Consider the following 57464-nt stretch of genomic DNA (forward strand, 5'->3'; position numbering starts at 1 on the left):
GCCCTGGGTGTAGGCGACGAGCGCGCCGTACAACCGGGATCCCTCGGTGGCGAGCTCGATGGTGCCCACCCAGTCGGCAGCGCGTGCCATGACGTGCGCGGAGATGTCCTGCCGGTCGCGGGTCGCGGACGACACGATCCGGAACGCCTCGTCGGCGATCCGGAAGGTCTCGGCGACACCGCGCCAGAAGTACTCCGCGTCCATGGCAGAGCGCAGCGACTCGTAATCCGTCGTGTCCTGCATCGCCGTGGCGTGTGCCAGTCGCTGCAGAGCATGCTCCGCAGCCCCGACGGGGAAGTACGTCACGTCGTCGATGGTGTCCTTGCCGCCGCTTGTCGTTCTCACCGCAGAGATGGTGCCCGATCTCGAGCGAATACGAAACAGCGCGTAGGTAACGGTATAGGCACGCGGCGTGTCGCCTACCCGGCCGCCGCCGGACGGTTCGGGATCAGGCACACGCACGACACGAGCAGGGCGGCGCAGACCAGAACGGCGACGAACACCGGCGCCACGGACGCCGCCAACTGCGCCGCGTCGGGAGCCCCCGCGGTGGTCTCGTCGGTCGCCGCACCACCGAGGGCCGCATTGGCGAGCGCACCGAACACCGCCACTCCGACCGCGCTGCCGATCGCGCGGGCGAAGGCGTTCGCGCCCGTGACGACGCCCCGCTCGGACCACTCGACGCTCGACTGCGCCGCGATCAGCGACGGGCTGGCGATCAACCCCATCCCGAGACCCACGAGCACGCAGCAGACCGCGACCTGCCAGGGAGCCGAATCCTTCCCGACCTGCGTCAGCAGTGCCGCACCGCAGAGCAGCGGCACCGCACCCACCAGGCCGGTGTTGCGGAAACCGATCCGCAGGTAGAACCGGCCCGACTGCGACGCGGCGATCGGCCAGCCGATCGTCATCGTCGCCAGCGTGAAGCCCGCGACGAGCGCCGTGGTCCCCAGTGCTCCCTGCACGAACGACGGAACGTACGAGGTCAGGCCCAGCACGACCGCGCCCACCAGACACGACACGGCGCTGGTGGTGACGAGCACCCGCCGGGTGAACAGGCGGATCGGCAGGATCGGCTCGGCCGCGCGGGACTCGATCCACACGAACACCGCGATCAGCGTCGCGCCCGCGGCGAAGATGCCGATGCTCGTCGCCGACGTCCACGCCCACGACTGGCCGCCCTCGAGCAGCCCGAGGATCAACAGGGCGGCGCCCGCCGCGAGGGTCGCCGCGCCGGCCCAGTCCACCCGCGGTCGTGGTCCGGCCGGTTTCTCCTCGCGGAAGTTGCGGACGAGCACCCACGCCGCGAGGGCGCACAACGGCAGGTTGACCCAGAAGATCCACCGCCACGACAGGAAGTCGGCGAAGATGCCTCCCACGGCCGGGCCGACCACCGCCGACATGCCCCACACGCTGGCCAGATAGCCCTGCGCCTTGGCCCGCTCGGCGACCGTGTAGATGTCCCCGGCGATCGTCTGCGCCATCGGCAGCACGGCACCGGCGCCGAGTCCCTGCACCGCGCGGAACGCGATCAGCGCCGGCATGCTCCACGCCAGCGCGCACAGCACCGAGCCCGCCGCGAACACCCCGATCCCGAACAACAGGAGCGGAGTGCGGCCGAAGACGTCGGAGAGTTTGCCGTAGACCGGGACGAGCACCGCCTGCGTGAGCAGGTAGGCGGAGAACAACCACGGGAACTGGGTGAAGCCGCCCAGGTCCGCGACGATCGTCGGGACCGCGGTGGCCAGGATCGTGCTCTCGAGCGCCACGAGGGAGGTGGCGAGCATCAGAGCGATGAGGATCGGGCCCCGCTCGGACCTGAACCCGACGTCCACCCGCGACGATGCGGCCATGCCACTCCTGTTCTCGCTCGCGTCGCTGCTCCGTCGTGCTGTGACCGAGTGGGATATCCGCCACGGGTTGCGGTACGCCCACTCGATGAGCACTAGGGTGTCAGCGTGCGTCCTTCACTCGAGTCCTACCAACACCTCGCCGGCGGCAAGGTGCGTGATCTGTACGTGATCGACGACGAGCACCTGCTCCTCGTCGCCAGTGACCGGATCTCGGCCTACGATCACGTGCTCGAGACCCCGATCCCCGACAAGGGGCGGGTCCTCACTGCGATGAGCGTGTTCTTCTTCAAGCTGCTCGACGCCACCAACAACCATCTCGCGGGAGAACCCGACGACGAGCGTATCCCCGAGGAGGTCCTCGGCCGCGCACTCGTGGTCAAGCGCCTCGAGATGGTGCCCGTCGAGTGCGTCGCCCGCGGTTTCCTCACCGGCTCCGGCCTGATCGACTACCAGGCCACGGGCTCCGTGTGCGGTGTCGCTCTGCCCGAGGGTCTCGTCGAGGCCAGCAAGCTGCCCGAGCCGATCTTCACCCCGGCCAGCAAGGCCGCGCTCGGCGACCACGACGAGAACATCTCGTTCGACGATGTCGTCGAGAAGGTCGGCCTGAACCTGGCGATGAAGCTGCGCCAGGACACGCTCGACATCTACGACCGCGCCGCCATGTACGCCTCCGAACGCGGCATCCTGCTCGCCGACACCAAGTTCGAGTTCGGTCTCGACAAGGCCGGCAATCTGGTGCTCGCCGACGAGGTCCTCACTCCGGATTCGTCCCGCTACTGGGACGCGAACGAGTACGAGGAGGGCAAGGTGCAGCCCAGCTTCGACAAGCAGATTGTCCGGAACTGGCTCACCGGACCCGAATCGGGCTGGGACCGCGCCTCCGACACCCCGCCCCCGCCGCTGCCGCAGCACGTCGTCGACAAGACGCGTGCCCGCTACATCGAGGCGTACGAACGTATTTCGGGAATGTCCTTCGACGATTGGATCGGCTGACCGCATATGACCTCCTCGAAGATCACTCCGCCGGTCGCGAAGAAGGTGCCGCTCGAGCGCACCCACCACGGGCACACCTTCGTCGACGACTACGAATGGCTGCGCGACAAGAACGACCCCGAGGTCGTCGCGTACCTGGAGGCGGAGAACTCGTACACCGAGGCGCAGACGGAGCATCTCGCTCCGCTGCGTGAGGCGATCTTCGAGGAGATCAGGTCGCGCACCCAGGAGACCGACATGTCGGTCCCCACCCGGATGGGCGACTGGTGGTACTACGCCCGCACCGTCGAGGGCAAGCAGTACGCGATCCAGTGCCGGTGCCCGATCACCGACGCCGACGACTGGACGCCGCCGAACATCACACCGGGTGTCGAACTTCCCGGCGAGCAGGTGCTCCTCGACGGCAACGTCGAGGCCGAAGGGCACGAGTTCTTCTCGTTCGGAGCGTTCTCGATCAGCCACGACGGCACGCTGCTCGCGTACTCGACCGACGTCGTGGGCGACGAGCGCTACACCCTGCGCATCAAGGACCTCACCACCGGTGAGATGCGGTCGGACGAGATCCCCGGCACCGCACCGGGAGCGACGTGGGCGCTCGACCACAGCCACGTCTTCTACCAGACGGTCGACGAGTCGTGGCGGCCCGACACCGTCTGGCGGCACAAGCTCGGCACCTCCGTCGACGAGGACGTGAAGGTCTTCCACGAACCCGACGAGCGGTACTGGGTGTCGATCGGGTCGACCCGCAGCGAGAAGTACCTCATGATCTGGGTCGGCTCGAAGATCACCACCGAGGGGTGGGTGCTCGAATCCGAGAACCCCACAGGCGAATTCCGCGTGATCCTGCCGCGTCGCGAAGGTGTCGAGTACGGCGGCGAGCACGCCGTGATCGCCGGTGAGGACCGCTTCCTCATCCTGCACAACGACGTCGACCCCGAGACGGGGGAGAAGGCCGAGAACTTCGTCCTCGCCGAGGCTCCCGTCGACGACCCGTCCGCGCTGCGCACCCTGATCGAGCACCGGCACGACGTGCGCCTCGAGGACGTCGACGCGTTCGAGGGACACCTCGTGCTCGGCTACCGCCGCGAGGCCCTCACGCGACTCGCGGTGTGGCCGTTGACCGACGAGGGCTACGGCAAGCTCACCGAACTCGAGTTCGACGAGGAACTCTTCGCCGTCGGACCGGGCGCGAACCCCGAGTGGACCCAGCCCACACTGCGTCTGGGCTACACGTCGTTCATCACCCCGAGCCGGGTCTACGACTACACGGTGAGCACCGGCGAGCTGAAGCTGCTCAAGTCGCAGCCCGTGCTCGGCGAGTTCGACCCGACGCTCTACGAGCAGCGCCGCGAGTGGGCGACGGCCGAGGACGGCACGAAGATCCCGCTGTCGATCGTTGCGCGCAAGGGCACCCCCGAGAACGCCCCCACCCTGCTGTACGGCTACGGCTCGTACGAGGCCAGCATCGACCCGGCCTTCTCCGTCGCACGCCTGTCGCTGCTCGACCGGGGCATGGTCTTCGCGGTCGCGCACGTGCGCGGCGGCGGCGAGATGGGCCGGCACTGGTACGAGAACGGCAAGTCGCTGACGAAGAAGAACACCTTCACCGACTTCGTGGCGTGCGCGCGGCACCTGATCGACACCGGCGTCACGAGCCCGGAGAAGCTCGTCGCCGACGGCGGCAGTGCCGGTGGCCTGCTCATGGGTGCGGTCGCGAACATCGCACCCGAGCTGTTCGCGGGCATCCTCGCGAACGTCCCGTTCGTCGACCCGCTCACCTCGATCCTCGATCCGTCCCTGCCGCTCACAGTGATCGAATGGGACGAGTGGGGCAACCCGCTCGAGAACCCCGAGGTGTACGAGTACATGCGCTCGTACAGCCCCTACGAGAACGTCGAGGCCAAGGACTACCCGGCGATCCTCGCGATCACCAGCATCAACGACACCCGCGTGCTCTACGTCGAACCCGCCAAGTGGGTCGCCAAGCTGCGCGCGACGAAGACCGGCGATGCCCCCTTGCTGCTCAAGACGGAGATGAGCGCGGGGCACGGCGGTGTGTCGGGGCGCTACGAGAAGTGGCGCGAGGTCGCGTTCGAATTCGCGTGGGTGCTCGAGACGTCCGGTGCCTACCGCGCGGAGGCTTCCGCGCAGTAGCCTGCACGTTCCGTTGTCGGCAGCGGCGCCGGCATCGGCTCGTCCGCAAGCACTACCTGCCGTGAGCGGTTCGTATCAGCTCGCCTTTTCGTCGTCCGCCGCAGCAATTGCCGTGGCGGATAGTCGAACTCGTAGCGGATGGAAACAGGATCAGTTGTAGGAGTCGAGCATCTCCTGCGGCAGCGGGTCGAGCATGACGATCTGCGAGCCGTCCCAGGTGTACCGCACGGTCGCGGGGCCGCCCTCGGGGCAGCAGAACGGCTCGTCACCGGCGATCCAGCGGTACTCCGCCGTGACGGTGCCGTCGGAGGCGTCGACCACCGAGGTGTACGCGTACGGCTCCGACGTCGCAGTGCCCAGATAGCTGCCGTCGGCGAAGAACAGCACGTGCTCGGGGGAGGACGCACTGTTCCCACCCACCGCGACCAGCCACATCAGCGACGGGCAGTCGCCGACGACGGCGTCGGTGGAGTCCTCGATCTGCCACGCGAACCCGTCGTCGCTCAGACCCGCGAGCGCGTCCGCGACGGGAGCCGACGCCGGGTCGAGACACAGCCCGTTGCCTTCGAACGCCGACGCCTCCAGCGTGGGCTCGACCGGCGCGGGAATCTCTGTCGACTCGGCGGGCACCGGTGCAGGTCGTGCCGTGTTCGCGCCCGTGGCCGGCGCAGTCTCGCTTGTGGAGGTCGTCGTGGGGACGGCCGTCGTGTCGTCGTTCCCGCATCCCGCGAGCAACGTCGTTGCGACGACGGGGATCAGGAGCGCGGTCGGATGGAATCTCACGTGTGTGCCTCCTCGGTGGAGTCGGGCAGGTGATCACCCGGTACGTCGCGACCCGCCGACGCCCCCGTTAACGGAGTTATCGCATCGTTGTCGCCTCGTCATCGGATACACGACCGCTCACCTGCGCAGTTCGTACCGGACCTGGGGTCGGCCGGCGCGGCCGTACTCGGTGAGACGGGTCGCGGCTCCGTCGTCGGCGAGTCGTTCGAGATAACGCCATGCCGTGACGCGTGAGACCCCCACGGCCGATCCGACTTCCGCGGCGGTGCGCGGGCCGTCGGCGTCGTGGAGCGATCTGCCGTGCGCGCTCGACGAGGGAGAGACCGGTGGTGGTGACGGGGGGTTCGGCGTAGGTGGTCATCGGAGTGCTCCTTGGTACGAGAGTGGGCGAAGAGGTATCGGGGTCAGCGTGGCCTTCGCGGGGGGTACCGCGACCGCTGTGGCCACGGCGCCACCATCATCGCCACCGGCGGTCACTTCCGAGATTCAGCTCAGTGACTCCCCCACCCGCGTCTTCGGCTCCCTGAATGAGTGCAGATCCTTCATCAACCCGGCTATAATGTTCTGCGCTCCGTATTACGGCGGCACGTACGGGGCCTGGTACATCGGGGAAACTCCTCCGGAAATTTGGGCTCGGTAACTCTTCGGGGGCAGATTGGATAAGGGATCGGCGGGTATGGATAAATTTCGGCAGGTGTCGGAGAAGTCTCGCTTCATTCGGCACTTTCGAATCGACAACCATCCCGATTCCGATTCTTATCCATTCTGTCTACCGGTCGTAAGGAACTTACACGAGATGGGGGGCTTGCCTTTACGCAGCGGGTTGACCTTCCTGGTGGGTGAAAATGGCACCGGGAAGTCAACTCTGCTGGAAGCTCTGGCAGTGGCTGCGGGAATGAACGCCGAGGGTGGGAGTCAAAACTATCGATTTGCAACACGATCGAGCGAATCTTCTCTATCGCAATATCTCAGTCTTGTTTGGGGTACCGAAAAGCCACGCAGTCGTTTTTTTCTGCGAGCTGAGACCTACTACAATGTAGCCACCGAGACGGAGCGGCTGGGCGTCGATCAGATAGCCGCCCTCGGAGGAGTGTCTCCCCATGCGCGTTCGCATGGGGAATCATTTGTGGATCTAATGAAACACAGATTCCACGCGGATGGTCTCTATTTCATGGACGAACCTGAGGCTGCACTGTCTCCTCAGGCTTGTCTAGCGGTGATCGCGAGGCTGACCGAACTCGTTGAGTATCAACATTGCCAATTTGTAGTTGCGACTCATTCCCCGATTCTTTTAGCGGTTCCCGGAGCTCAGATTTGGGAAATTCGCGACGACGGAAGCATTGTGGATACTTCCTACGAAGATGCGTCGCCGGTTCGTCTGACCAAGGACTTTCTCTCCGATCCTGATCGGTACCTACGTCACCTAATCTAGGATATAACTATCGTTTAGGGTAGGCCTATCGTTCAAGGGGTGCTGGCTCCCTGAAAGCCAGCGTAAAGGTTGTGAGGCTGACTCATTCGGCTGCGCGGGATATGAGACACGATTCCATGGTGCTGGGATTGCCATCGGCTGTCATTTTTCCTTCAGATATCAATGCGATCAATCGTTCCATCAAAACATAATCAGCGACCGGTCCTGACGGTGTCCTACTCATCGCTTCAGCAATTACTCGACTCATCGGTGTCGGTAGCGTCGGAGTATGCTGAAGCAATATCTCATCGAAGTAATTTTCCGGCACTGATGCCAAGGTGGGGCCAATCAGTACCCGAAACGGCGCGTTTTCATTCTGCAGCTTTCTCCACTGTGTGACCAGCTCGCTGGAGCGCTGGTCGTCGACGGGTGTGTGAGTTCCGACGAGCGACTCCAATTCTGAGGGATTCGTGGAGGAGACGCTCCTATAGTCGTTAATTTCGGTAACGTCGATGAAAGACCACGGCCGACCTTGGGCGGCGCTCGCGAAATACAGCATGGCGCACAATTCTTCAGCGGATCTTCTACCAAACCACAAAATCGTCGGGGTATTTATGTCGATGAATCGTGGGTCCCACCGCCCGTAAGCTGGTGTCCAAACCGTAGGCCGACTCGCGGTGACATAACTGACCAGCCAGCCCGACGCGTGACGGCGCAGCGACTGCGTGTCGGCGAAGAGCCGCTGCTGGAATTCCTCGTCGAAGGTATAGCTGGGGATACCGCAGCCGATCGAGACGACACCGGCCGTTCCCACCACGACACAGTCCACACCGGCAACAACGTCCCCGGACCTGGTGCCGCTCGACACCCCGGCCGAAACCACCGCGGTTGATCCGTGCGCGGTACCGACCATCACACCCCCGGTCACCACCACGACGACTCCGCCGCCCACCACCACGACGACCACTACCCCGGTGGTCCCGGCAGAGTGCGTGAGCACCCCGGCGGTACCCGAACCGGTCACCCCGACCCCGGCATCGGAGACGGTCCCGGAACCGGCCGCACCGCCGGTGACAGCCGCACCACAGGCCGAACCCGCCGCGCCGGTCGAGAACACCCTCGAACCGCTACCGGCGAAGATGATCCCGGCCGCACCGGCCACCGATCAGCCGATCACCCCGGATGACCCGGAATTGTCGTCCAAGACCGCCGAACCCGACCTCGACTGGGCACCGACGGAGAACCCGAACGCCACCCTCGTACCGGGGCAGATGCGCTCCGATCGAGAAGAGATCCCGGCACCGTTCACCAAGGAAGACGCCGATAAGGCCGAAATGGGCGAAGCGCGCCTGCGGTCCTCGCGGAGCCTCATGGCATCGGGTTGCCAGTACTACTGGCCCTCACCGTTCCAGGTGTGCGACGACATCCGCGACAAGTACAACTCACTCGGCGGGCCGGCGAGCTTCCTGTCGTACCCGACCAGTGGAAACATCGTCAATCCCGACGGTACCGGTCAACGCGTCACCTTCCTCAACGGCCCGATCTATTGGCACCCGAGCACCGGCGCCCATCCGGTGGTCAACAGCTTCCTTAACCGCTGGGGCATCCACAGCTACGAGGCTGGCTGGCTCGGCTACCCCATTACCGACGAGATCGTCCACGCCGACGCGGTCGGACGTCGTCAGGAATTCCAGCACGGCGCGATCTACGTCGCGTTCGTCAACGCCATCGGCTCCACCATCCCGAATGGTCCAATCCGCGACAAATGGAACACTGTCGGTGCTGAAACTCCCGGTAGCCTGCTTGGATACCCGATCCAGGACCAGATTCCGCTCCCGGACGGTCAAGGCCAGATGGACCGCTTCGAACGCGGAGTCATCTACTGGCACCCGATATTTGGTGCACGGCCGGTAACAGGACCAACGCTCAACTACTGGGCATCAACTGGGTACGAGCAGGGACCGATAGGATATCCCATTGACGATGAATACACCGACGCATCAGGACTACCAGTTCAAGACTTTCAAAACACTTACCTTGAGATTGAAACGATCACCGGCGGAGACCCCGAAGGGCCTGATCCTCGTTATACGTGGTACTACCCAGGTGATACATGGGTAAGTAGCAATTCTGTGGGTCACCGAACTGGAGGGAGGCCATCTGAGGCAGTCGGTGGTATACATAGATTCAATTGGTCTTTCCAGCTGAGCGACGGAATGCAGTACAAAGGCCGATTTGGACTAAACACTCGGATGGGTTGCCAAACGGAGAGTTACCGCGAAGGGAACAAACAAGCATGGTACAATGACACATCGCACGGAAATATAGAAATTTGGTATCACCTCCACGGCAGTGTTCCCAATAATGTCGACGGCGACGAATATTGGGTTTCAGGCTGGTGCGCCTTCTCTAACAATTTCTCCCGTCCGCGCGGAGACGGAACCATTCGTATGGGAACGACACTCGTAGACTTCGAGTTTCCATACATTTTCTTGACGCGTTCCGAGAATTAGCCGAGTATTCTCCCGGTGCGAGTCTGAGGTCGAAGCGTTGGTACATGCAGGAGGCTGCATGTACCAACGCTTCTCCATCTCGCATCCGCTGTGCGGCGCAGAGTGATTCCCGATCCTTCTGCTGACAACGTCGAAGCAATTTCTAAATAATCGCCTTCAAGGTTGGCATTTTTTTGATAAAGGCATCTATAATAAATATGTGAATAGTGAGTATGTTGGGATATGGAATCTGTCACCAATCTCAGCTGAGGTGGTGACCAGTGAGGGTCTCGATGACATGGCACCAGTAAATCTGGTTTCTGGTTGCAGAGCCGTGGGCCGAGACCTCCTTTGTCGCAGGGAGGGGCGAAAATTAGACCTTGAAAACTACTCCTGGAGGGTGGCGCTGCTGGGATCTGGGTACTGTCACCTGTCTCTACACCCCGGAAAGCGAGAAAAGCCCCGAGATAAGAAGGTATCCAGGGAATTTGGTGGAGTTGGGTTCGGTGGATTGCACATAGATCAGGAAATGTATGAGCTGCTGTACCTGATTGCGGAAGGTGTTCAAGATAATCTGGCAGGGTATAGCGCTGTCCAATGGCCGATAAACGAACAGGGCATACTTTTTCCAAAAGTTATTGAAAAGCAGGCAATGTGGGTCCGTTCAAGTACGGGCGAGATATTTTGCCCTATAGGGAGTCTATGTGAATGAGTTTTTAACTCAGGTGATTGGAGGTGGGTGACCTGAAGGGTCTAATGGTTGCATTTGTGGTAGCTGGACTATTAATCGGCACTGTTGCGGGTCTCGTGGTGTGGAATATTCCGGTTGAAGTCCAATTGGAACTGGTTTCGGAATCTGGTTCTATAAAGAACTTTCCCATTTTGGGCCATGATGATTTAGCGGGTGCATTAGGGATTAATCCGTTTTTCTTGGTTGCGGCTTTTAGTTTGGGTGGGGTTGTGCTGGCTGCAACGGCTGGGCTAGTGCTCATTCTGCTCGGATACAGGCTCGATCGCCGAGTTCCTGGTGGCGGTTAGTGAAATTTCCTCAAATAAGTAAATAATACGACTCCTTAATCGTATGGTTTGGGTTCCGAATCGGATGCGTGGGGTTGCCTGCCTCCGCTGCCCAGTCACGCGTGCCAGTCAATCAGCTACTGAAGTCGTGCTGTTTGACGATCGTCGAACAGAACACTGCAGTCAGCGCCGGGTTACTTCGCCCGATGTCAGGACGCGGTCGAGCGTCGCCCGGCCCAAGGGACCCCATGTCGGTTTGCCGCCAGGAAGGCCCTGTTCCCCGTTCTGGCCCATCAGGATGAGGAAGAGGCTTTTCAGGGCAGCCAGCCCGCGGGCGCGCCGGATCGTCGCGTCGTCCACCTGCGCGTATCCCTCGAAGAACCGTGAGGACCTGCCCGCGGGGAGGAGTAGCCATGCGGCTGCGAGGTCCCAGGCTGGGTCGCCGGCGAACATGTCCCCGAAGTCGATCACGCCCGAGAGCGTCCCGTCCGTGACGACGACATTCGCGGGATGGAGGTCACCGTGCAGCCATACCGGCGGCCCACCCCACTCGGGAGCTGCAACCGCGTCGCTCCAGACTTCCCGGATTCTCCCGGCGTCGACGGCAAGCTTTTCGGGGGCAATGGATTCCATGTACTTCTCGAAACCGTCCGTGCACTCCCTGGGGTGAGCGCCGCGGTCCGAACTGGTCGGTGCCTCGGCGGGCGCCTCCACGTGGAGGGCCGTGAGGAAGCCGGCCAGAATGTCGGCCGCGTGGTCGCCGCGAGTGATCGAGGTGCCGTCCAGTGGTTGCCCGGGGATCCACGTCATGATGGTCCAAGGCTTCGGGAAGCGGGCGGACGGTTCGCCCACCCGCACAGGGGTCGGAACCTGGAGAGGCAGGCGCGGGGCTAGGACGGGAAGCCACCGGCACTCCTTGCGCTGGAGATCCGGCGCGCGTTTGGTGCGAGGTATGCGCACGGCCAACTCGTCGCCGATGCGCCACATATGGTTGTCCCAGCCGCCCGGCACCTCGCGGATAGCCAGCCCAGCAAGGTCGGGGTGCTGGTCCTGGAGAAGTTCGCGGACCACATCTGCGGTCATCTCGATTTCGGGGCTGGTCATACCAAGCCACGGTACGCGCGCCGTTCGCCAGTCTTTTGGTTCCCGTCGTCCATAGATACCCAGGCGGTACTGGTGAGACGTGTGCTGTTTGACGACCGTCAAACAGCACACCGCTCGCGGGGGTTCGGTTAGTGCGCGTGCCGTGACAGACTCGCGGGAATGGACCTGTTCCCAGCGATCGAACCGTACGACTCGGGATTCCTGCCAGTAGCTGACGGCAACTCGGTGTACTGGGAGAGCGTCGGCAGTCCGGCGGGTCTTCCGATCGTCTACCTCCATGGCGGCCCGGGAGCCGGTTGCACCGTGGGCATGCGCAGATACTTCGACCCGAGTCTGTTTCGTGCCGTGCTGTTCGATCAGCGTGGTTGCGGGCGCAGTAGACCCCGCGTCGACGATCCAGCTATCGACCTCTCCACGAACACCACCGGCAATCTCATCGCCGACATCGAGAGTCTTCGTGACCACCTCGGCATCGACAGATGGGTCGTCGCCGGAGTGTCCTGGGACGTATCTCTCGGATTGGCCTACGCGCAAACGCATCCCGAGCGGGTGATCGGGATGGCCTTGGGTGCGATCACCTCAGGTAGCCGCAGGGAAGTCGAGTGGATCACCCGCGACATGCGTCGCATCTTTCCGCGCGAGTGGGAGCGGTTCGTCGAACCGGTGCCAGAAGGTGAGCGAGACGGAAATCTGGCAGCTGCCTACGCACGCCTGCTCGCCCATCCCGATGCCGCTGTCCGCGAAAACGCGGCGTTGCGCTGGTGCGAATGGGAAGACACCCACATCTCGCTGGCTCCCGGATGGACGCCCTCCCGTAGGTACCAAGATCCCGTTTTTCGGATGGTGTTCGCGCGCCTGGTCACCCACTACTGGGGCAACGACTGTTTCCTGGCCGAGAACCAACTGTTCGACGGCATGCACCGGCTCGCCGGAATCCCCGCAATTCTCGTCCACGGCCGGTACGACGTGTCCGGCCCGCTCGACACAGCGTGGGAAATCTCCACGTCATCCCGCAACGGCAACCAGTACCGGCTCGGCATCAAGATGTTCGAGCTGGGCAACCACTTCGTCCACAGCCGCCCGACCGGGCTCAAGGAGGTCGCCGCACCCCTGCTCGGCGACCTGTTCCTGCACGTCGGGGCCACCGTGGGACTGTCCGTCCTCGAATCGTGGGACGTCATCCTCATCGACCAGATCACGAGTTCGCGCAGCCGGATCGTCACGCCCGTCGTCGGAGGCCGGGCCCCGGCTCTGAGCACCGCTTCGGGCAAGGCCCTCGTCGCCTTCCTCGACACCGAGAACCGTGAGAGGGCGGTCGCCCACCACGTCCGGCAGGAGCCGTCCTCGAGCCGTACCGTCCGGCACGCGGGCCGGTTGCGTTCGCAGCTCGCCGAGGTGCGCGAGAACGGTCATTCGTGGGCGTGCGACGAATTCAGCATGGGGATGAGCGCGGTCGCCTCGCCGGTGCTCGTCAACGGCCGGCCGATCGCCGCGGTGAGCGTCTCGGCGGCGACGGGCCGGTTCGACAGGGCGAAGGCCGCAGCAGCGGTCCTGCGCACCTCCCGACTGATCGCCACGCAGTTCATCCGGGCCCGCGAGCTCGCGCAGGACTACAGCACCTCGGAGCTGCAGTGGGACATCGAGGACGAGTTCGACCGGGTCTCCTGATCGCACCCTCCCGTCGGAGGGATGCGGCATAGTTCGGGGAAGAAGCCACGCAACGCTCTTCAACCGCACAACTTCGGGAGTCGCTGTGAAGAACCGAGCTCGATTCGTCGATGTCGAAGGCCGTCCCGCGATCCGCTTCGAGCGGGAGTACCCGTATCCGCAGGAACGCCTGTGGAGCGCGGTGACCGACCCGGCCGAACTCTCCCGATGGTTCCCCGCCACCGTCGACCTCGAACTCCGTGAAGGTGGCACGGTCACCTTCACCGACGATCCCGACGCCGAGCCCACGAAGGGCACGATCCTGGCGTGCGAGCCACGCGGCAGCCTGTCCTTCACATGGGAGGGCGACGAACTGGGGTTCACGCTGAACTCGACGCCGCAGGGCTGCCTGTTCGTCTTCGTCAACGTCCTCGGCGACCGGGAGACCGCCGCGATGGTCGCCGCGGGCTGGACGGTCTGCCTCGACGAGTTCGACGCCCTGCTGGCAGGCGAACCGCCGTCGCAGGAGACCGACTCGGAGGCCTGGCGGCCGGTCTACGAGTCCTACATCGCAGAGGGGTTCCCGGCAGGCGCTCCCGTGCCGGGGCAAGGAGGGGAGACCTCATGAGTGAGTCCGAGAAGGGCACCGGGCCCAAGCTGTTGTCGGGTGGCAATCCGCAGATCCCGAAGGGGATGGGCAGGGAACCGGTCGAGGCGTACATCGCCGCGATGCCCGAGTGGAAACACGACATCGGCCGACGCCTCGACGAGCTGATCCTCGAGGAGGTCCCCGGCGTCCACAACGCCGTGAAGTGGAATCAGCCGCTCTACGGCACCGCCGACGACAGCTGGTTCCTCACGTTCCGCTGCTTCACGAACTACGTGCAGCTGAGTTTCTTCAGGGGAAGTTCACTCGACCCGCTGCCCGAGAAGGGGTCGAAGCATCCCGAGATGCGCTATCACGACATCCGCCGGCTCGAGGACCTCGACGAGGACAAGGTCCGGAAGTGGGTGAGGCAGGCCGCCGAGCTGCCGGGGGAGAAGATGTAGCACGCCGATGTTCGGGGGAGTGATCGGGCACACGATAGTTTGGAAGCATGACCACGCCTCTCCAGGACATCCCGATCAACACCCTCTCGGGTGAACCCACGAATCTCGGCGCGTACGAGGGCCACGCGGTTCTCGTCGTGAACGTCGCGTCCAAGTGCGGGCTGACCCCGCAGTACACGGCACTCGAGAAGCTCGCGCAGGAATACCGCGACCGCGGACTGTTCGTCGTAGGCGTGCCGTGCAACCAGTTCATGGGGCAGGAACCCGGCACGCCGGAGGAGATCCAGGAGTTCTGCTCCACGACCTACGGGGTGACCTTCCCGTTGCTCGAGAAGATCGAGGTCAACGGCGAGAACCGCCATCCGCTCTATGCCGAGCTCACGAAGCACGCGGACGCCTCCGGGGAAGCCGGCGACATCCAGTGGAACTTCGAGAAGTTCCTCATCGCCCCCGACGGCACGGTCGCCGGGCGCTTCCGTCCCCGCACGGAACCCGATGCGCCGGAGATCCTCGACGCCCTCGAAGAGATCCTTCCGGCCTGATCGACGTGCTCGGGACCGAAGCGCGTGAGGCGCTCTACGACATCATCCGCATGCGCCGCGACGTGCGCGCAGAGTTCGCCGGTGAGCAGATCGCCGAGGACGTGCTCTGGCGTGTCCTGGCCGCGGCGCACCATGCACCCAGCGTCGGCAACACCCAGCCCTGGGACTTCGTCGTCGTCCAGGACGAACAGCGTCTGAAGGAGTTCGCCGGGCACGTCGCCGGTTGCCGGCAGGCGTTCGCCGACTCGCTTCCCGAGGACCGGAAGAGCACCTTCGACCCCATCAAGATCGAAGGCATCACCGAGTCCCGCACCGGCATCGTCGTGACCTACGACCCCGAACGCGGCGGCAAGCACATCCTCGGCCGGCACACCGTCGACGAGTCCGGTCTCTTCTCGGCCGTCCTGGCGATCCAGAATCTGTGGCTCGCCGCGACCGCCGAGGGCCTCGGCGTGGGCTGGGTGTCGTTCTACGAGGAGGAATTCCTCGCCGACTTCGTCGGAGTGAGCGCGCCCGCGCGTCCCATCGCGTGGCTGTGCGTCGGGCCGGTCACCCGGCTCCAGGAGGTGCCCGACCTCGAACGGTTCGGCTGGCGCAAGGGTCGCCCGCTCGAAGAGGCGGTGCACCGCGACAGGTTCGTGGGACCGGATAACCAGAAATCCTGACCCGACGGGTGACGGCCGGCTCGTGGGTGCACGAGCCGGCCGTCACCCGCTCTCACAGCTCGGTCGCGACCTTCCACGCACTGTGGACGGCGCCCTCGATGTAGTCGACCCGACCGGCGTCCCCGACGACCCGGACGTCGACGCCCGAGCCGGCCAGCTCCTCGGCGAGCGGTGCCGCCGCCGACACCCCGGACGCGACGACGACCATCCGGGCACGTACCGACTTCGTCTCGCCGCCGACGGTGAACTCCACCGTCTCCCGCGTGATGCGCTCGACAGTCGCGTTGCGGTGCACCTCGAGACCCACCTCACGCGCGTGCTTGACGGCGGTCCACCGGCGCGGCATCGCCATCGGCACCCCGAGCTGCTGCCCCTCGGCGAGCAGGGTCACCCGGCTGCCGCGTTCGGCCATGAACTCGGCCAGTTCGAGGCCGACGAGCGACCCGCCGATCACGACGACGTCCTTCGCCATCGGCAGGAAACGCAGGAACCGCCGGCTCAGATCACGGATCCTCCGGGGGCTCGTGGTGATACCCGCGAGCTTGCCCAATCGGCCCATCATCCGCAGCAGGGGCGACTGGCCGGAGACGTCGCCCGCGCCCGTCATGAGCGCACGCATGCTGTCGCCTGTGTGCACGTGCGGCAGGTCCCCGCCCGGCACGGTGGGACGCTCCCGCACGGCGCCCGTCGCGACGACCACCACGTCCGGATTCAGGGCACGGATCGATGAGGCGGAGGCCTCGGTGCCGAGCCGCACGTCGATGCCGAGGCGGGCGACCTCGGCCGTCAGCCATTTCAGCAGCCGTTCGTTGTCGGGGGTGGTGAGGGTCGAGAACCACAGGGTCCCGCCGAGCCGGTCGGTCTTGTCGAGGACGGTGACGCGGTGTCCTCGCTCGGTGGCGACGCGCGCCGTCTCGAGGCCACCGGGCCCGGCACCCACCACGACGACGTGCTTCGGCGTCGCGCTGCGGACGAACGGCACGAGCGTCTCGTTGCCGAGCGCCGGATTGACCGCGCAGATCGGCGTGGCGTCCCAGAAGTTCTCCTGCACGCACACATAGCAGTTGATGCACGGGCGGATCTGCTCGCTGCGTCCCTGCTTCAGCTTGGCGACGACAGCGGGATCGGCCAGCAGCTGACGGCCCATCGCGACGAAATCGGTGACGCCCTCGGCGATCATCTGCTCGCCGACCTCCGGCAGCATGCGGCCGACGGTGATGACCGGAACGGACACCGCACGTTTGACGACCGCCGCGTTGTGGGTGTAGTAGCCGACCTTGTCCGGCAGCGGACCATCGGTGAAGTTCGCGAACGCGTTCAGTGCGGTGCCCGTGATGTGGATGGCGTCGGCCCCGGCCTGTTCGAACAATGCGGCGGCAGCGGCGGATTCCTCGACGGTGAGACCGTCCGTCTCCCCGTATTCCTGCCCTGCGAGGCGCACGATGACGGCGAGACGATCGCCGACCGCTGCCTTGACCGCGCGGATCACCTCGCAGGTCAGCCGGGCCCGGTTCTCCAGCGACCCGCCGTACTCGTCGGTGCGCTGGTTCGTGTAGCGGCTGAGGAAGGCACCGAGGACGTAGTTGTGCGCGGCGTGGATCTCCACGGCGTCCGCTCCGGCGGCCGCGACCCGGCCGGCGGCCTCGGCGAACATCCGGACGAGCCACTCGATGTCGCTCTCCGTGGCCTCGTTGTAGCGGGCCTGCTTGCCGCCCTGGATGGTGGCCATGCGCTGCAGCTCCTCAGGAGTGCAATCGGCCATGGCGCTCATGTCGCTCGGTGGCTTCGGGATGCTCGGCACGAGCTGCGGCCGGTCCTGCAGGGTGTCGATGCGCGCGACCTTGCCGTGGTGCACCATCTGCACGCACAGTTTGCTGCCGGCCTCGTGAACCGCATCGGCCAGAGCGCGGAGACCGGGGATGAAACGGTCCTCGGACAGGCCGGGTTCCTTGGTGCTGGCGCACCCGGCCGGATAGGCGACCGCGCAGCAGCCGGTGACGATCAGGCCGGTACCCCCGGCCGCGCGGGCGACGAAATGATCGATGTCACCCTGCTCGATCTCACCGTCCTCGCAGAGGTTCATGTCCATGGCGGGCATCACCACCCGGTTGTCGAGGGTGATGGGTCCGATGGTGCCGGGCGAGAGGAGGCGGGTATAGGTCTGATTCGGGACTGCCACGCCCGGACGTTATGTCCGGTCGATTGTGTCCGTCGACACAGTCCCGATCAGCGGGATGGGAGCCGGTACGACCGGGTTTTCACCGGGACTTCCCCGGAAGGCCGGGTGTCTGTTCACCTGCATGGAGCAGGCTCTGCGTCATGAACGGACGGATGATCGTGTCGGTCTCGGGGATCCGGGACGTCACACGCGATGTCGTGGACGGATTCGCCCGGGAGATGGACGCGCGTGGCGTGCCGTTGTCGCTGCTCGTCGCACCACGCCTGAAGGACCACTACCGTCTCGTCCGCGATCCGGCGACGCAGGAGTGGCTTCTCGAGCGGCGTGAGGGTGGTGACGCGATCGTGCTGCACGGATACGACCAGGCGGCGACGAAGCGTCGTCGCGCCGAGTTCGCCGCACTGCCCGAACACGAGGCGCGCTTGCGCCTGCTCGCGGCCGACCGCGCGCTCGAGGAGACGGGACTCCGCACGCGGCTGTTCGCACCTCCGCGCTGGCTCGCGTCGCCCGGAGCGGTGGCCGCACTTCCGCAGGTCGGATTCCGGGTGATGGCGGACATCGCGGGGATCCGTGATCTCGCGGCAGGCACCGTGACGAAGTCGCGGGTGTACGGCATCGGCGACGGTGCGAAGTCGGAGCCGTGGTGGTGCCGGGCAATGGTGATCGGCGCGTCGCGGGTGGCACGGCGGGGCGAGTTGCTCCGGTTGGCGATCGCGGCTCCTCGGCTCGCCGAGCCCGGACCCCGGCAGGCGATCCTCGCCGCCGTGGAAATCGCACTGCGTCACGGTGCGGAACCGGCCGTCTACAGCCGGCCGCGGCGTCCCACGGGGATCACCGCGGCGTGATCCCGGCCGCCTCGCGGGGCCTCCCGGTCGCCGCATTCGCTCGGTAGTGTTTGCGGCCATGGACGCTGACGTGATCGTGGTGGGGGCGGGACTCGCGGGACTCGTAGCGGTGGGCGAACTCGTCGACGCCGGCCGTACGGTTCTCCTGGTCGATCAGGAGAACTCGAACAATGTGGGCGGACAGGCCTTCTGGTCGTTCGGTGGTCTGTTCTTCGTCGACAGTCCCGAACAGCGGCGGCTCGGGATCAAGGATTCCTACGAGCTCGCCCTGCAGGACTGGATGGGCACGGCCGGCTTCGACCGCGAGGTCGAGGACCGGTGGCCGCGGCGGTGGGCCCAGGCCTACGTCGAATTCGCGGCCGGGGAGAAGCACGCCTGGCTGAAGCAGCGCGGCCTGAAGATCTTCCCGATGGTCAACTGGGCCGAACGCGGCGGGTACGACGCTGCGGGGCACGGCAACTCGGTCCCGCGGTTCCACATCACCTGGGGCACCGGTCCGGGTCTCGTCGAGATCTTCGAGCGCAAGCTCCGCGAAGGCGTCGAACGCGGACTCGTGACGCTGAAGCACCGGCACCGGGTCGACGAACTCGTCGTCACGGGCGGAGCTGCCACCGGCGTGCGCGGGGCGATCCTCCAGCCCACCGACGCGCCGCGCGGCGTGGCGTCCTCCCGCACCGTCGTCGGAGACTTCGAGTTCTCCGCCGGAGCCGTGATCGTCACCTCCGGTGGTATCGGCGGGAACTACGACCTCGTGAAGAAGAACTGGCCGAAGCGCATGGGGCAGCCGCCGAAGCACATGCTCAGCGGCGTGCCCGCGCACGTCGACGGCCGGATGCTCGAGATCACCGAGAAGGCCGGCGGCAACATCGTCAACCGCGACCGCATGTGGCACTACACCGAGGGCATCACCAACTACGACCCGGTGTGGCCCGGTCACGGCATCCGCATCCTCCCCGGTCCCTCCTCGCTGTGGCTCGACGCCACGGGCAAGCGGCTACCGGTGCCGTTGTTCCCGGGCTTCGACACGCTCGGCACCCTCGAGCACATCGTGAGCACCGGCCACGACCACACCTGGTTCGTGCTCGACCAGAAGATCATCGAGAAGGAATTCGGGCTCTCCGGCTCCGAGCAGAACCCCGACCTCACCGGACGCAGCATCCGGCTGCTGCTGCAGCGCGTCAAGGCGGGCGCACCCGGACCGGTCGAGGCCTTCAAGCAGCACGGCGTCGACTTCGTCGTCCGCGACACGCTCGCCGATCTCGTCGCGGGCATGAACGAACTCACCCCCGAGGCGCCGCTCGACTACGAGCAGGTGCGTTCGGTGGTCGAGGCCCGCGACCGCGAGATGGACAACAAGTACACGAAGGATCTGCAGGTCGCGGCGGTGCGCGCGGCACGGGCCTACGCACCCGACCGCGTCGTCCGCATCGCCGCACCGCATCGGATCCTCGACCCGAAGGCCGGGCCGCTCATCGCCGTCAGGCTGCACCTGCTCACCCGCAAGACGCTCGGCGGGCTCGAGACCGACCTGTCGTCGCGCGTCCTGCGGTCGGACGGATCGGTCTTCGAGGGGCTCTTCGCCGCCGGTGAGGTCGCCGGATTCGGTGGTGGCGGCGTGCACGGCTACCGGTCGCTCGAAGGCACCTTCCTCGGCGGATGCATCTTCTCGGGGCGGGCGGCGGGTCGCGCCGCCGCCCGCTGAACCTCCTCGTCGGACCAGAGCAGCGTCAGACCTCGACGCCGTCCTCGTGCGGCAGCACGCGGAATTCGGTGCCCTCGGGCGCCATCTCGCTGTACCGGCCGTAGAAGATGCCGCGACCGTTGTCGTTGACGATGCCCTGGTGGATCGGCACGGCGACCCGCGGGTTCACCGCGCGCAGGTAGTCGATCGCCTCCCAGATCTTGAGCCACGGCGCGGTCGACGGCAGGGCCAGCACGTCGACGCGCTCGTGCGGGATGTACAGCGAGTCGCCGGGGTGCAGCAGCCGCGACGGATTCTCGTCGTCGCCGACGAGGAAGGCCGTGTTGTCGATGACGGGCATGTCGGGGTGGATCACCGCGTGCCGTCCGCCGGTGCCGCGCACGGTCAGCGACCCGACCGAGAAGGAGTCGCCGGGACGCACCGCGGTCCAGTCGCCGTCGAGCAGGTTCGCCGACTGCGGGTCGGAGAACAGCTGCGCTCCGGGATTGGCCTCGAGGAGAGCAGGTAGCCGGGTGGTGTCGGCGTGGTCGGGATGCTGATGGGTCACGAGGATCGCGTCGAGTCCGGTGATGCCCTCGAACCCGTGGGAGAAATTTCCGGGGTCGAAAAGGAGCTTCGCGCCGAGGTGTTCGACGAGGATGCAGGAATGGCCGAAATGGGTCAGTTGCATGCCGTCGAGTATGCCGCCGGAAGGAGCCCGACGACCGGCTACGGACAGGAACTCCGCTTCGGTAGCCTCCTCCCGCCCTCCGCCGCCCCGCGTGCGCGAACTCGTTGCTGCCGAGCGGCGTTGAACGGGTGTGACAGGTCTCGTACGAGGGGGACCTCGGCCGATGCCCGTCCCGGTGACCACGGCCGGTAAACTGCTGGATGTCCGGTGTCCGTCCCCGGGCGCCAGCACTACTACCGAGGAGCAGCACGTGGCGCGTGTCGTCGTCGAAGTCATGCCCAAAGCCGAGATTCTCGACCCCCAGGGTCAGGCCATCACCGGGGCGCTGTCGCGGCTGGGCTTCGCGGGCGTGACCGACGTCCGTCAGGGCAAGCGTTTCGAGCTCGAGGTCGACGGCAGCGTCGGCGACGAGGAGCTCGAGAAGATCGCCGAGTCGTTGCTCGCCAACACGGTGATCGAGGACTGGGCCATCCGGCGGATCGACGGTGACGCATGAGCGCACGCATCGGAGTCATCACCTTCCCGGGCACGCTCGACGACGTCGACGCCTCCCGCGCGGTGAAGCTCGCCGGTGGTGAGGCCGTGAGCCTGTGGCACGGGGACGCCGATCTCAAGGGAGTCGACGCGGTGATCGTGCCCGGCGGCTTCTCCTACGGCGACTACCTGCGCTGCGGTGCCATCGCTCGGTTTGCGCCGGTGATGGGCAAGGTCGTCGAGGCCGCGCAGAAGGGCATGCCCGTCCTCGGCATCTGCAACGGCTTCCAGGTGCTGTGCGAGGCGGGTCTGCTGCCCGGCGCGCTCACCCGCAACGCCGGTCTGCACTTCGTCTGCCGCGACGAGTGGCTGAAGGTCGAGTCGAACACCACCGCGTGGACCTCGCGCTACGAGGCCGGCGCCGAGATCCTCATCCCGCTCAAGTCGGGTGAGGGCCGCTACCAGGCATCGGAGAAGGTGCTCGACGAGCTCGAGGGTGAAGGTCGCGTGGTGTTCCGCTTCGCGGGCGACAACCCGAACGGTTCGCAGCGCGGCATCGCCGGCATCTCGTCGGCGAACGGCCGGGTCGTCGGTCTCATGCCGCACCCCGAGCACGCCACCGAGGCGCTCACCGGCCCCAGCGACGACGGACTCGGCATGTTCTACAGCGTGCTGGACGCGGTCGTCAACGCGTGACCGCCTGACCGGAATTTCCGCCGAAGCCCCCATCGACCCTCCCGGCCGTGGGGGCTTCGCTCGTTCCGGCGGGCTCGAGGAATTCTCCGAACCCGAAGTCCCGGAACAGGAGAGACGGAACGAGGGACCCCGCGACCGTCCCGATCGGCTGCGGAATCCCTCGTCCCTACAACCCGGAGCTCGACCCCCCGATCAAGTCCCGGGCGCGATGTCGTCGTCATCCCCCATGCGCGACATCGCGGATCAGTCTGCCGGAGCCGAATCGTCCTGTCCTGAGTAGGACTACCCAAATCGGGCCTGTCCGTCGACGGGCGTTGCGTGTCGGTCCCCGGCGGTACCGTCGCGGCATGACAGCGACCATCGCGATGATCACCTTCGACACCACCGACCCGGCTCCGATCGCGACGTGGTGGGCCGAGCGTACGGGCGGCCGCATCGAGCAGGAGAACGACGGCTGGTTCTTCATCGTCGCCCTGCCGCAGGGCATCAGGCTCGGTTTCCAGAAGGTGTCCGATCCGACGCCCGGGAAGAACCGCGTGCACCTCGATCTCACGGCCCCCGATCTCGACGCCGAGGTCGAGCGCTTCGTGCAGGCCGGCGCGAAGGAGGTCCATCGCGAGAACATGGGAGACGACTTCCGCTGGGTGACGCTCGCCGACCCCGAGGGCAACCTGTTCTGCGTCGCCGAGGGCCACTGACACTCGGTACGAGGGGAGCGGCGCGGCTCTTTCGTTCAGCACCGAGACTGTCCGTGATGCGAAGATGCAGTCATGTCTTCCACGCGTGCCGATGCTCGGGGTCTCTGTAATTTCGTCGACCTGTCGCCGTCGCCGTTCCACGTCTGCGCCACCGTCGCCGCGGCGCTGACCGAGGCGGGCTTCGTCGAACTGCACGAGCAGCAGGCCTGGCCCTCCGAGCCGGGACGCTTCTTCCTGGTGCGCGGCGGGTCGCTGATCGCGTGGAGCACCGAGGGTGTCGCCGACGATCCGGCCGAGCCCTTCCGCATCGTCGGCGGGCACACCGACAGCCCCAACCTGCGGGTCAAGCAGCATCCCGATCTCACGTCGGCGGGCTGGCGGATGGTGGGGCTCGAACCGTACGGCGGTGCGTGGCTCAACTCGTGGCTCGACCGCGACCTCGGGATCTCCGGCCGTTTCACCGTGCGCGCGGGGGAGACGACCGAGGACGTCCTCGTCCGCGTCGACGCGCCGGTCCTGCGGGTCCCGCAGCTCGCCATCCACCTGTCCGAGGACCGCAAGGGCGTCCAGCTCGACCCGCAGCGCCACGTCAACGCTGTCTGGGGTGTCGGCACCGAACCGCGCTCGTTCATCGCGTGGGTCGCCGAGCAGCACGGGATCGATCCGGGCGCGGTGCTCGGCTGGGAGCTGATGACCCACGACCTGGCGCCGAGCGCGGTCGTCGGGCCGGGCCGCGACCTGGTCAGCGCACCGCGTCTCGACAACCAGGGCACCTGCTACGCCGGGCTGCACGCCCTGCTCGACGCCGCGGAACACGTCGCTGCGCACGGTGGCCCGATGCCGCTCCTCGCCCTGTTCGACCACGAGGAGGTCGGCAGCATGTCCGACCGCGGCGCCTTCTCGGAACTGCTCAACACCGTCATCGAACGGATCGTCCTGCTCCGGGGCGGTGGGCGCGAGGAGTTCCTCCGCGCCCGCGCCGGCTCGATCGTCGCGTCGGGTGACATGGCGCACGCCACGCACCCCAACTACCCCGAGCGGCACGAACCCGCCCACCGCATCGCGGTGAACGGCGGACCGGTCCTGAAGGTGAACCAGAACCTGCGGTACGCGAGCGACGCGACCGGCGCCGGGGCCTTCGCGCTGGCCTGCGAGCAGGCGGGGGTCCCGCTGCAACGGTACGTGCACCGCGCCGACCTGCCGTGCGGCTCGACGATCGGTCCGATCACCGCGTCGAGGACCGGCATCACGACCGTCGACGTCGGAGCCCCGCAGCTCGCTATGCACTCGGCGCGCGAGTTCATGGGCGCGGACGACGTGGCGAGCTATGCGCAGGCCCTGACCGCTTTCCTGACCCCGGCATCGTGACCGCGTTCGCCCGCCCCGAAGCACCCGCCGGTGACACACTGAAGACGGTCGTGTCCGGTCGGAGAGAACGGGGGAATGCAGTGGACGTCCCGTCCTACCCCGATCATCTGCTGTCCCTCGCCGAGTGGTCGGCCCTGCCCGAATCCGACGGGCACCACGTGGAGGTGTGCGAGGGCGTCCTCGTCGCCGCGCCGGCGCCGGGAGCGGCGCACGATCACGCCGCGGTGACCCTGGCGTTGCTCCTCGACGAGAAGCTGCCCGACGAATGGTGCGCGCTCGGCGGCGTCGAGGTGCTGGTCGCGGAGAAGCCGCTGACGGTGCGGTGCCCCGACGTGATCGTCGTGGGCCGCTCCCTCGTCGACGCCGACCCGGATCGGGCACCGATCTCCGAGGTGAAGCTGGTCGTGGAGGTCACCGTCGACGGCACGGCCCGCACCGACCGGGTCACGAAGTTCTCCGAATACGCGGAGGCCGGCGTCCTGCAGTACTGGATCGTCGATCTCGGCGGACCGCCGGTGATCGCCACCTTCACGCTCGTCGACGGGTGGTACCGATTCGACGGGGAGCACTCGGGCACCGTCACCCTCGATGCGCTGGGCACCGAGGTGGCCGTCACACCGTCGGAGCTCGTGCCCGCACCGGTGAACCCCGTCGCGCCTGCGCAGCGATAGACTGATCCGCGGCAGTTCCCGCCCGGCCTGCCGTTTTCGATCCCAGAGTGAAGGGACCCGACGCCCAGTGTCACCGCACGTGGATACCGTCTCCCACGCCGCCGAAACCCCCGACGTCGCTCAGCCCTATCGGGAGCTGGGTCTGAAGGAAGACGAGTACACCCGGATCAAGGAGATCCTGGGCCGTCGCCCCACCGACGCCGAACTCGCCATGTACTCGGTGATGTGGTCCGAGCACTGCTCGTACAAGTCGTCGAAGGTGCACCTGCGCTACTTCGGCGAGACCACCACCGACGAGATGCGCGAATCGATGCTCGCGGGCATCGGTGAGAACGCCGGCGTCGTCGACATCGGCGACGGCTGGGCCGTCACCTTCAAGGTCGAGTCGCACAACCACCCGTCCTACATCGAGCCGTACCAGGGCGCCGCGACCGGCGTGGGCGGCATCGTCCGCGACATCATGGCCATGGGCGCCCGCCCGATCGCCGTGATGGACCAGCTCCGCTTCGGCGCAGCCGATCACCCCGACACCCGTCGCGTCGTCGACGGTGTCGTGCGCGGTGTCGGCGGCTACGGCAATTCCCTGGGCCTGCCCAACGTCGGCGGCGAGACCGTCTTCGACGCCTCCTACCAGGGCAACCCGCTCGTGAACGCGCTGTGCGCGGGTGCGATGCGCGTGGAGGACCTGCACCTCGCGCACGCTTCCGGCACGGGCAACAAGGTCATCCTGTTCGGCGCGCGCACCGGACTCGACGGCATCGGCGGCGTGTCCGTCCTCGCCTCCGAGACCTTCGACGACAGCGCCGGTGGCCGCCCCAAGAAGCTCCCGAGCGTGCAGGTGGGCGACCCCTTCACCGAGAAGGTGCTCATCGAGTGCTGCCTCGACCTCTACCGCGAGAAGCTCGTCGTCGGCATCCAGGACCTCGGCGGTGCCGGTCTGTCCTGCGCGACCTCCGAGCTCGCCGCCGCCGGCGACGGTGGCATGCACATCGACCTCGAGCGTGTCCCGACGCGCGCGAAGGGCATGACCCCGGCCGAGGTGCTGTCCTCGGAGTCGCAGGAACGCATGTGCGCCGTCGTCACGCCCGACAACGTCGACGCCTTCATGGACGTCTGCAAGAAGTGGGACGTCCTGGCCACCGTCATCGGTGAGGTCACCGACGGCGACCGCCTCGTCATCGACTGGCACGGCGAGACCGTCGTCGACGTGCCGCCGCGCACGGTCGCGCACGAGGGCCCGGTCTACGAGCGCCCCGTCGAGCGCCCGGCCTCGCAGGACGCGCTGATCGCGAACACCACCGCGGGCCTGAAGCGTCCGGAGACCGCCGACGAGCTGCGCGCGACGCTGCTGAAGATGCTCGCGTCGCCGGCGCTGTGCAGCCGCAAGTGGATCACCGAGCAGTACGACCGCTACGTCCGCGGCAACACGGTGCTCGCCGAGAACGCCGACGCCGGTGTGGTCCGCATCGACGAGGAGACCGGCCGCGGCATCGCGCTCGCGACCGACGCCTCGGGCCGCTACACGCAGCTCGATCCGTATGCGGGCGCCCAGCTCGCCCTCGCCGAGGCCTACCGCAACGTCGCCGCCACCGGCTCGACGCCGAAGGCCGTCTCGAACTGCCTGAACTTCGGTTCGCCCGAGGATCCCGGCGTGATGTGGCAGTTCCAGCAGGCCGTGCGCGGCCTCGCGGACGGCTGCGCGAAGCTCGGCATCCCCGTCACCGGCGGCAACGTCAGCTTCTACAACCAGACCGGCGCCACCGCGATCCTGCCGACCCCGGTCGTCGCGGTGCTCGGTGTGATCGACGATGTGCACCGCCGCATCCCCACCGGCATCGGCCTCGAGCCGGGCGAGACGCTGATCCTGCTCGGTGAGACCCGCGACGAGTTCGACGGCTCCATCTGGGCGCAGGTCGAGCACGACCACCTCGGTGGTGTCCCGCCGAAGGTCGATCTCGACCGTGAGCGACTGCTGTCGGAGATCCTCACCGCGGGTTCGCGCGACGGCCTGATCTCCGCCGCGCACGACCTGTCCGAGGGTGGTCTCGCGCAGGCCGTCGTCGAGGCCGCACTCGCGGGCGAGACCGGCTGCCGCGTGCTGATCCCCGAGGACGCCGATCCGTTCGTGACGCTGTTCTCCGAGTCGGCCGGCCGCGTGCTCGTGGCCGTGCCGCGCACCGAGGAGTCGCGCTTCACCGGTATGTGCACCGCACGCAACATGCCGTGGGTGCGCATCGGTGTCGTCGACGAGGGATCCGACTCCGTCGAGGTCCAGGGCCTGTTCTCGATCCCCATGACCGAGCTGCGCGAGGTGTGGGAAGGGACCCTGCCTGCCCTGTTCGGGTAACCGTGCCGGCCACCCAGGTCGATCGGCTGGCGGCGTTCGAGGCCCGGCAGGGCCGGATCATCGCCGCGGTCACCGACTTCGGTGAGCGCCACCCCCTCACCGCACGGGTGTGGGGGTGGCTCAGCCTGGACTTCACGGGCGTCGCCTTCGCGGCGCTGTTCTTCTGCTGGTCGCTGACGCCGTCGCTGCTCCCGCGCGACTGGCTCTTCCAGGGCCTGATCGGCGGCATCAACGCCGCGATCGGGTACGGCGTCGGATGCGTCGTCGGCTGGGCCGTGGCGCGCTTCCTGCTTCCCGGGCGACGGTGGTGGCCGCCGCCGCTGCCGGTGCTGCGTGCCATCAAGGTCGCGGTTCCGGTCGCGGCCGCTCTCGCGTCGCTCGTCGCACTCGTGCTCTCCGCCGGCGAGCAACGTCAGCTCGCCGCGCTCATGGGTGTCGAGGGCACCACGACCTCGGGATATCTGCGCACCATCGTGCTGAGCGTCGCGGTCGCCGCCGCTCTCATCGCCCTGTGGCGCGGGCTGCGCGACATCGTCCGCTGGGTGTCGATGCTGCTCATGCGCCGCACCCGGATGCCGCTCGGTCTCGCCCGCACGCTGGGTGTTCTGGTCGTGGTCCTCGCGACCTTCATGCTCATCGACGGCGTGCTCATCCGCGGCACCTACGCCATCGTCAACCAGGCGTTCGGTCTGCAGGACGACACCACCCGTCCCGGCGCGATCCAACCGGTCGATCCCGCGAAGTCCGGCAGCCCCGAATCCCTCGCGGCGTGGGAGACGCTTGGGTTCGAGGGCCGCAACTTCGTCTCGCGAGGACTCGACGCCGAGGAACTGACCGCCGTCAACGGCAGTCCCGCACCGGAACCGATCCGGGTGTACGTCGGGCTCGACACCGCACCCACACCGGAAGAACGCATCGACCTCGTTCTCGCGGAACTCGAGCGGACCGGTGCCTTCGACCGTTCCACTCTCGTCCTCATCCCCACCACCGGCACCGGCTGGGTCAATCCCACCGCGGCCCGCGCGATGGAACTCGTCCACAACGGCGACCTGGCGATGGTGGCCTGGCAGTACTCCTACCTGCCGAGCTGGATCTCCTTCCTCGCCGACCGGGAGAAGGCCGCTGCCGCAGGCAAGATGCTGGTCGAGCGAGTGCACGAACGCTGGTCGCAGCTGCCCGAGGACGACCGCCCCGACCTGTTCCTCTACGGCGAGAGCCTCGGCACGCAGTCGGGGGAGGGTGCCTTCGACAGTCTCGCCGAGATCCGCGCCCAGATGGACGGGGTGCTGTGGGTGGGCCCGCCCAACTCCAACCGTCTGTGGCGGCAGCTCGTCGAACGCCGCGATCCCGGCACGACCGAGGTGCAGCCGGTGTACGCGGACGGTCTCGTCGTGCGCTTCGCCGACAGCCGGGAGGCGATCCACGAGCCCGACACACCGTGGCTGTCGCCCCGCGTGCTCTACATCCAGCACGCCTCGGATCCCGTCGTCTGGTGGTCGCCGGACCTGTTGTTCTCCCGCCCCGACTGGCTGTCGGAGCCGCCCGGACGCGACCGGCTGCCGCAGATGCGGTGGTTCCCCTTCGTCACCTTCTGGCAGGTCTCCGCCGACCTCACCAACGCTGCCGGCGTGCCCGACGGACACGGCCACAACTACGGGTCGGCGGTGCTCGAGGGATGGATCGAGATCACCCAGCCCGAGGGCTGGACCGAGAACGACACCGAGCGGGTGCGCATCGCCCTCGAGGCGTTCGCCGAGGACGACGGACCCGAGAAGTGACCTCGCGAGTCACCGCTGTGAGCGGCACCGCCGTGAGCTGCACCGCTGCGGGATGCGCCGCCGCGCTGGTCGCGTGGAACACCCTCGTCCTCCCGGCGATGGATCTCGGTCCGCGCGGCAGGGCCGCCGCGAACGCCGGCTTCGGTGTCGCGCTCGCCGCGGCCACCCGCGCGGCCGGTGTCTCCGCAGCCGAGCTCGGCTGGCGCAGAGCAGGGAAGGGCCTGCGGTGGGGGACCGCGTCGGCGGTCCTGCCGGTCGCGGCCTACACGGTGATGCTCGCCGTCCCACCCGTACGACGGCGGATGGCCGCCGGAGCGCGACGCGCCGACCACACCGAGTGGGTCTTCGTACACATCCCCTTCGGGACGGTCCTGGCCGAGGAACTGCTGTTCCGATCGGTTCTGTACGCCCTGACCCGCCGCGCGTCACGGAGGTGGCACCGGGTGCTGACCTCGGTCGCCTTCGGGCTCTGGCACGTCGTTCCCGCCCGGCACGCCGGGGACTCGGTGCCCGGAACCGTCGCGCTCACCGCCCTGAGCGGGGTGGTGTTCGACGAACTGCGACGACGGACCGGCAGTGTCGTCGCGCCGATGCTCCTGCACCTGGCGATCAACGCCGGCGGTGCCGTCGCGGTCGGCATCGCGACGCGCCCACCTCGTTAGGCTGTGCTGCCATGGCACCCCGGAAACCCGTCGACCCCGCCGAACTGCGCGCAGCCCTCGAACGGGTGGGTCCATGGGTGACGGGGGAGAGCGACGAGAAGCCGCCGCGCCCCGATCTCGCCGCCGCCGTCCGGCTCAGTGCCCGCACCCTCGAACAGATCGCGCCGGGATCGAGCGTGGAGGTGCGGGTGCCGCCGTTCGTGGCCGTCCAGTGCATCGAGGGCCCTCGCCACACGCGAGGGACACCGCCCAACGTCGTCGAGACCGATCCGCGGACGTGGCTGCGTCTGGTGGTCGGCAGCATCGATTTCGACGGGGCCGTGGACTCGGGTGCGGTGGAGGCATCGGGTGGGCGCGCAGCGGAGATCGGACGGCTGCTCCCGATCGCCCGACTCTGACGTTTACCGGGGCCCACACCGGGCGTCCGGGAGGGAGCACCCGGCGCTGGCCGTAGAATGGGGGGAGCCCCGCTTGTCCAGCCTCAGGGAGCACGTCCGTGACCAGTGCCGATCTGTCGGTCCACACACGTAATCTTCTCGCCTCCACCGAACCCGAGAACGAACCCCGCGAAGAGTGCGGAGTGTTCGGAGTGTGGGCTCCCGGTGAGGACGTGTCGAAGCTCACGTATTACGGTCTCTATGCGCTGCAGCACCGCGGACAGGAAGCTGCGGGCATCGCCGTGGCCGACGGTTCGCAGGTGCTCGTCTTCAAGGATCTCGGTCTCGTCAGCCAGGTCTTCGACGAGCAGACGCTCGCCGCGATGACCGGCCACATCGCGATCGGCCACTGCCGCTACTCCACCACCGGGTCCACGACCTGGGAGAACGCGCAGCCGATCTTCCGCACCACCGCCGCCGGCTCGGGCGTCGCGCTCGGCCACAACGGCAACCTCGTCAACACCGCCGAACTCGCCGAACGCGGACGCCGTCTCGGTGTGCTCGATCCCACGCGGCCCGGTGCGGCGAACTCCGACTCCGACACCGTCGGTGCGCTGCTCGCCCACGGCGCGAAGAACAGCACGATCGAAGAGGCCGCGATGGAGCTGCTCCCGCAGCTGCGCGGCGCGTTCTGCCTGACCTTCATGGACGAGCACACCCTCTACGCGGCCCGCGACCCGTGGGGCATCCGCCCGCTGTGCCTCGGACGCCTCGACCGCGGCTGGGTCGTCGCCAGCGAGACCGCCGCCCTCGACATCGTCGGTGCATCCTTCGTCCGCGACATCGAGCCCGGCGAGCTGCTCGCGATCGACGCGGACGGTGTGCGCTCGTCGCGCTTCGCGAACCCCGAGCCCAAGGGCTGCGTGTTCGAGTACGTCTACCTCGCGCGTCCCGACTCGACCATCGCCGGTCGCTCCGTGCACGCGACCCGCGTGGAGATCGGCCGCCGGCTCGCGAAGGAACACCCGATCGACGCCGATCTGGTCATCCCGGTGCCCGAGTCGGGAACCCCGGCCGCCGTCGGTTACGCACAGGGCTCCGGCCTGCCCTACGGCCAGGGACTGATGAAGAACGCCTACGTCGGCCGCACCTTCATCCAGCCCAGCCAGACCATCCGCCAGCTCGGTATCCGGCTCAAGCTCAACCCGCTGCGCGAGGTGATCCGCGGCAAGCGCCTCGTCGTCGTCGACGACTCGATCGTGCGCGGCAACACCCAGCGCGCCCTGATCCGCATGCTGCGCGAGGCCGGCGCCCTCGAGATCCACGTGCGCATCGCCTCGCCGCCGGTCAAGTGGCCCTGCTTCTACGGCATCGACTTCGCGTCGCCGGCCGAGCTGATCGCCAACGGCGCGGGCACCCGCGACACCGTCGAGGAGGGGCACGACTACGACGAGATGGTCGAGATGGTGCGCCGGTCGATCGGCGCAGACTCGCTCGGTTACATCTCGATCGACGGCATGATCGGCGCCACCGAGCAGCCCGCATCCCGTTTGTGCGCTGCATGTTTCGACGGCCACTACCCGATCGCGCTCCCCAGCGAGCATCAGGCGGGCAAGGACGTCCTCAACGGCGTCGTCGACACCGATTCGGCCACCCCGACCGTGTTGGACAACGACAACGCGGACGTTCTCAGTCGGCCGTAGAAGCTGGTCGGGTACCGTAAGTGCCGCGGTCGGCACGGTTCGGCGTGCGTTTCGCATGCCCGGACGCAGGTGTGCCTGCCCGCATGTAGCCAGATTTTTCACGACAAGACACAACTCGAGGCTGGAGCCGACAACTCATGACCGAGGACGCAACCCCCGGAGCTTCCTACGCCGCGGCGGGCGTGGACATCGAGGCCGGTGACCGAGCCGTCGAACTGTTCGCCCCGCACGCGAAGAAGGCCACCCGCCCGGAGGTCATGGGCGGCCTGGGTGGGTTCGCCGGTCTGTTCGCGCTCAAGGGTGGATACAAGGAGCCGCTGCTCGCGGCGTCCACCGACGGTGTCGGCACCAAGCTCGCGGTGGCGCAGGCACTCGACAAGCACGACACGGTCGGTCTCGACCTCGTCGCGATGGTCGTCGACGACCTCGTGGTCTGCGGCGCCGAGCCGCTGTTCCTGCAGGATTACATCGCCGTCGGTCGCGTCGTGCCCGAGCGGGTCGCGGAGATCGTCGCCGGCATCGCCGAGGGCTGCGTCCAGGCCGGTTGCGCGCTGCTCGGTGGCGAGACCGCCGAGCACCCGGGCGTCATGGCCGCCGACGACTACGACCTGTCCGCGACCGGCGTGGGTGTCGTCGAGGCCGAGAAGCTGCTCGGACCCGACCGCGTGCGCCCCGGCGACGTCGTCATCGCGATGGGCGCTTCCGGTCTGCACTCGAACGGCTACTCGCTCGCCCGCAAGGTGCTGCTCGACATCGGCAAGATGAGCCTGACGGCGCACGTCGACGAGTTCGGTCGCACCCTCGGCGAGGAGCTGCTCGAGCCCACCCGCATCTACGCCAAGGACTGCCTCGCGCTCGCCGCCGAGACCGAGGTGCGTACCTTCTGCCACGTCACCGGTGGCGGCCTCGCCGCGAACCTCGCGCGCGTGATGCCCAAGGGGCTCGTCGCCGAGCTCGACCGCACCAGCTGGAGTCCGGCTCCGGTCTTCGGCCTCATCGCGCAGCGCGGACGGGTCGAGCGGGTCGAGATGGAGAAGACCTTCAACATGGGCGTCGGCATGGTGGCCATCGTGGCCCCCGAGGACGTCGATCGTGCTCTGGCGGTGCTCACCGCCCGGCACATCGACTGCTGGACGCTCGGCACGGTCCGCAAGGCGCAGGACGGCGCCGACGAGCGTGCGGTGCTCCTCGGAGACCACCCGCGCTTCTGACGGGCGTGCGTCGCCCGACGCGAACACGACGAAAGGCCGGTTCCCCCAGGATGAATGGGGGACCGGCCTTTCGGCTCACTGCCGTGTTGTGAACTCGGAAGTCACAGACTCGAAGGCTACGGACGGTGACGAGCGCCGTCCGGCCTCGCGTCGAACGCCGACCACACCACCGACGGAGGGGGAGCCGAAAGTCGGCCTCCCCCTCCGTCGGAGAGTGATATCAGGTCAGCGACGCCAGTCGTCGTCGTAGTCGTCGTCCCAACCGGAACGTTGCTCGGCGAAGACTTCGTCCCGCTGCGAGTTGGTTGCTCCGCCAGACAGCTCTCGCTGGAGGCTCTCGAAGTCGGTGGACGGCGAGCTGTACTTGAGTTGCCGTGCAACCTTGGTCTGCTTTGCCTTAGCCCGGCCGCGGCCCATGGCCAACCCCCTCGCGCTTTGACGGGGCGGCCTGGGGAAAAGTGGCGGCCCCGGTGTGTTGAGTATTTTCCTGACGCCCACTTTAGCGTGGAAACTTCGGCTGCGCCTCCACACACCCGGCTGGGCCGGTGTCCGTTACGCCTCATAACGACCCGACCTGCATGAATGCTGTTGAAATGTGATAAAGATGCCCTTCAGAACACCCCCGGGACGGCCCGGACGGTGCCGACTCGCACGCCACCACCGAACACCGGCGCCGACGAGAGCACCGCCAGCCGTTCGGAATCGAAGGTCGCGGCGTTCGCGGCGGCACCCGCCCCGAGGCGATGGAGCAGGGCCGCGGTGAGCGGGAGGCGTGCCCGCTCGTGCCCGTCGTCGATCTTGAAGGCGAAGGACGTGCCGTCCGGCAGCGCACCGGCGTGGATCCCGTCGGCGCCCGCCTTGCACAGCAGCCCGCCCACCGCACGCATGAGCTTCAGGTCGTCCTTGCCGGTACCGGAGATCAGGAACGGATGTTCGCGCACCGCGTCGGCCACGGCGCGTTCGGGCGTGCCGGTCTCCGCCGTCGCGAGCCGCGAGTAGGCGCGGGCGAGGTTGAACAGGGGGACGGGCACGATCGGCAGACCGCAGCCGTCGATGCCGAGATCGGTGTCCTCGATGTCGCCGGTCAGTTCGAGGATGGTCTCGGTCACCAGCTGCTGCAGCGGGTGTCCCGCGTCGGTGTAGCCGTCGGTGTCCCAGCCGTTCGCCGCGCACGCCGCGAGCATCGCCGCGTGCTTGCCCGAGCAGTTCATGTAGATCGACCGCGGTGTGCGTCCGGCGGCGAGCACCTCGGCGCGCGCGAGTTCGTTGCCGGGCAGATCCGTCGGGCAGCGCAGGTCCTTCTCGGTGAAACCGGCACCGGACAGGACGCGCTCGACGGCCTCCACATGGTCGCCCTCACCTTCGTGTGAGGCCGTGGCGATCGCGAGTTCGGCGGAGTCGCGTGGGACGAAGCCGGCGCGCAGCAGCGCGACCGCCTGCATCGGCTTGTTCGACGACCGCGGGTAGATCGGCGTGTGCACCTCGCCGAGCGAGACGAGGACCTCGCCGTCCGGATCGAGGACGATCAGCGACCCGCGGTGGACGCACTCCCGGAAGCCCGAGCGCACCACCTCGACCAGTTCGACGCTCAACCGCTCTCTCCCTTCCGTGCCCGTCCTACGAGACGGTGGGCCTTGTCGGCGACGCTGGGAGCGATGTCGGCCTGCTGCTCGAGCATCGCGGCGACCCGCTCGTGGCCCTGTCCGGTGAACAGACCGCGCACCGTGGCCCCGTGGGAGGGGACGTGCTCGACGACGATGCGGTCGCCGGCGGCCACCGGTCCCTCGGAGATCACCTTCAGGTACGCGCCGCAGTCGCCGCGGGCGACGAACCGGGTGGCCCAGTCGTCCTCCTCCGAACGGATCGCGAAGGTGCGGCAGGGGGTGCGAGGGCCGGTCACCTCGAGGAGCAGACCACCGTCGCCGACGCGCCACCGCTCGCCGATGACGGCGTCGGTGGGGGAGAACCCGGCGACGTGCAGATTCTCGCCGAACCAGCCGACGGGCAGCTCCCGGGCGAGTTCGGAACCCCAGCGACGCGACTCGTCCTGCGAGAAGGCGTAGACGGCCTTGAAGACGCCGCCGTGGTTGGCGGTGTCGCACTGGCGGTCGCCGGTCAGTCCGAGCTCGCCGACGTGCACCGGCCCGTCGACGGGACGCTTGTCGATCGCGGTGACGGGATTACGCCGCAGTCCGGTCTCGTGCAGCGTGTGCACGACGCAGACCGCTGCGACGGTCCCCGAGGTCGCCGGCTGCGTGCCGGCCGTCTCGGCGGTCACCGGCCGCGCAATCGGTCGACCGCCGCCCTTCCTGCCTGGATGCCGTCGTCGGGAGGGATGGAGTCGGGGTCGATGGACGCCGCGCACGGTCCTGCGACGAGGGCCGTGTCGGGCGTGATGGTGCGCTTGACGAGCGCGAGCGCGATCGGCCCGAGCTCGTGATGGTCGACGATCGTGCCGATGCGCCCGACCGCGCGACCTCCGGCGGTGATGTCGTCGCCCGTCTCGGGTCGTCCGTCGGCCGAGCCGTCGAGATGGAGAAGGACGAGATGTCGCGGGGGCTTGCCGAGGTTGTGGACCCGCGCGACGGTCTCCTGGCCGCGGTAGCACCCCTTGTCGAGGTGGACGGCACCGTACTGCTCGGGTCCGCCGATCCAGCGGGCCTCGTGGGGGATGGTGCGCTCGTCGGTGTCGACACCGATCCGGGGACGGACCGCTTCGACGCGCAAGGCCTCGAACGCCCAGCTGCCGGCCGGACGCGCGCCGGCGTCCCGCAGGGCGGTGAAGAGCGCGGTGAGCGACTCGCGCGGCACCAGGAGGTCGAAGGAGTGCTCGGTGGGCCACGGCATGCGGCGCACGAAGCCACCGGCGGGCAGGGCGACGGCGGCATAGGGTTCGGCCGGCAGCGCGTCGATCCCGAGTGCGGCGAGCACGGCGGGGCTGCCGGCGTCCGGTCCGAGGAGGCTCAGAACCGCGAGTTCGTTGCCGTCGCGAGGTTCGGCCTTCGCCCAGAACACCATCTTCTTCAGGAACGCGAGCAGGTCGGGTCCACGGTCGGCTTCGGTGTCGATCCACGTCACGCCGTCGAGGTCGGTCTGCACGAAGTGGTGCTCGACGCGGCCGTTCGCGTCGAGGCTCAGGTTCTCGGCGGAGGTGCCGTCCGGGAGCGACGCGATGTGCTGGCTGGAGATGGTGTGCAGCCAGCTCAGGCGTTCGTCGCCCGGAACGGCGATGACGAAGCGGGTGGAACGGTCGACCACGGCGGCGGATGTGGCGGCGGCACGTTGCTCGCCGAGCGGGTCGCCGTAATGCCAGGGGAGTCCGGCATCGGGCCCGCCGGAAGGCGAGGCGACTGCGCCGGGAAGTGCGAGAAGGGCGCTTTCGGACACGATCGGAGACTCGGTCACGACACCAGTCTATGGGGAACCGGCCGACAGGTCTGCCAGTGGCTAGGCTGAGCGCCATGGCTGAGCGGGTGCTGGTGACGCTGGACGGCGAGGTGAGGGATGCGGACGCACCCCTTCTGCACGCCGACGATTTCGGTGTTCTTCGTGGCGACGGGGTGTTCGAGACGTTGCTCGTGCGAGGAGGCCGGGCGCGTGCGCTCGATCTGCATCTCGCCCGGCTCGCGGCGTCCGCGGCCGCCGCGCAGTTGCCCGAACCCGATCGCGACGACTGGCGGCTCGCCGTCGACGTGGCACTCGAACAGTGGGGCGCCGAGCAGGAGGGCGTGCTGCGCCTGGTCTACACGCGTGGTCGTGAGGGTGCCGACACGCCGACGGCCTTCCTACTCGTGACGCCGGTGGCCGAGCGTGTCGGCATCGCACGGCGCGACGGCGTGTCCGTGGTGACCCTCGAACGGGGTTTTTCGACCGATCTGGCGCAGAAGGCGCCGTGGCAGCTCCTCGGTGCCAAGACGCTGTCGTACGCGACGAACATGGCGGCACTGCGTCACGCCGAGTCGGTCGGCGCCGACGACGTGATCTTCGTCAGTGCCGAGGGCTACGTGCTCGAGGGTCCGCGGTCGACGGTGCTCGTCGCGCGTGGCCGGACGTTGCTCACTCCGCCGCCGGAGCAGGGGATCCTCCCCGGCACCACGCAGCAGGCACTGTTCGACCTGGCGGGGGAGCGGGACTTCACGGTCCGGTACGAGCCGCTGCGCCCGGCGGATCTCGTCGTCGCCGACGGTCTCTGGCTGATCTCCAGCGTGGCGCTCGCGGTGCGGGTGCACACGCTCAACGGGCACGCGCTGGTCTCGCGGGTCCAGGAGGGCGAGATCGAAGGCCTCGTCGACGAGGCGGTCGACGCCGCTTCGTGAGCGAATCGGTCGATACAGCTTCCTGAGTAGCGGCGGGGTGTGTCCCCGCGGGTGATCCGTATCCGATGTGACGTGAGTCCGATGTGTCGGGCGACACGAACGTGTTCCACTTCGCGCAATCGCTACTACATTCGGTAGTAGCAAGGCCGGAGCAGTACTATCGGCGTGTCTTTGCGAACGAGAACCGCAGCGTCGGCCCCGCTCGGATTTCCGTATCGACCCGGGCCTCACCTCGGAGTGGCAATGGATGTCTTGGATCTGTCCCGGTGGCAGTTCGGGATCACGACGGTGTATCACTTCATCCTCGTGCCGTTGACGATCGGCCTCGCGCCGCTCGTCGCGATCATGCAGACGATGTGGGTGGTCACCGGCAAGGACCACTGGTACCGCCTCACGAAGTTCTTCGGGAAGATGTTCCTGATCAACTTCGCGCTCGGTGTCGCGACCGGCATCGTGCAGGAATTCCAGTTCGGCATGAACTGGAGCGAGTACTCCCGCTTCGTGGGCGACGTCTTCGGCGCACCCCTCGCCCTCGAAGGCCTCGTCGCCTTCTTCATGGAGTCGACCTTCCTCGGCCTGTGGATCTTCGGCTGGACGCGCCTGCCGAAACTCGTTCACCTCGCGACCATCTGGCTCGTCGCGATCGGCGTGAACGCCTCCGCCTTCTTCATCATCGCGGCGAACTCGTTCATGCAGCATCCCGTCGGCGCCACCTACAACCCCGAGACCGGACGCGCCGAGCTGACGAGCATCTGGGCACTGCTCACCAACAACACCGCACTCGCGGCCTTCCCCCACGCGGTCGCCGGCGGATTCCTCACCGCCGCAACCTTCGTCGCCGGCATCGGTGGCTGGTGGATGGTCCGCAACATGCGACGCGCCGCCGAGCTCCGCACCTCGGAACCCGAGGAGGCCCAGCGCCTCGAGAACGATGCCCGCGGACTGTTCCGCCCCGCGACCCGCCTCGGCCTGATGGTCATGATCGTCTCGGGCATCGGGTTGTTCGTCACCGGCGACGTCCAGGCCAAGCTCATGTTCGAGCAGCAGCCGATGAAGATGGCCTCGGCCGAGTCGCTGTGCCACACCGAGACAGACCCCAACTTCTCGATCCTCACGATCGGCACGCACAACGACTGCGACGGCGTCATTCACGTCCTCGACGTGCCGTTCGTTCTCCCGTTCCTCGCAGAGGGCGAGTTCAGCGGCGTGACCCTCCAGGGCGTCGAGGACCTGCAGGCGCAGTACGAACAGGAATTCGGCCCCGGCAACTACAAGCCCAACCTGTTCGTCACCTACTGGTCGTTCCGCGCGATGATCGGCCTCGCCGCCGGTTCCGCGGCGCTGGCCCTGGCCGGGCTGTGGGTCACCCGCGGCGGCCGGGTGCCCGACCAGAAGTGGTTCTCGACGCTGTCGCTCGTCGCGATCCCCACGCCCTTCCTCGCCAACAGCGCGGGCTGGATCTTCACCGAGATGGGCCGACAGCCCTGGGTGGTTCATCCGAACCCCACGGGCGTGGACATGATCCGGCTCACCGTCGATCAGGGTGTCTCCGATCACGCGGCCGGAACGGTGCTCACCTCGCTGATCGCCTTCACTCTCGTCTACGCGGCGCTCGGCGTGGTGTGGTTCTGGCTCATCCGCAAGTACGCGATGGAAGGCCCGCAGGAGCACGACGCGCAGCCGCCGGGCTCCGACGACGACACCGACGACACGCAGCCGAAGCAGCTGTCCTTCGCGTACTAGGAGTGGGCGGACATGGGACTTCAGGAAATCTGGTTCATCCTCATCGCAGTACTGTTCACCGGCTACTTCGTCCTCGAGGGGTTCGACTTCGGTGTCGGCATGCACTTCCCGGTGCTCGGCCGCGGTAGGACCGTCGAGGCGGACACCCGGCGCCGGGTGCTGCTCAACACGATCGGTCCGGTCTGGGACGGCAACGAGGTCTGGCTCATCACCGCGGGCGGTGCGCTGTTCGCGGCGTTCCCCGAGTGGTACGCGACCCTCTTCTCCGGCTTCTACCTCCCGCTGCTGCTGATCCTGCTCGCCCTGATCGTGCGCGTGTGCGCCATCGAATGGCGCGGCAAGGTCGACGATCCGACCTGGCGTCGCCGCTGCGACTGGGGGATCATCTTCGGCTCGTGGGTGCCCGCCGTGCTGTGGGGTGTGGCGTTCGCGAACATCGTGCGCGGCGTGGCGATCGACGCCGACAAGCAGTATGTCGGCGGGTTCTTCGACCTGCTGAACCCGTACGCCCTGCTCGGCGGTGCGACGACGGCGCTGGTCTTCGCTCTGCACGGCGCGGTGTTCATCGCGCTCAAGACCGAGGGACAGGTCCGGACGGATGCCGTGGCGATGTCGCGGAAACTGGCCGTGCCCGCCGTCCTCGTGGCCGGTGCGTTCGTGGTGTGGACCCAGCTCGCCTACGGCAAGGGCTGGACGATCGCGCTCGTCGCTGTGGCGGCGATCTCCCTGCTCGCGGTGGTCGCGCTGACCGCCGTCGCGCGTGAGGGCTGGGCGTTCGTGTTCACCACCGTCGCGATCGCCGCGACCTCGGTGCTGCTGTTCGCGTCGCTGTTCCCGAACGTCATGCCGTCGACCCTCGACCCGTCCTGGTCGCTGACGATCGAGAACGCGTCGTCGAGCCCGTACACACTGAAGGTCATGACGTGGGCCGCAGCGTTCATGACCCCGGTCGTCCTGGCCTACCAGGGCTGGACGTACTGGGTGTTCCGTCAGCGTCTGTCGACCGACCACATCCCGCACTCGATCGGTCTGAAGATCGGCTCGAAGCGAGCATGACGCAGTCCGCCGCCCCCGCCGACGCGCCCGCGCGCCGGCGGGGTCCGGTGGACCCGCGGTTGTGGCGCTACTCGGCCGCAGCCCGCGGATATCTCGTCCTGACCGTGGTCACGTCGGTGGTCGACGTCGTGATGGTCGTCGTCACCGCACTCATGATCGGACGGGTCCTCGCGGGCGTCATCACCACCGACGCCCGGTCCGTCGGCGACCGGACGACCGAACTGGCGATCCTAGCGGCGGCGATCGTCGTGCGGGTCGCGGTGACGTGGCTGCAGTCGCGGTATGCGCACCGGTCCGCGACCCGCGTGGTCGCCGAACTCGAACACGAGGTCCTCGATTCCGCGGCGAATCTGCCCCCGCGCGAACTCGACCCGCGACGCGACGAGATCGCGGTGGTTCTCACCCGCGGACTCGACGGGCTGAAGGAATATCTCACCGGCTATCTGCCGGCGCTGCTGCTGGCCGTGATCCTCACCCCGGTGACGATCGTCGTGATCGCCCTGCACGACCTCACCTCGGCGGTCATCGTCGTGATCACGCTGCCGCTCATCCCGATCTTCATGATCCTCATCGGCCTGCTCACCAAGGGCAAGGCCGACCGCACCCTGCGCGCGATGACGACACTGTCGTCGCAACTGCTCGACCTCCTCGCGGGTCTTCCCACGCTGCGCGCCCTCGGTCGTGAGAAGGGGCCCGCCGATCGCGTGCGCGAACTCGGCGACGAGCACCGCGCGACCACGATGTCGGCCCTGCGCGTGGCGTTCCTGTCCGGCACGGTCCTCGAATTCCTCGCGACGCTGTCCGTCGCCCTCGTCGCCGTGAGCATCGGCATGCGGCTCGTCTACGGGTCGATGCCCCTCGAGGCCGGCATCATCGCGTTGATCCTCGCGCCCGAGGCCTACCTCCCGCTGCGCACCGTCGGCAACAAGTTCCACGCCGCCGAGGACGGGATGGCGGCAGCAGACAAGGCGTTCGCCGTGCTCGACTCGGTGCCGGACGACGCCTCCTCGCGTCACGCCCCCACGGACGCGATCGGCACCGGCCGGGTCGCGAACTGCGAGATCGCCTTCGACGGCGTCTCCGTGCCCGGCCGCGACGGCTGCGCCCCACACCGGCTCGACGCGATCTGCCGTCCCGGCCGGATCACCGCGTTCACCGGCGCCAACGGGGCCGGCAAATCCACCGCCCTGCTGGCGCTGCTCGGGCTCGCCGAGCCGAGTGAGGGGACCGTCACCGTCGACGGACGTCCCGTCGCGGGCGACGAGAACTGGTGGTCGCAGGTTGCGTGGCTTCCGCAGCGGCCGGTGCTGCTGCCCGGCACGCTCGCCGACAACCTGCGACTCACCGGTGTCGACCCGGAGACCACCGAACTCGACGACGTCTGCGCCGCCACCGGCTTCGACAGCGTGCTCGCCGAACTTCCGGACGGCTGGCGGACCGTCGTGGGGACCGGAGGCACGGGCCTGTCGCTCGGCCAACGTCAGCGACTGGCGCTCACCCGCACCCTCGCCTCCCCGCGCCCGGTCCTGCTGCTCGACGAACCCACGGCCCACCTCGACGAGGACACCGAGGCCACCGTCCTGTCCACGCTGCGCGGGCTCGCCGCGGCCGGCCGCACCGTGGTGGTCGTCGCGCATCGCTCCACCCTGCTCGCCATCGCGGACGAGGTCGTCACCGTCCACGCAGGGCCGACGGAGGTGTCCCGATGAAGGATCTGCGCCGGGCGATGGCCCTGCTCGAACTCGAGCCGCGCCGAGTGCTGCTCGCCGTCCTCGCCGGAGTCGCGACCCTCGGCAGTGCCCTGCTGCTCGCCGGTCTCTCGGCGTGGCTGATCGTGCGGGCATGGGAGATGCCGCCCGTCCTGGACCTGACCGTCGCGGTCGTCGCGGTGCGGGCGCTGGGCATCTCCCGCGGGTTGTTCCGCTACTTCGAACGACTCGCAACGCACGAGACCGCGCTGCGCGGCACCACCTCGGCCCGCGCGAATCTCTACCGGCGACTCGCGGACGGCGACCCGGCCGCCACCCTGGGCCTGGGACGCGGCGACCTGCTCGCGCGCACCGGTGCCGACGTCGACGCTCTCGGCGACGTCGTGGTGCGCGCACTCGTGCCCATCGCCGTCGCGGCCGTGCTCTCCCTCGCGGCGGTCGTGACCCTCACCGTCATCGCTCCCGCCGCCGGCGTGGTCCTCGCCGCGGCGCTGCTCGTCGCCGGACTGCTCGCACCGTGGCTGTCCGCCCGCGCCGCGGCCCGCGCGGACGCCGATGCGAACGCCGCACGGACCCGGTTCACCGAGGACGCGGTCACGGTGCTGGACCACGCGGCGGAACTGCGGGTCGCGGGACGGCTCGACACACTCACCCGGCGGGCCCGCGCCGCGAACGTCGCCTCCGTCCGTGCCACCGACCGCTCTGCGGTCCCCGCGGCGTTCGCCGACGCGGCCGCACCCCTCGCGGTCGGCGCGAGTGTGCTCGGTGCCCTCCTCGTCGGTATCGCCGTCTTCGGCTCCGGTCCGGCGGCCATGAGCCCGACGACACTCGGCATCCTCGTCCTGCTGCCGCTGTCGGCGTTCGAGGCCACCGCCGTCCTCCCGGCAGCCGCGCAGACCCTCAATCGCGCACGCCTGGCGGCCGGTCGCATCACGGAGATGCTCGACCGCGCCGACAGGACGGTGCCGCACGGCACCGAACCGGCCGACGGACCCGGCCGGCTACGTGCGGTGGGTCTGCGAGGCGGATGGCCCGGCGGACCGTCCACTGAACCGGTCGACCTCGACCTGCGGCCGGGCTGTCGCGTCGCGATCGTGGGCGGCAGCGGCAGCGGCAAGACCACCGTGCTCATGACGCTCGCGGGCCTGCTCGCCCCACGCGGAGGCGCAGTGACGCTCGACGATGTCGACCTCGCGGACATCGATCCCGCGGCCCTGCGCCGGAAGATCGGCTTCTTCGCGGAGGACGCCCACCTGTTCGACACGTCGATCCTCGAGAACCTGCGTGTCGCGCGGGGCGACGTGGACGAGGGCGAAGCACTGGCCGCCCTCGGCACCGTGGGGCTGGGGGAGTGGGTGGACGGACTCCCGCAGGGAGTCCACACCGTCCTGGGGGCCGGAGCCCGCACGGTCTCCGGTGGGCAGCGCCGTCGCCTCCTGCTGGCCCGGGCTCTGCTGTCGCCCGCACGGATCCTGCTGCTCGACGAACCCACGGAACATCTCGACGACGAGAGCGCCGACCTGATGCAGCGACTCCTCCTGGACCGCGACGCACGCTTGGTCGGCCCCGAGCGCACCGTCGTGGTGGTCACCCACCGCCTGCCCGCGGATACCGCCGCCGACCTGGTCGTTCGCGTCGAGAAAAATGCGTTGCCCGCCTCGTGAACGAAGCGTAGTTTCGCTGGTACACGAGGAAGGAGGTGGTCTGGAAGTGATTGATATTCGGACGCGTGAGGTGGCTACCCGCTAGCTGCTTGCCGACGACGGAATTCACCGACCGCGCGCGGCTGGCGAATCCCAGGTAGTCACCCGGCCCCCGAGTCCCCGGTCCGTCCGATCGGGACCGCCGACTGCGGAGCGATCCGTGCGGTGGTGCGGCTCGGGGGCTGTTCGCATTTCGGGCAAGATCGGCGTTTCGGGTGTGCAAGTTCGTCCGTTTTGGGTACACCGGTTTGGTGCCGATACTTCAAAAAGCTCACGATTCGTTAAGATTGCGCACGTCACCGGGGGTTTTCTTCTCTTCTGCGCTCATCGCGCTGCTCTTCGTCGTACTCACGATCCTGTTCACCGACGGCGTCGATTCGATCTTCAGTACCGCGTCCAACTGGATCATGACGAACCTCGGATGGTTCTACATCCTGGGCGTCACGACCTTCCTGCTCTTCCTCGTCGGAATCGCCTTCACTCATTACGGTCGGGTCCGGCTCGGCGGTGACGACGAGCGACCCGAGCACTCGACTCTGGCGTGGTTCGCCATGTTGTTCGCCGCCGGTATCGGCACGATCCTCATGTTCTGGGGTGTCGCCGAGCCGATCTCCCACTTCGCGAACCCGCCCATGCAGGACGTCGAGCCGGAGTCCGTGGAGGCCGCGGAAGAGGCCATGGGCTTCGCGCTCTACCACTTCGGACTGCACACCTGGACGATCTTCGCCCTGCCCGGCCTGGGCTTCGGTTACTTCATCTACAAGCGGCACCTGCCGCCGCGCGTCAGCTCGATCTTCGCGCCCCTGCTCGGGGGCCGCATCTACGGCCCGATCGGCAAGACCATCGACGTCGTCGCGATCATCGGCACGGTTTTCGGTGTCGCGACCTCGGTCGGCCTGGGCACCCTGCAGATCAACGCCGGTCTCGCGCAGCTGTTCGACATCCAGGAATCCGGGGTCGTCCAGATCGCCCTCATCGCGCTCGTGACGGTGATGGCCGGCATCTCGGTCGCCCTCGGTCTCGACAAGGGCATCAAACGCCTGTCGAACATCAACATCGGCATGGCCGTCATGCTGCTGGTCTTCGTGGTCGTCACCGGACCGAGTCTGTTCCTGCTCAAGGGCATGATCGAGTCTGCCGGGATCTACGCCGAGGCCCTGCCGCGCCTGGCGTTCTGGAACGACACCTTCGCCGACTCGGGCTGGCAGAACACTTGGACCGTCTTCTACTGGGCGTGGACCATCACCTGGTCGCCCTTCGTCGGTATCTTCATCGCTCGCATCTCGCGAGGCCGCACCATCCGCGAGTTCGTCGGCGGTGTCCTCGGTCTGCCCGTGCTGTTCTCGGTGATCTGGTTCAGCATCTTCGGGATGGGCTCGTTCCACATCGAGCTCGAGGGCGAGGGTGGACTCGTCGAACGTGTCGTGGACGCCGGCGACATCCCGGGTGCCTTGTTCGAGTTCCTCGGCAACTTCCCGCTCACCGGCCTGGTGTCCGGCATCGCGATCATCCTGGTGGTGATCTTCTTCGTCACCTCGGTGGACTCGACGTCGATGGTGCTCGACATGATGGCCTCCGGGCACGAGGAGAAGGCGCCCATCCACCAGCGCCTGTTCTGGGCGGTGCTCATGGGCCTGGTCGCAGCGACCATGCTCGTCGCTACCGGTAAGGACGGGCTCGACGCCCTGCAACAGGTCATCACCGTCGTGGGCCTGCCGTTCTTCGTGATGGGCTTCATCATGATGTACAGCCTGGTGCGCGGTATCCGCGAGGATCTGGGCGAGCGGCCGGAGCCGATCACCCGGCAGTGGCCCGAGGTGCGGTCGGCAGAGGAACTCGAGGCTGCTCAGGAACTACCGGCACCTGAGGTCGTCATCCACACGAGGGCTATCCCCGACGAGTGCGAGGACGGCAACGCCGCCGAGGATGCCGAGGACGCCGGAGTCCACCGGGTCCATGCCGGCGAACCCGACGCGCTCGGTGCACGAGGCAACGGTGGGTATGCCGACAAGAGGAGTGCCACCGGCACGACGGTCGTCGAAGAGGACTGAGAGAAGAACGGTCCGGGCCTGTTCCCTCACTGGGGAACAGGCCCGGACCGTTCGGGTCGGAAGTAGGAGGCCCGGTCAGCCGATATGGCGTGACAGGCGGGCGGACATCCGGGGCTTCAGCTCGCCGTCGGCGGTGACGCGCTCCTCGACGTAGGCGAGGTCGCCACCGTCGACGATGCCGTAGAGCCGCTTGGCTCCGCCGACGACCTCACCGGACTTGGTGCGGATCACGACGTCGGTCGCGAGCTCCCACGAGGACTGGGTGAGCGCGGTGCCGTAGTACAGCTCGACGACGCCGGAGCTGTGCGTCAGCAGCAGTTCGAGCGTCTCGGGATCGTCGCTGTCGGGCGCGCCCGTTCCGGACACGCGCCAGAAGCCGCTCTCGCGCCGATCCTCGCCCACGTACGCACCCGCTTCGTCGAGACGCCACGTGCGCGACTCCCACACCAGATACGCGCCGCCGTTGTGGGCGACGGTGATCTGCTGACCGAACGGGTAGTCGCCGGTCTCGGGATCGTTGGCCTCGCCCTCGCCGCGCCACACGCCGACCATCGGGAGGACGGCGAGCAGGGCAGGGCTCAGGTCGGGGCCGAGCCGCAGGTTCGCGGTGTCCTCGGCGCCCGGCAGCCCGGGAAGGACGGGGATGTTCAGCTCGGCGGTGACGCGAGCACGCTCGGCGGCCCGGGCGATCGCTTCGTCGCCGCTACGCCGCTGGGCGTCCGATCCGTCGTTCGTCACGATCCGTCGGAGACCACGCGGTAGATGGTGTACAGCGCGAACCAGGTGATGAGGAGCGCCGCGGCGACCAGCAGAATTTCGAAGAAGATGACCACGCGGTCATTCTAGACAACCGCTTTTCCGGTACGACGAAGGGCTCCGCTCCTGGTGGAGCAGAGCCCTTCGACGAGGTGTTCCGGCCGGATTACTTCGCGACCGTCACGTCCACGTTGTGCACGCCGGGAGCGGTGGGGCTCACGGTGGAGGTGCCGTTGCCGGAGCTCGACAGGGCGCGGATCTTCCAGTCGCCGGGGGCGGCGAAGAAACGGAAGTCGCCGGTCGCCGAGGCGACGACCTCGGCGGTGAACTCGTCGGTGCCGTCGAGCAGGCGCACGAACGCGCCGCCCACGGGCTCACCGTCGGCGTTCAGGACGCGGCCGGTGATGACCGTCTCCTTCTCGGTGTCCACGCCGGCGGGCAGGGTCTGGGTCTGGACAGGGGCGCCGCACATGATCAGTTGACCTCCAGTTCGATGGGTGCACCGACGAGCGAGCCGTACTCGACCCAGCTGCCGTCGTAGTTCTTGACGTTCTTCTTGCCGAGGATCTCCTGGAGCACGAACCAGGTGTGGCTCGAGCGCTCACCGATACGGCAGTAGGCGATGGTCTCCTTGCTGTCGTCGAAGCCCTTCTCGGCGTACAGCTTCTCGAGGTCCTCGTCCGACTTGAAGGTGCCGTCCTCGTTGGCGGTGGTGCTCCACGGGATGTTGATGGCGCCGGGGACGTGGCCGCGCTGCTGCGCCTGCTCCTGCGGCAGGTGCGCCGGAGCGAGGATCTTGCCGGAGAACTCGTCGGGCGAACGCACGTCGACGATGTTCTTGGTGCCGATCGAGTCGATGACCTCGTCGCGGAAGGCGCGGATGGAGTAGTCCGGCTCGGCGGCCTTGTACTCGGTGGCCGGGCGGGTGACCTCGTCCTTCGACAGCGGACGGCCGTCGAGCTCCCACTTCTTGCGGCCGCCGTCGATGAGCTTGACGTCCTGGTGGCCGTAGAGCTTGAAGTACCAGTAGGCGTAGGCGGCGAACCAGTTGTTGTTGCCGCCGTAGAGCACGACCGTGTCGTCGTTGGCGATGCCCTTGCGCGAGAGGAGCTCGGAGAACTGCTCACGGTTCAGGAAGTCGCGGCGGACGGCGTCCTGCAGGTCCTTGCGCCAGTCGAGCTTGACGGCACCTTCGATGTGGCCACCGTCGTAGGCGGAGGTGTCCTCGTCGACCTCGACGAAGACGGTCTTCGGCGCAGTGAGGTTCTGCTCTGCCCAGTCGGCGGAGACCAGGACGTCGGAGCGAGCCATGGGTGTTCCTTTCGGTGAGGGAATCCGGGAGGTTTCCGTGACCGGAACCCGTGCGAGGGTCCGTGCCAGTGGAGGTGTGGGATGTCGAGTTCGGTGACCGCCGGTCAGGCGGGCACGCGACGCATTCGGGCGACCAGCGGGAAGGTCCGGCAGCCGAGGCACACGCCGAAGGCGGCGTTGAGCAGCGCCGCGAACAATGCGAAGCCTGCGGCCACCGAGCCCACGACGATCGCGCCGGCGAAGAACGCGACCGTTCCGACGAGGGCGAAGACGAATCCGACGAGCTGCGCGAACCGCAGCGGCTCCACCGGCTCGGTCTCGATCGGAGCACCGAGGCGGGGAGCGACGAGCCTCGCGAACAGCGCACCGTACGGGCTGCGTCGCGGGCCGAGTGCCGCTCCGAGAGCGAACACGATCGTCTGCAGGGCCAGGATCACGGCCGCTGCGACGGGGGAGAAGGTGGCGACGACCAGGGCGAGGACGAGGACGCCGGTGGTGATCCACGCCGCGAAACGCGGGCCACGGACGTCGACCTGCCGGCCTGGCGTGTGGGGAGTGGATACGGACATGGGGAATCTCCTGCTGGATTCTGATTCGCTGGGCGGAGGGTGTTCATACGACCGCGGGGCGACGCATCGGGTGGAGCGGCATCGATGCCGCAAGGATCGGGACGAGCCCGTCGATGCGTTCAGCAGGGACAACAACAGCCACCGAGGCGGCACAGATCGACTGCGCGGCGTCGGGTGAGCATCAGCTCGTGGCGGTTCTGCACGCGAGGGAGTTTAACGCACGTCACCTCGGGGGTGGACCCCCGGGATCACAACGACGACAGGGCTGTGCGCAGGTCGTCGGCGGACGGAACGCCGGACGCGCGGAACCGTTCGCGTCCCTCGCCGTCGAAGACGAAGGTGGTGGGCAGCGAGAGCACGCCGAGTGTGCGTGCCAGGACGGGATTTTCGTCGAGATCCAGCTCGACCTCGCGTGCCGAATCCGGATCGCGGTCGAGAACCTGCACGATGACGCGGCGCACGGCAGCACACGGTCCGCACCAGGGTGCCGAGAAATGCAGGACCACCGGTACGCCGTCCCCGACACCCGCCGTGGCCAGCGCGGGATCGAGTTCGTGGCTGGCCGTCGAGGCATCGACGCCGGTGGCGCGGAGCGTGCCGGAACGGGTGCGCAGGGCCGTGCCCACCGCCAGTGTGGCGACTATCACGACCATGAGGACGATCACTGCGATCATGCGGGGGTCTGCACTTCCTGCAGATCGATGACGACGTCGCGGGCCTCGCCCTCGATGACGATCCGCGAACCTCGCGCCTCGACGAAGGTGGGCCGCACGCCGAAGGGAAGATTCTGCGGCTCGATCGTCGTCGTGAACAGTCCGAGCACCGCCGGCTTCAGGACGTCGGGAACCGAGAAGTCGGCGCGTCCCTCGGGGCCGAAGTAGAGATCCGACGCGACGACGTGGACGCGGTCGCCGTCGAGCACCAGATCGGCCTGGACGCTGACCGTCGCCTCCACCGGCCCGACGGGCACCGTGCCGGTGAGGACGACCCCACCGGCGGTCGTCGGCCCGGAGCCACCGGATCCGCCCGTGCCGTCGGACTTGCTCGCCGGGGGAGCGGAAACCTGCAGGTCGGGGATACCGTAGAGCTGTCCGAGCTCGGTGGCGTCGAGCATGACGCGGCCGTACAGCAGGTCGACGGGCACCGACCGGATCGACCCGTCGAGCAGCTCACCGGCCTCGGCGTGCGCACCGATCAGATTGGCCTCGACCGTGATGTCCCCGAGCAGATCGGTGTGGACGTTGTCGGCCACGATCTCGACGTTCTCGTAGTGGCCGTCGCGGGCCTGGAGGAGGAACGGGAAGCCGTGGATGGTCACCGCCGGATCGGACTCGAGAACGCCACCCTCCCGCAACGCACGCGAGACGCGGTATTCCGACCACGCCGCCGCGCCGAAGTCGGCGAGGACCGCGAGTCCGAGCAGGACTACGAGACCGAAGATCAGTTTGCGCACGCCCACCATTGTGTCGGACGCGTCGTCCGCCGGACCGCGCCCGTCCGCTCCGAGGCCGCCCACGGAATTCTCGTGCTTACATAGCGGTAACAATCGGGGCGTTACTCTGTTGCACGACGTTTACGACCCCTATCCGCGCTGGTCGCGCGAAGAACTGGAGGCCCGGTGGAGCTGCTCCTTCTGACCTCCGACCCGAATCCGGATGCGGTCCTGCCGTCCCTGGCGCTGCTCCCGCATTCGGTCAGGCCGGCTCCTACAGAAGTTTCGTCGCTGCTCGAGGCGGGTTCGGCGGATATCGCCATCGTCGACGCCCGCTCCGATCTCGCGGCCGCGCGAGGATTGTGTCGACTGCTCGGCAGCACCGGGTCGGCAGTGCCCGTCGTCGCCGTGCTCACCGAGGGCGGGCTCGTGGCCGTCAACCCCGAATGGGGACTCGACGACATCCTGCTGTCCACCACCGGGCCGGCCGAACTCGACGCGCGCCTGCGACTGCTCATGGGCCGTTCGGGTGTCGCGGTGGGGCCGGAGAACACCGGCAAGATCACCCTCGGTGAACTCACGATCGACGAGGGCACCTACACCGCCCGCCTGCGCGGACGTCCCCTCGATCTCACCTACAAGGAATTCGAACTCCTCAAGTACCTCGCCCAGCACGCGGGCCGGGTCTTCACCCGCGCCCAGTTGCTGCAGGAGGTCTGGGGTTACGACTTCTTCGGTGGTACGCGCACCGTCGACGTCCACGTCCGACGCCTGCGCGCGAAGCTCGGCCCCGAGCACGAAGCGCTCATCGGAACGGTCCGCAACGTCGGTTACAAGGCGGTGCGTCCGTCCAACCGCGTCGGCAAGGGCGGCAACGCCACTCCCGATGTCGACGACGACGATGTGGACGACACGCTTCTCGACGACCCCCGCGCGGGGGATTCCGGCGCGGGTGACTCGGGCGCAGGGGAGTCCGGGGCACAATTCGTTCCGTGAGCACCGATACGGAATTCGTCGACCATCTGTCCGCCGACCACGCCGAGGCCGTCCGCGCCGTGTTGTCGCGCGCGACGCAGACCGACGGCACCGCGCCGATCTCCGAACAGGCGGTGCACTCCCTCGGACGGGACGGTGCGGCCCGGCATCTCGTCGCGCTCGGAGACGACGGTGAGGTCGCGGGTTACGCGAACGTCGTGCCTGCTCAGGACGGTCATCCGGCCATGGCCGAAGTCGTCGTCGACCCGCCGCGGCGCGGGCACGGACTCGGCCGCGAACTCGTCGAACGTGCACTCACCGAGGGCGGCGACGACACCCGCGTGTGGGCGCACGGCGACCTGCCCGCCGCGCAGGCGGTGGCGCGCCGTCTCGGCCTGACCGGTGTCCGCGAACTCCTCCAGTTGCGTCGTTCCCTCGAACAGGACGATCTTCCCGCCCTCGAGGTCCCCGACTCGGTGCTGCTGCGCACCTACGGCGGCCCGCAGGACGACGCCGAACTGCTCCGCGTCAACGCGGCGGCCTTCGAATGGCATCCCGAGCAGGGGCGTTGGACGGCCGCCGACGTGGAGGAACGCCGACGCGAGTCCTGGTTCGATCCCGAGGGCCTGTTCCTCGCGTTCGATCCCGCCGAGCCCGAGAAGTTGCTCGGTTTCCACTGGACCAAGGTGCACCCGGCCACGGCGTCCGACCCGCAGCTCGGCGAGGTCTACGTCGTGGGTATCGACCCGTCCGCGCAGGGTCGTGGGCTCGGTCGCCTGCTCACCCTTGCGGGCCTGCACTACCTCCGCGACCGGGGTCTGCCCGGCGTCCTGCTCTACGTCGAGGGCGACAACACCGCGGCACTGAACACCTACGGCAAGCTCGGCTTCGACCGTTTCCACGTGGACGTCGCCTACGCCCGGGCCTGAACACCTCCGGTCGCGCCGTGGACGAACCGCGTAAGAGGCGCACACTGCCATCCGACACGCCGATCGCGGACGGGATTCGAGTGATGGTCGCAACACCATCGCCAGGTGTATCCGGCGTGTTCATCCGCCGTTAACCTTCGGTCGTCCGAGTGTCCATCGTCTCCTCCTAACTTCACTAGCGGGTCGAGTACTGCAGACCCGGCGCCGGCGTCGCCCGCGCCACGAGGCCGCCGCCGCCCGGTGCGGCGGTCGTGTGAAGTACTTCTCGGAGGAGAACAGGTGAACTTCAAGCGCAACGGCGCTCTGCTCGGTGTGGTGGCCGCCGCAGCTCTCACACTCTCGGCGTGCGGTACCGACGACAATTCCGGTTCGGTCGACGTCGACGCGTCCGACTCCGCCGCGACCTGCGAGGGCAAGTCCACCCTGTCGGGTGCGGGCTCGTCGGCCCAGAAGAACGCGATGGACCAGTTCGTCTCCACCTACATCGCCGTGTGCTCCCAGAAGGACGCGGCCGTCAACGTCGCGTACAACCCCACCGGCTCCGGCGACGGCCGCACGCAGTTCATCGCGAACCAGATCGACTTCGCCGGCTCCGACTCGGCCATCGGGGACGAGCAGGCCGCCCAGGCCGCCGAGCGCTGCGCCGGCAACCCCGCATGGAACCTGCCGCTGGTCTTCGGTCCGGTGGCCCTGGCCTACAACGTCGAGGGTGTCGGCGATCTCGTGCTGGACGCCGAGACGACCGCGAAGATCTTCAACGGCTCGATCACCAAGTGGAACGACCCGGCCATCGCCGCGCTCAACGAGGGCGCCCCGCTGCCCGACGCGGCCATCACCCCGATCGTGCGTTCGGACTCGTCGGGCACCACCGACAACTTCCAGCAGTACCTCGAGACCGCGTCGAACGGCGCCTGGACCTCGGGTGCCGGTTCGGACTTCACCGGCGGCGTCGGTGAGGGCGCGAAGGGATCCGCGGGTGTCGCGCAGGCCGTCGCCGGCTCGCCGAACTCCATCACCTACGTCGAGAAGTCCTTCGCCGACCAGAACAACCTGAGCATCGCGAAGATCGACAACGGCTCCGGACCGGTCGAGCTGACCGAGGAGACCGCCGGCAAGGCCATCGAGGGTGCCGAGTTCGTCCCGGCCTCCGAGGGCGACCTCACGCTCGACCTGTCGTCGATCTTCGGCAGCTCCGAAGAGGGTGCCTACCCGTTGGTGCTGGCCACCTACGAGATCGTGTGCTCGGCCGGCTACGACGCCGACACCGCAGCGGCCGTCAAGTCGTTCCTGATCTCCGCTGCGAACGAGGGTCAGGAAGGCCTGTCCGAGCAGGGCTACGTCCCACTGCCCGACGCCTTCAAGACCCGCCTCACCGAGTCGATCGACGCCATCGCCGCCGGATGACCCGCCGATCCCTCGCTCCGGTGAGTGACCGAGGGATCATCGACCCGCCCGTTCCTGACGAATACGCTGAGAAGGATTGCGAGCGCACATGAGTGACGCGCACAACACGTCGGTCTCCATCGCGGCCGACGAACCGACCCGCTCAGGAACGGGCGGTGCAACCGGCATCACGGAGGACACGATCAGCACCCCACCCCCATCCCCGGACCGGGCACGCAAGGCAGTCGTGCGGCCGGGAGACAGAATCTTCGGCTCCCTGGCATCCGGCTCCGCGGTCCTGATCTCCGTGATCATCGGCGCGATCGCAGTCTTCCTCGTCTGGCGCGCCGTCCCGGCACTGCAACGCAACCAGGTCAACTTCCTCACCAGCCGTGACTGGATCACGCAGGACATCACCGACATGGCGTTCGGTGTCCTCGACCTGTTCCAGGTGACGGTGCTCGTCTCCTTCTTCGCGCTGTTCCTCGCCATGCCCGTCGCGCTGGGCATCGCGATCTTCCTCACCTCCTACTCGCCCGACCGGCTCCGGAAACCGCTCGCGTACGTCATCGACCTGCTCGCCGCGGTCCCGTCGATCGTCTACGGACTGTGGGGCATGCTCGTCCTCGCCCCGTTCCTGCGCCCCGTCGCGGAATGGCTCAACACCAACCTCGCCTGGTTTCCGCTCTTCGCCACCGGCAGCGGCTCCATCGTGGGCGGCGGAACGATCTTCACCGCCGGCATCGTCCTCGCCGTGATGATCCTGCCGACCATCGCCGCGGTCAGCCGCGAGGTGTTCGTGCAGACCCCGACGGCCCACATCGAGGGCGCGCTCGCGCTCGGCGCGACCCGCTGGGAGGTCGTGCGGACCACCGTCATCCCGTTCGGCAAGTCCGGCTATATCAGCGGTTCGATGCTCGGTCTCGGCCGCGCGCTCGGCGAGACGATGGCGCTGTACCTCATCCTGCGCACCACCTCGCAGGCGTTCTCCTGGTCGCTGTTCGACGGCGGCGCGACCATCGCGTCCAAGATCGCGCTGGGATACGCCGAGTTCAACAACGACATCCAGGCGGGCGCCTACATCGCCGCCGGTCTCGTGCTCTTCGTGCTCACCTTCGTGGTCAACGCCGCCGCGCGCATGATCGTCGCAGGAAAGAAGGACTGACCCATGTCGACCACCACCACGTCGACCACCGCACTCTCCTCGCCGGTCAAGCCCCCGGCCTTCCAGCGGGTCAGCGGACGTCGCCGCGTCAAGGACACCGCAGCCACGGTGCTCGTCACGCTGTCGGTCGTCGTCGCGCTGATCCCGCTGGCCTGGGTGCTGTTCACCGTCGTCGCCAAGGGCCTGCCCGCCCTGATCTCGCCGACCTGGTTCACGCACTCGCTGAGCGGACTGACGTCCTCGTCGATGGGCGGTGGCATCTACCACGCCCTCGTCGGCACCCTCCTGCAGGGACTCGTCTGTGCGATCATCTCCATCCCGCTCGGCGTCTTCGTCGCGATCTACCTCGTCGAATACGCCGGCAGGTCGCGGCTCGGCCGGATCACCACGTTCATGGTCGACATCCTCAGCGGTGTCCCGTCGATCGTCGCGGCGCTGTTCATCTACGCACTGTGGGTGTCGACCTTCGGGATGCCCAAGTCGGGCTTCGCGGTGGCGCTCGCACTCGTGCTGCTCATGGTGCCGGTGGTCGTGCGCAGCACCGAGGAGATGCTGCGCATCGTCCCGCAGGACCTGCGCGAAGCGTCCTACGCGCTCGGTGTGCCCAAGTGGAAGACCATCGCGCGCATCGTGCTGCCCACCTCGCTCGCCGGCATCATCACCGGCATCATGCTCGCCCTGGCCCGCGTCATGGGCGAGACGGCGCCGCTGCTGATCCTCGTCGGCTACGCGCCCTTCATCAATTTCGACCTGTTCGGCGGTGAGCAGGGCACCCTCCCGGGTGTCATGGTCGCCGAGATGAACAACCCGACCGACGCCGGTTCGCAGCGCATCTGGGGCGCCGCGCTCACCCTGATCCTGGTCATCGCGGTCCTCAACATCGCGGCCAAGCTGATCAGCCGGTACTCGCAGGTCGGCAAGAAGTAACCCACAGACCTCTTCTCACATCGATACACCAGTAGGGAGCCGGTAATGGCCAAGCGTCTGGATCTCAAGGACGTCAACATCTACTACGGCAAGTTCCACGCCGTGGCCGACGTGACGCTGTCCGTGCCGCCGCGGAACGTCACCGCCTTCATCGGCCCGTCCGGTTGCGGCAAGTCCACCGTGCTCCGGTCGATCAACCGCATGCACGAGGTGACGCCCGGTGCCCGCGTCGAAGGATCCATCCTCCTCGACGGCGAGGACATCTACGATCCGAACGTCGACCCGGTCGGTGTGCGCAAGACGATCGGCATGGTCTTCCAGCGTCCCAACCCGTTCCCCACGATGTCGATCCGCGACAACGTCGTCGCCGGCCTCAAGCTGCAGGGCGTGCGCGACCGCAAGAGCCTCGACGAGATCGCCGAGAAGTCGCTGCGCGGCGCCAACCTGTGGAACGAGGTCAAGGACCGCCTCGACAAGCCGGGCGGTGGCCTGTCCGGTGGTCAGCAGCAGCGTCTGTGTATCGCCCGCGCCATCGCAGTCCAGCCCGACGTGCTGCTCATGGACGAGCCGTGCTCGGCTCTCGACCCCATTTCGACGCTGGCCATCGAGGACCTGATCGGTGAGCTGAAGAAGGACTTCACCATCGTCATCGTCACGCACAACATGCAGCAGGCCGCGCGTGTGAGCGACCAGACGGCGTTCTTCAACCTCGAGGCGACCGGTCGTCCGGGTGGTCTGGTGGAGATCGACGACACCGAGAAGATCTTCTCGAACCCCAGCCGGAAGGCCACCGAGGACTACATCTCCGGCCGCTTCGGCTGAGCCTCTTCGCATACGCGAGACCCCGACCGGATCCGTCCGGTCGGGGTCTCGTCGTTCGTGCGCTGGTCCTGGGCTCGGTAGTTCCTGGGCTCAGGGGTTCTCCGGGTAGACGGTCAGACTGTCCACCTTCTCCACGAGCTGACGGATCTCCTCCTCGGTGGGGAGCTTGCCCGTCACGAGGAAGATGACGCGGCGGCCCACCTCGACGGCGTGATCGGCGAACCGCTCGTAGAAGCGGCCGAGCAGGGTGACGTCGACGGCGGCCGCGACCCCGTGGTCCCATTCGCGGTCCATGAGCACGGTGAACAGATGACGGTGCAGGTCGTCCATCGCCTCGTCCTCGTGGTGGAGGCGGGCGGCCCGGGCGGGATCACGGGTCTCGAGGATCTCGCGTGTGGCGGCGCCGAGCGCCACCGCGATCCGTCCCATCTCGGCGAAGTAACCCTTCACCTCGTCGGGGAGCACGTGCTTGGGATGACGTCGGCGCGTCGCCTTCGCGATGTGCAGTGCGAGCGCACCCATGCGGTCGATGTCGGCCACGATCTGGATGCCGCTGACGACGGCACGCAGATCGCCGGCGACCGGACCCTGCAGGGCGAGCAACTGGAACGCCTTCTCCTCGCAGATCGCGCCGAGATCGGTGATCTTCTCGTGCTCGTCGATCACCTGCTCGGCGAGAGCGAGATCGGCTTCGAGAAGAGCTCTGGTGGACCGCTCCATCGCGGTCCCGGCGAGCCCGGCCATCTCCCCGAGGAGATCACCGAGTTCGCCCATCTGTTCGTTGTAGACGACGCGCATAATGGCACAGCCTACGACCTCGATCGGTCCGAACGGCGAGCATCGGATGAACCACAGGTGAACGTCGACGGCCGAACAGTGGTGTCTACGTGCACAGATCGTCGGCGGCGTTGGTGATCGCGAGATCGGCGGGGAGCTCGACCGACGATTCCGACCGGGTCTGGATCTCCATCGGGGCGAGCGGCGTGCCCGCCGGGGTGGGAGCGACGACGGTGCCGTCGAAACTGGTGCCCAGGACGATCTCCACGATGCTGCCCAGCTGGGCCGAAGGTGGAGCCTCCTGCAGTACCGCGCCGGGGAAGGCCGAGGCCACGGTCGCGGCGTCGGTCTCCTGGCCTTCGCTGAAGCGGATCACGGTCTGCTTGCTCGTCCCGGAGGCGTAGTTGCCCACCGAGTAGACCGGGAAACCGTAGGCGGCGACCTCCTCGGCGGTGCGGGCCGCCAGTCCGGACAGACCCGACGCGTTCGAGACCTGCACCGACACCGTCGACGGATCCACCGCGAGCTGCGCGGGCAGCGGTTCGGCCGGGGGAGCGGCCGCGACCTCCGTCGGGTCCTCCTCCCGCTTCTCACCCGGCAGCGGGAGATCGTCGATGATCGCGGTGAAGATCGCCTTGATGTCGTCGGTGCGCGGGATCTCGTTGCCCCAGTCGTTGGTGCCGGCCGTGGGGATGGTCAGGAAGGACACCGCACCCGCCTCGACGTTCTGCATCGAACGTCCGAGCTT

General features: G+C 67.7%; 56 protein-coding genes and 2 pseudogenes (2 of these 58 cut by a window edge). 37 read left to right on the forward strand and 21 right to left on the reverse strand.

The features are described 5' to 3' along the window. Both AC0LPE_RS03450 and AC0LPE_RS03455 read right to left on the reverse strand, forming a co-directional pair. Positions 1–345: the 5' portion of a hypothetical protein gene (locus AC0LPE_RS03450; protein ID WP_064064571.1), read on the reverse strand. It extends 54 nt beyond the left edge of the window; only the first 345 of its 399 coding nucleotides appear in the window; the start codon lies at positions 343–345; its stop codon lies off the left edge, out of view. A 74-nt stretch (positions 346–419) separates the two neighbouring features. Further along, positions 420–1853, reverse strand: coding sequence for an MDR family MFS transporter (locus tag AC0LPE_RS03455; protein WP_301845807.1), 1434 nt, complete (start codon positions 1851–1853; stop codon positions 420–422). A 105-nt stretch (positions 1854–1958) separates the two neighbouring features. Here AC0LPE_RS03455 and AC0LPE_RS03460 point away from each other — a divergent pair, with 105 nt between their 5' ends. Together AC0LPE_RS03460 and AC0LPE_RS03465 are read left to right on the forward strand one after the other, a co-directional pair. Then, entirely contained in the window at positions 1959–2846 is an 888-nt protein-coding gene (locus AC0LPE_RS03460; protein WP_229567036.1) for a phosphoribosylaminoimidazolesuccinocarboxamide synthase, read from the forward strand. 6 nt (positions 2847–2852) lie between these two features. Beyond that, positions 2853–5000 carry a S9 family peptidase gene (locus tag AC0LPE_RS03465; RefSeq protein WP_490605605.1) on the forward strand — a complete coding sequence of 716 codons (2148 nt, stop codon included), beginning with the start codon at positions 2853–2855 and terminating at the stop codon, positions 4998–5000. Between the two features lie 150 nt (positions 5001–5150). Here AC0LPE_RS03465 and AC0LPE_RS03470 read toward each other — a convergent pair whose 3' ends face one another. Both AC0LPE_RS03470 and AC0LPE_RS03475 read right to left on the reverse strand, forming a co-directional pair. Beyond that, positions 5151–5783, reverse strand: coding sequence for an LppP/LprE family lipoprotein (locus AC0LPE_RS03470; RefSeq protein WP_490605606.1), 633 nt, complete (start codon positions 5781–5783; stop codon positions 5151–5153). Between the two features lie 117 nt (positions 5784–5900). Then, positions 5901–6077 (reverse strand): annotated as a pseudogene (locus AC0LPE_RS03475) (response regulator); the annotation flags it as partial. A 502-nt stretch (positions 6078–6579) separates the two neighbouring features. Between AC0LPE_RS03475 and AC0LPE_RS03480 the strand changes: the two are divergent. Beyond that, positions 6580–7215 carry an AAA family ATPase gene (locus AC0LPE_RS03480; protein WP_490605607.1) on the forward strand — a complete coding sequence of 212 codons (636 nt, stop codon included), beginning with the start codon at positions 6580–6582 and terminating at the stop codon, positions 7213–7215. Positions 7216–7297: 82 nt separating this feature from the next. On the opposite strand, the gene AC0LPE_RS03485 is transcribed toward AC0LPE_RS03480, so the two are convergent. After that, positions 7298–8311, reverse strand: a complete 1014-nt coding sequence (locus tag AC0LPE_RS03485; protein WP_490605608.1) for a DUF3658 domain-containing protein — start codon at positions 8309–8311, stop codon at positions 7298–7300. Between AC0LPE_RS03485 and AC0LPE_RS03490 the strand changes: the two genes are divergently transcribed. The 3 genes from AC0LPE_RS03490 to AC0LPE_RS03500 all read left to right on the forward strand — a co-directional run bounded on the left by AC0LPE_RS03490 (position 8265) and on the right by AC0LPE_RS03500 (position 10724). Continuing rightward, positions 8265–9707: an LGFP repeat-containing protein gene (locus AC0LPE_RS03490; RefSeq protein WP_490605609.1), complete on the forward strand. Its 1443-nt coding sequence runs from the start codon at positions 8265–8267 to the stop codon at positions 9705–9707. The genes AC0LPE_RS03485 and AC0LPE_RS03490 overlap by 47 nt on opposite strands. A 199-nt stretch (positions 9708–9906) precedes the next feature. Beyond that, the gene (locus AC0LPE_RS03495; RefSeq protein ID WP_490605610.1) at positions 9907–10398 is read left to right on the forward strand and encodes a hypothetical protein; all 492 of its coding nucleotides are present in this window, start codon (positions 9907–9909) and stop codon (positions 10396–10398) included. A gap of 23 nt (positions 10399–10421) precedes the next feature. Then, positions 10422–10724, forward strand: coding sequence for a hypothetical protein (locus AC0LPE_RS03500; RefSeq protein WP_490605611.1), 303 nt, complete (start codon positions 10422–10424; stop codon positions 10722–10724). A gap of 162 nt (positions 10725–10886) precedes the next feature. Here the strand turns inward: AC0LPE_RS03500 and AC0LPE_RS03505 are convergent, their stop codons facing one another. After that, positions 10887–11807 (reverse strand): aminoglycoside phosphotransferase family protein, encoded by a 921-nt coding sequence (locus tag AC0LPE_RS03505; RefSeq protein WP_490605612.1) that lies wholly within the window; start codon positions 11805–11807, stop codon positions 10887–10889. Between the two features lie 159 nt (positions 11808–11966). Between AC0LPE_RS03505 and pip the strand changes: the two are divergent. The 6 genes and pseudogenes from pip to bluB all read left to right on the forward strand — a co-directional run. Continuing rightward, positions 11967–12809 (forward strand): annotated as a pseudogene (pip, locus tag AC0LPE_RS03510) (prolyl aminopeptidase); the annotation flags it as partial. Positions 12810–12851: 42 nt separating this feature from the next. Further along, positions 12852–13475 (forward strand): IclR family transcriptional regulator, encoded by a 624-nt coding sequence (locus tag AC0LPE_RS03515; RefSeq protein WP_490606305.1) that lies wholly within the window; start codon positions 12852–12854, stop codon positions 13473–13475. A gap of 85 nt (positions 13476–13560) precedes the next feature. Then, a complete protein-coding gene (locus tag AC0LPE_RS03520; RefSeq protein WP_490605613.1) occupies positions 13561–14082 on the forward strand; it encodes an SRPBCC family protein in 522 nt (173 codons plus the stop codon). After that, positions 14079–14504 (forward strand): DUF1801 domain-containing protein, encoded by a 426-nt coding sequence (locus AC0LPE_RS03525; RefSeq protein ID WP_193903094.1) that lies wholly within the window; start codon positions 14079–14081, stop codon positions 14502–14504. Before AC0LPE_RS03520 ends, AC0LPE_RS03525 begins: the two co-directional genes overlap by 4 nt. Before the next feature lie 47 nt (positions 14505–14551). Then, the gene (locus AC0LPE_RS03530; protein ID WP_490605614.1) at positions 14552–15046 is read left to right on the forward strand and encodes a glutathione peroxidase; all 495 of its coding nucleotides are present in this window, start codon (positions 14552–14554) and stop codon (positions 15044–15046) included. Between the two features lie 5 nt (positions 15047–15051). After that, entirely contained in the window at positions 15052–15711 is a 660-nt protein-coding gene (gene bluB, locus AC0LPE_RS03535) for a 5,6-dimethylbenzimidazole synthase (RefSeq protein ID WP_129977186.1), read from the forward strand. Between the two features lie 52 nt (positions 15712–15763). On the opposite strand, the gene AC0LPE_RS03540 is transcribed toward bluB, so the two are convergent. Then, positions 15764–17890 carry an oxidoreductase gene (locus AC0LPE_RS03540; RefSeq protein WP_490605615.1) on the reverse strand — a complete coding sequence of 709 codons (2127 nt, stop codon included), beginning with the start codon at positions 17888–17890 and terminating at the stop codon, positions 15764–15766. Between the two features lie 140 nt (positions 17891–18030). Here AC0LPE_RS03540 and AC0LPE_RS03545 point away from each other — a divergent pair, with 140 nt between their 5' ends. Further along, positions 18031–18735, forward strand: coding sequence for a DUF2334 domain-containing protein (locus AC0LPE_RS03545; RefSeq protein WP_490605616.1), 705 nt, complete (start codon positions 18031–18033; stop codon positions 18733–18735). 58 nt (positions 18736–18793) lie between these two features. Then, entirely contained in the window at positions 18794–20437 is a 1644-nt protein-coding gene (locus tag AC0LPE_RS03550; RefSeq protein ID WP_490605617.1) for an FAD-binding dehydrogenase, read from the forward strand. A gap of 25 nt (positions 20438–20462) precedes the next feature. On the opposite strand, the gene AC0LPE_RS03555 is transcribed toward AC0LPE_RS03550, so the two are convergent. Further along, a complete protein-coding gene (locus AC0LPE_RS03555) occupies positions 20463–21107 on the reverse strand; it encodes an MBL fold metallo-hydrolase (RefSeq protein WP_006551826.1) in 645 nt (214 codons plus the stop codon). A 250-nt stretch (positions 21108–21357) separates the two neighbouring features. Between AC0LPE_RS03555 and purS the strand changes: the two genes are divergently transcribed. The 11 genes from purS (at position 21358) to purM (ending at position 33092) form a co-directional block, all read left to right on the forward strand. After that, positions 21358–21603, forward strand: a complete 246-nt coding sequence (gene purS / locus AC0LPE_RS03560; protein WP_006551824.1) for a phosphoribosylformylglycinamidine synthase subunit PurS — start codon at positions 21358–21360, stop codon at positions 21601–21603. After that, a complete protein-coding gene (gene purQ / locus AC0LPE_RS03565) occupies positions 21600–22277 on the forward strand; it encodes a phosphoribosylformylglycinamidine synthase subunit PurQ (protein ID WP_006551823.1) in 678 nt (225 codons plus the stop codon). The genes purS and purQ overlap by 4 nt, the downstream gene beginning before the upstream one ends. Before the next feature lie 347 nt (positions 22278–22624). After that, positions 22625–22975, forward strand: a complete 351-nt coding sequence (locus AC0LPE_RS03570) for a VOC family protein (protein ID WP_064061098.1) — start codon at positions 22625–22627, stop codon at positions 22973–22975. Between the two features lie 72 nt (positions 22976–23047). Continuing rightward, a complete protein-coding gene (locus AC0LPE_RS03575) occupies positions 23048–24343 on the forward strand; it encodes a M18 family aminopeptidase (RefSeq protein WP_490605618.1) in 1296 nt (431 codons plus the stop codon). Positions 24344–24423: 80 nt separating this feature from the next. After that, complete coding sequence (locus AC0LPE_RS03580) at positions 24424–25014, forward strand: Uma2 family endonuclease (RefSeq protein ID WP_088897490.1); 591 nt, start codon at positions 24424–24426, stop codon at positions 25012–25014. Positions 25015–25081: 67 nt separating this feature from the next. Then, positions 25082–27361: a phosphoribosylformylglycinamidine synthase subunit PurL gene (gene purL / locus AC0LPE_RS03585; RefSeq protein WP_490605619.1), complete on the forward strand. Its 2280-nt coding sequence runs from the start codon at positions 25082–25084 to the stop codon at positions 27359–27361. Between the two features lie 2 nt (positions 27362–27363). Next, positions 27364–29139 (forward strand): alpha/beta hydrolase, encoded by a 1776-nt coding sequence (locus tag AC0LPE_RS03590; RefSeq protein WP_088897488.1) that lies wholly within the window; start codon positions 27364–27366, stop codon positions 29137–29139. After that, positions 29136–29801 carry a CPBP family intramembrane glutamic endopeptidase gene (locus AC0LPE_RS03595; RefSeq protein WP_229567053.1) on the forward strand — a complete coding sequence of 222 codons (666 nt, stop codon included), beginning with the start codon at positions 29136–29138 and terminating at the stop codon, positions 29799–29801. Before AC0LPE_RS03590 ends, AC0LPE_RS03595 begins: the two co-directional genes overlap by 4 nt. An 11-nt stretch (positions 29802–29812) precedes the next feature. Beyond that, a complete protein-coding gene (locus AC0LPE_RS03600; protein ID WP_016695604.1) occupies positions 29813–30199 on the forward strand; it encodes a sterol carrier family protein in 387 nt (128 codons plus the stop codon). Between the two features lie 98 nt (positions 30200–30297). Next, complete coding sequence (purF, locus tag AC0LPE_RS03605; RefSeq protein ID WP_016695605.1) at positions 30298–31881, forward strand: amidophosphoribosyltransferase; 1584 nt, start codon at positions 30298–30300, stop codon at positions 31879–31881. A 137-nt stretch (positions 31882–32018) separates the two neighbouring features. Beyond that, complete coding sequence (gene purM / locus AC0LPE_RS03610; protein WP_490605620.1) at positions 32019–33092, forward strand: phosphoribosylformylglycinamidine cyclo-ligase; 1074 nt, start codon at positions 32019–32021, stop codon at positions 33090–33092. A gap of 225 nt (positions 33093–33317) precedes the next feature. On the opposite strand, the gene AC0LPE_RS03615 is transcribed toward purM, so the two are convergent. The 4 genes from AC0LPE_RS03615 to ygfZ form a co-directional block, all read right to left on the reverse strand. Further along, positions 33318–33509 (reverse strand): DUF3073 domain-containing protein, encoded by a 192-nt coding sequence (locus AC0LPE_RS03615; protein ID WP_006551813.1) that lies wholly within the window; start codon positions 33507–33509, stop codon positions 33318–33320. Positions 33510–33703: 194 nt separating this feature from the next. Next, the gene (locus AC0LPE_RS03620) at positions 33704–34684 is read right to left on the reverse strand and encodes an asparaginase (RefSeq protein ID WP_106200610.1); all 981 of its coding nucleotides are present in this window, start codon (positions 34682–34684) and stop codon (positions 33704–33706) included. After that, entirely contained in the window at positions 34681–35370 is a 690-nt protein-coding gene (locus tag AC0LPE_RS03625) for an MOSC domain-containing protein (protein ID WP_490605621.1), read from the reverse strand. Before AC0LPE_RS03625 ends, AC0LPE_RS03620 begins: the two co-directional genes overlap by 4 nt. After that, the gene (ygfZ, locus tag AC0LPE_RS03630; protein ID WP_059384267.1) at positions 35367–36497 is read right to left on the reverse strand and encodes a CAF17-like 4Fe-4S cluster assembly/insertion protein YgfZ; all 1131 of its coding nucleotides are present in this window, start codon (positions 36495–36497) and stop codon (positions 35367–35369) included. The genes AC0LPE_RS03625 and ygfZ overlap by 4 nt, the downstream gene beginning before the upstream one ends. Positions 36498–36553: 56 nt before the next feature. Here ygfZ and AC0LPE_RS03635 point away from each other — a divergent pair, with 56 nt between their 5' ends. The 6 genes from AC0LPE_RS03635 to AC0LPE_RS03660 all read left to right on the forward strand — a co-directional run bounded on the left by AC0LPE_RS03635 (position 36554) and on the right by AC0LPE_RS03660 (position 45670). Continuing rightward, positions 36554–37408 carry an aminodeoxychorismate lyase gene (locus AC0LPE_RS03635; protein ID WP_490605622.1) on the forward strand — a complete coding sequence of 285 codons (855 nt, stop codon included), beginning with the start codon at positions 36554–36556 and terminating at the stop codon, positions 37406–37408. A gap of 243 nt (positions 37409–37651) precedes the next feature. Continuing rightward, on the forward strand, positions 37652–39151 hold the full coding sequence (locus AC0LPE_RS03640; protein WP_490605623.1) for a cytochrome ubiquinol oxidase subunit I: 1500 nt from the start codon (positions 37652–37654) through the stop codon (positions 39149–39151). 12 nt (positions 39152–39163) lie between these two features. Beyond that, entirely contained in the window at positions 39164–40207 is a 1044-nt protein-coding gene (cydB, locus tag AC0LPE_RS03645; protein WP_490605624.1) for a cytochrome d ubiquinol oxidase subunit II, read from the forward strand. Further along, positions 40204–41916, forward strand: a complete 1713-nt coding sequence (gene cydD / locus AC0LPE_RS03650; protein ID WP_059384263.1) for a thiol reductant ABC exporter subunit CydD — start codon at positions 40204–40206, stop codon at positions 41914–41916. Before cydB ends, cydD begins: the two co-directional genes overlap by 4 nt. Then, the gene (gene cydC, locus AC0LPE_RS03655) at positions 41913–43580 is read left to right on the forward strand and encodes a thiol reductant ABC exporter subunit CydC (RefSeq protein ID WP_085469202.1); all 1668 of its coding nucleotides are present in this window, start codon (positions 41913–41915) and stop codon (positions 43578–43580) included. The genes cydD and cydC overlap by 4 nt, the downstream gene beginning before the upstream one ends. 326 nt (positions 43581–43906) lie before the next feature. Next, positions 43907–45670, forward strand: coding sequence for a BCCT family transporter (locus tag AC0LPE_RS03660; RefSeq protein ID WP_229567060.1), 1764 nt, complete (start codon positions 43907–43909; stop codon positions 45668–45670). 75 nt (positions 45671–45745) lie between these two features. Here AC0LPE_RS03660 and AC0LPE_RS03665 read toward each other — a convergent pair whose 3' ends face one another. The 7 genes from AC0LPE_RS03665 to AC0LPE_RS03695 form a co-directional block, all read right to left on the reverse strand. Continuing rightward, a complete protein-coding gene (locus AC0LPE_RS03665; protein WP_490605625.1) occupies positions 45746–46408 on the reverse strand; it encodes a heme-binding beta-barrel domain-containing protein in 663 nt (220 codons plus the stop codon). Between the two features lie 184 nt (positions 46409–46592). Then, positions 46593–46898 (reverse strand): DUF1416 domain-containing protein, encoded by a 306-nt coding sequence (locus AC0LPE_RS03670; RefSeq protein WP_006551801.1) that lies wholly within the window; start codon positions 46896–46898, stop codon positions 46593–46595. Positions 46899–46900: 2 nt separating this feature from the next. Then, entirely contained in the window at positions 46901–47737 is an 837-nt protein-coding gene (locus AC0LPE_RS03675) for a sulfurtransferase (protein WP_016695582.1), read from the reverse strand. A gap of 104 nt (positions 47738–47841) precedes the next feature. Beyond that, entirely contained in the window at positions 47842–48306 is a 465-nt protein-coding gene (locus tag AC0LPE_RS03680; RefSeq protein ID WP_088897475.1) for a DUF4395 domain-containing protein, read from the reverse strand. 119 nt (positions 48307–48425) lie between these two features. Continuing rightward, complete coding sequence (locus AC0LPE_RS03685) at positions 48426–48533, reverse strand: putative leader peptide (RefSeq protein ID WP_367652172.1); 108 nt, start codon at positions 48531–48533, stop codon at positions 48426–48428. 21 nt (positions 48534–48554) lie between these two features. After that, on the reverse strand, positions 48555–48980 hold the full coding sequence (locus AC0LPE_RS03690) for a thioredoxin family protein (protein ID WP_088897474.1): 426 nt from the start codon (positions 48978–48980) through the stop codon (positions 48555–48557). Beyond that, positions 48977–49759 (reverse strand): LmeA family phospholipid-binding protein, encoded by a 783-nt coding sequence (locus tag AC0LPE_RS03695; protein WP_081314531.1) that lies wholly within the window; start codon positions 49757–49759, stop codon positions 48977–48979. The genes AC0LPE_RS03690 and AC0LPE_RS03695 overlap by 4 nt, the downstream gene beginning before the upstream one ends. A 165-nt stretch (positions 49760–49924) precedes the next feature. Here AC0LPE_RS03695 and AC0LPE_RS03700 point away from each other — a divergent pair, with 165 nt between their 5' ends. The 6 genes from AC0LPE_RS03700 (at position 49925) to pstB (ending at position 55939) form a co-directional block, all read left to right on the forward strand. After that, the gene (locus AC0LPE_RS03700) at positions 49925–50734 is read left to right on the forward strand and encodes a winged helix-turn-helix transcriptional regulator (protein WP_423659405.1); all 810 of its coding nucleotides are present in this window, start codon (positions 49925–49927) and stop codon (positions 50732–50734) included. Continuing rightward, the gene (gene mshD / locus AC0LPE_RS03705) at positions 50731–51642 is read left to right on the forward strand and encodes a mycothiol synthase (RefSeq protein ID WP_490605626.1); all 912 of its coding nucleotides are present in this window, start codon (positions 50731–50733) and stop codon (positions 51640–51642) included. Before AC0LPE_RS03700 ends, mshD begins: the two co-directional genes overlap by 4 nt. Before the next feature lie 279 nt (positions 51643–51921). Then, positions 51922–53046 carry a phosphate ABC transporter substrate-binding protein PstS gene (gene pstS / locus AC0LPE_RS03710; protein ID WP_160873753.1) on the forward strand — a complete coding sequence of 375 codons (1125 nt, stop codon included), beginning with the start codon at positions 51922–51924 and terminating at the stop codon, positions 53044–53046. A gap of 88 nt (positions 53047–53134) precedes the next feature. Then, a complete protein-coding gene (pstC, locus tag AC0LPE_RS03715) occupies positions 53135–54190 on the forward strand; it encodes a phosphate ABC transporter permease subunit PstC (protein ID WP_016695575.1) in 1056 nt (351 codons plus the stop codon). A gap of 3 nt (positions 54191–54193) precedes the next feature. Further along, the gene (pstA, locus tag AC0LPE_RS03720) at positions 54194–55117 is read left to right on the forward strand and encodes a phosphate ABC transporter permease PstA (RefSeq protein ID WP_016695574.1); all 924 of its coding nucleotides are present in this window, start codon (positions 54194–54196) and stop codon (positions 55115–55117) included. A gap of 45 nt (positions 55118–55162) precedes the next feature. Further along, a complete protein-coding gene (pstB, locus tag AC0LPE_RS03725; RefSeq protein ID WP_016695573.1) occupies positions 55163–55939 on the forward strand; it encodes a phosphate ABC transporter ATP-binding protein PstB in 777 nt (258 codons plus the stop codon). A 90-nt stretch (positions 55940–56029) separates the two neighbouring features. On the opposite strand, the gene phoU is transcribed toward pstB, so the two are convergent. Further along, positions 56030–56737 (reverse strand): phosphate signaling complex protein PhoU, encoded by a 708-nt coding sequence (gene phoU / locus AC0LPE_RS03730; RefSeq protein ID WP_016695572.1) that lies wholly within the window; start codon positions 56735–56737, stop codon positions 56030–56032. An 85-nt stretch (positions 56738–56822) separates the two neighbouring features. Further along, positions 56823–57464 carry the final stretch of an LCP family protein gene (locus AC0LPE_RS03735; protein ID WP_237451077.1) on the reverse strand. The gene runs 1308 nt beyond the window's last position, so 642 of the gene's 1950 nt are visible here — the last part of the coding sequence; its start codon lies off the right edge, out of view; its stop codon occupies positions 56823–56825.

The sequence above is a fragment of the Rhodococcus sp. S3 genome, from assembly GCF_058211795.1.

Bases quoted from the DNA above. Each gene is read 5' to 3' on its own strand.
- phoU (WP_016695572.1), bottom strand. From the start codon at position 56,737: ATGCGCGTCGTCTACAACGAACAGATGGGCGAACTCGGTGATCTCCTC.
- cydB (WP_490605624.1), top strand. From the start codon at position 39,164: ATGGGACTTCAGGAAATCTGGTTCATCCTCATCGCAGTACTGTTCACC.
- AC0LPE_RS03640 (WP_490605623.1), top strand. From the start codon at position 37,652: ATGGATGTCTTGGATCTGTCCCGGTGGCAGTTCGGGATCACGACGGTG.
- AC0LPE_RS03480 (WP_490605607.1), top strand. From the start codon at position 6,580: ATGGGGGGCTTGCCTTTACGCAGCGGGTTGACCTTCCTGGTGGGTGAA.
- AC0LPE_RS03635 (WP_490605622.1), top strand. From the start codon at position 36,554: ATGGCTGAGCGGGTGCTGGTGACGCTGGACGGCGAGGTGAGGGATGCG.
- AC0LPE_RS03515 (WP_490606305.1), top strand. From the start codon at position 12,852: ATGTTCGAGCTGGGCAACCACTTCGTCCACAGCCGCCCGACCGGGCTC.
- cydC (WP_085469202.1), top strand. From the start codon at position 41,913: ATGAAGGATCTGCGCCGGGCGATGGCCCTGCTCGAACTCGAGCCGCGC.
- AC0LPE_RS03525 (WP_193903094.1), top strand. From the start codon at position 14,079: ATGAGTGAGTCCGAGAAGGGCACCGGGCCCAAGCTGTTGTCGGGTGGC.
- AC0LPE_RS03670 (WP_006551801.1), bottom strand. From the start codon at position 46,898: ATGTGCGGCGCCCCTGTCCAGACCCAGACCCTGCCCGCCGGCGTGGAC.
- AC0LPE_RS03465 (WP_490605605.1), top strand. From the start codon at position 2,853: ATGACCTCCTCGAAGATCACTCCGCCGGTCGCGAAGAAGGTGCCGCTC.
- pstA (WP_016695574.1), top strand. From the start codon at position 54,194: ATGTCGACCACCACCACGTCGACCACCGCACTCTCCTCGCCGGTCAAG.
- AC0LPE_RS03545 (WP_490605616.1), top strand. From the start codon at position 18,031: ATGAACGGACGGATGATCGTGTCGGTCTCGGGGATCCGGGACGTCACA.
- AC0LPE_RS03455 (WP_301845807.1), bottom strand. From the start codon at position 1,853: ATGGCCGCATCGTCGCGGGTGGACGTCGGGTTCAGGTCCGAGCGGGGC.
- pstB (WP_016695573.1), top strand. From the start codon at position 55,163: ATGGCCAAGCGTCTGGATCTCAAGGACGTCAACATCTACTACGGCAAG.
- AC0LPE_RS03550 (WP_490605617.1), top strand. From the start codon at position 18,794: ATGGACGCTGACGTGATCGTGGTGGGGGCGGGACTCGCGGGACTCGTA.
- pstC (WP_016695575.1), top strand. From the start codon at position 53,135: ATGAGTGACGCGCACAACACGTCGGTCTCCATCGCGGCCGACGAACCG.
- AC0LPE_RS03570 (WP_064061098.1), top strand. From the start codon at position 22,625: ATGACAGCGACCATCGCGATGATCACCTTCGACACCACCGACCCGGCT.
- AC0LPE_RS03575 (WP_490605618.1), top strand. From the start codon at position 23,048: ATGTCTTCCACGCGTGCCGATGCTCGGGGTCTCTGTAATTTCGTCGAC.
- AC0LPE_RS03690 (WP_088897474.1), bottom strand. From the start codon at position 48,980: ATGATCGCAGTGATCGTCCTCATGGTCGTGATAGTCGCCACACTGGCG.
- AC0LPE_RS03555 (WP_006551826.1), bottom strand. From the start codon at position 21,107: ATGCAACTGACCCATTTCGGCCATTCCTGCATCCTCGTCGAACACCTC.
- AC0LPE_RS03615 (WP_006551813.1), bottom strand. From the start codon at position 33,509: ATGGGCCGCGGCCGGGCTAAGGCAAAGCAGACCAAGGTTGCACGGCAA.
- AC0LPE_RS03600 (WP_016695604.1), top strand. From the start codon at position 29,813: ATGGCACCCCGGAAACCCGTCGACCCCGCCGAACTGCGCGCAGCCCTC.
- cydD (WP_059384263.1), top strand. From the start codon at position 40,204: ATGACGCAGTCCGCCGCCCCCGCCGACGCGCCCGCGCGCCGGCGGGGT.
- AC0LPE_RS03680 (WP_088897475.1), bottom strand. From the start codon at position 48,306: ATGTCCGTATCCACTCCCCACACGCCAGGCCGGCAGGTCGACGTCCGT.
- AC0LPE_RS03505 (WP_490605612.1), bottom strand. From the start codon at position 11,807: ATGACCAGCCCCGAAATCGAGATGACCGCAGATGTGGTCCGCGAACTT.
- purQ (WP_006551823.1), top strand. From the start codon at position 21,600: ATGAGCGCACGCATCGGAGTCATCACCTTCCCGGGCACGCTCGACGAC.
- purM (WP_490605620.1), top strand. From the start codon at position 32,019: ATGACCGAGGACGCAACCCCCGGAGCTTCCTACGCCGCGGCGGGCGTG.
- AC0LPE_RS03675 (WP_016695582.1), bottom strand. From the start codon at position 47,737: ATGGCTCGCTCCGACGTCCTGGTCTCCGCCGACTGGGCAGAGCAGAAC.
- AC0LPE_RS03530 (WP_490605614.1), top strand. From the start codon at position 14,552: ATGACCACGCCTCTCCAGGACATCCCGATCAACACCCTCTCGGGTGAA.